This is a genomic window from Citrobacter sp. Igbk 16 (assembly GCF_028069755.1).
In the GTDB taxonomy this organism is placed as follows: Bacteria; Pseudomonadota; Gammaproteobacteria; order Enterobacterales; family Enterobacteriaceae; genus Citrobacter.
This window is the reverse complement of record NZ_JANEWJ010000030.1, coordinates 1-57411: the sequence shown is the minus strand read 5'-3', so window position 1 is coordinate 57411 and position 57411 is coordinate 1. Positions and strand designations below refer to the sequence as shown.

Here is a 57411-nt window from a genome sequence, read left to right as displayed (position 1 = left end):
TCAATAAAAATATGTCCACCTACGTTGATTACAAAATCAACCTGCTGGATGAAGATGACAGCTTCTATGAAAGCAATGGCATCGCAACCGACGATATTGTTGCCGTTGGTTTAGTCTACCAGTTCTAATTTTGTACAAGACGTATCAGGCCTGCTTCATATGAAGCGGGCTTTTTGTTTATTTGAAGCGGATTTTTATGTCGCGAAGGCAATCGACTGACAAACTTGTGAGGATACTCAAAGAAAAAAACATCTGTAGCTGCTGTCGTTGAAAGCAAGGCGTGCAAGTGTTTGAATAGTGGCGGAGAGAGGGGGATTTGAACCCCCGGTAGAGTTGCCCCTACTCCGGTTTTCGAGACCGGTCCATTCAGCCGCTCTGGCATCTCTCCGTTCTGGTGGTTGCCATGATGCCAGGTAATTTGGCATTTTAACAGACCCAGTTCCGTCAATTTCGTTCAAGTGACGAGTTTGCGAGCAAAACGATGATTAAGTGGCCCTGGAAAGAGCAAGAAACAGCCCGGAATGATGACTGGCCCTGGGATGATGCCCTGGCAATTCCTCTTCTGGTGAATCTTACTGAACAAGAACAAGCCAGGCTTATTGCCCTGGCCGAGCGTTTTTTACAGCAAAAAAGATTGGTTGCACTACAAGGATTTGAACTGGACGCACTAAAAAGTGCACGAATTGCTCTGCTTTTCTGTTTGCCTGTTCTGGAATTAGGCATCGAGTGGCTTGATGGTTTTCATGAAGTCCTCATTTACCCTGCCCCGTTTGTCGTGGATGACGAATGGGAAGATGATATTGGGCTGGTGCACAATCAACGGATTATTCAGTCAGGCCAAAGCTGGCAACAGGGTCCTGTGATCCTGAACTGGCTTGATATACAGGACTCCTTCGATGCTTCCGGCTTTAATCTGATTATTCATGAAGTGGCACATAAACTTGATATGCGTAATGGCGATCGCGCCAGCGGCGTTCCGGCTATCCCGCTGAGGGAAATTGCGAACTGGGAGCACGATCTCCATGCCGCGATGAACAATATCCAGGATGAAATCGATCTAGTGGGTGAAACGGCCTGCAGTATAGATGCCTACGCAGCAACCGATCCTGCAGAATGCTTTGCGGTATTATCCGAGTATTTCTTCAGCGCCCCCGAGTTGTTTGCACCACGTTTCCCGGCATTGTGGCAACGCTTTTTCCAGTTCTATCGCCAGAACCCAATGCTTCGGTTGCGCGATAGCCAGGAAGAAGACCATTTTCGCTCATCAAATGTGCATTAATACTGAATTTGAAGATTAATTAACCAATTGATATGGCGTATTAATTTTACTGTTGACACGTCATGGTGAGGTCAGTAATATGCGCCTCGTTCACACGATTCCTCTGTAGTTCAGTCGGTAGAACGGCGGACTGTTAATCCGTATGTCACTGGTTCGAGTCCAGTCAGAGGAGCCAAATTTAAGAAGCCTGCTTAGGAAACTAAGCAGGCTTCTTGCTTTATATTTGATAATCAATCATCACTTCATCAGGCTCCATTGCCTGGCGTTTAATCTCTTCCACAGATAAACCTGCGTTGCATAGCTCGATGAAGCGCCAGACGTAATTGCGCTGCAACTGACCGCGTTTGAGCCCCAGCCAAACGGTGTTCGCATCAAATAAATGCCGGGTATCAAGGCGGGTTAACGTCCCCTCCTCCTGCTCGCCACTGGATTGCTCCGCCACCAGCCCGATTCCCAGCCCCAGCGCTACATACGTTTTAATCACATCCGAGTCCTGTGCACTGAGGATAATATCCGGCACCAACCCTTTACGCGCAAATGCCTCATCAATACGTGAGCGCCCCGTAATACCCTGCCGATAGGTAATGAGCGGCCAGTGAGCAATAGACTCAAGCGTAAGTGGGGAAGCCTTAACTAATGGATGATCATGTGGAACGAGCAGGCTGTGCTGCCAACGAAACCAGGGAAACGCCACCAACAGCGGATCGCTGCTGAGTCGTTCACTGGCAATACCAATGTCAGCGCCACCATTTTGCAGGAGAACGTCAATTTCTTGCGGTGTCCCCTGGATAAGCTCCAGGCGAACCTCCGGGAAGAGTTCACGAAATGCTTTGATCACCGCAGGCAGACTATAGCGGGCCTGTGTGTGTGTGGTCGCAATGGTCAGCACACCAGACGTGTCATTGGTAAACAGGTCCGCCAGTCGGCGAACATTGCTGGCTTCATTAAGAATACGCTCAGCGATCACCAGCAACGCCTTCCCCGGTTCGGTCATGCCAAGTAAACGCTTACCACGGCGAATAAAAATTTCGATGCCAAGTTCATCTTCAAGTTCGCGAATATGCCGACTTACCCCCGACTGCGAGGTATAAAGAATATTCGCGACTTCCGTCAGGTTGTAATCCTGACGGGCCGCCTCGCGGATTATTTTAAGTTGCTGGAAATTCACTTTTCGCTCCGGGTACATCAGACATTACGCTATTGTTAAAGTCTGATGCCCGGCATAACAAATAATAAAAACCTGCATCTTATTCCTGGCTGGAATAAGGTTTAACTCACCAACTGTAGCTCACGATTGTCCAGAGCCGGACGGCTAACCAGCGACAACAGAATTTCTTTCACCGCCTGAGCCTGTGGTGTCAAACTGCCTCTGGCTGACATATTAAGCGAGAGGGGCAGATTCATTGAGGGCGTTGTAATCCGCGCCATCCAGCCATTCGCTGCATGACATAATGCCCGGGCTGCTGATTCAGGCAAAACCGTCACCCCCATACCGCTGGCAATCGCGGCCGTTAGGGTAGAGATAGAATCAATTTCACCTATTACTTTGGCCGTTAAGCGGCGCAGTGAGAAGGCTTCGTCAACACGGAGGCGAACCGCACTGTAATCCCGTGGCAGAAACAAATTCATCTGCGCGACTGCCGTTAAATCGACACTTGGCCCAGGACATTCACGCGTCCCCACCAGGAAAAGATCCTCTTTGAGTAACGGTTGACTGGAAATACCCGCGATCGGCGAGCGCTCGTAGAGCACCGCCATATCTAATTGACCACTGAGCAATTTATCGTTCAGCACCGCCCCGCTGTTTTCATGCAAATAGACCAGTACATCGGGCAGCTCGGCGCGAACGGTCTGTAATAACGGCATGGTAATTGATGATGCTGCAGTGCCAGGTGCCAGGCCAATAGAGACGTGTCCACTCAGGGTCTGCCCTACATTATTGACCGCAAGCTGTGCCTGTTCACACTGACGTAATATCGTCCGGGCGTGCGTATACAACACTTTCCCCGCCTCCGTCGGCGTCACCCCGCGTTTAGTGCGGATCAACAACTGTTGATCCAGTTCCCCCTCCAGCGTAGCAACCTGCTGGCTCAGCGCGGGCTGAGCGATATGCAATACTTCCGCTGCCTGGGTCAGGCTACCAATATCGACGATTTTCACGAAGTATTTCAGTCGTCTGAAGTTCATTTTGCCTCCTGTCGGAATACCAGAACCCATGCTGGCAGTCATGAAACTCAGGATTGCAAGATACTTGCCAGTTTCATCTGTAGACGAGTATTTAATGTTAAGCTCCCGTTAAGTAAGGGATGGCGCAGGAAAGGGATAGCTTCTCCTGATTCCGCCTTTTCCCGGACTGCCCCACAAGAGGTAGACGCGCACCAGAATGGGGCAAATGTCTAAAAAGCATGAAAGATCGCCGCTTTGTTGAATTTGTCAGCAAACGAACACACAATTTCATTTACCCCTTTGACAACCCCCATCGCCCCCGCTAATATGCGCCTCGTTCACACGATTCCTCTGTAGTTCAGTCGGTAGAACGGCGGACTGTTAATCCGTATGTCACTGGTTCGAGTCCAGTCAGAGGAGCCAAATTTAAGAAGCCTGCTTAGGAAACTAAGCAGGCTTTTTGCTTATTAATTTCTTCAATCGTCTTATTTTTCATCTTGCCCTCTTGTAAGGGATAAAATCGTTTTATCTTCTCGTCTGTCGCGGTAGTCTCATTACAGTCGTTTATATCTCGACTGCAATGTGCGTAACCTAACTCCAATACTAATAATTAAAAAACAGTACAGACAGGATAACTATGGATTCCACCCTCACCTCCACGGGTCCCCAGCAGGACACCTCATCGCTTAACCGTGCCCGACGTGCCGCACTCGGCAGCTTCGCGGGTGCCGTGGTCGACTGGTATGATTTTCTGCTTTATGGCATCACCGCCGCGCTGGTATTCAACCGCGAATTTTTTCCGCAGGTTAGCCCAGCAATGGGGACGCTCGCTGCCTTCGCCACCTTTGGTGTCGGGTTTCTGTTCCGCCCACTAGGCGGAATCATCTTCGGCCACTTTGGCGATCGCCTGGGCCGCAAACGTATGTTGATGCTTACCGTCTGGATGATGGGGATTGCCACTGCACTGATTGGTATCATTCCCTCTTTCGACACCATCGGCTGGTGGGCACCTGTCCTGCTGGTGACGCTACGTGCCATTCAGGGTTTCGCCGTCGGCGGCGAGTGGGGTGGCGCGGCATTACTCTCTGTTGAAAGTGCCCCGAAAAATAAAAAAGCTTTCTACAGTAGCGGCGTTCAGGTCGGTTACGGCGTCGGGCTACTGCTCTCTACGGGGCTGGTCTCGTTGGTTAGCTCGCAAACAACCGATGAGCAGTTCCTGAGCTGGGGCTGGCGTATTCCGTTCCTGTTCAGCATTGTGCTGGTTCTGGGCGCGCTGTGGATGCGCAACAGAATGGATGAATCGGCTGAATTCGAACAGCAAAAACAGGAACCCCAACCGGTGAAAAAGCGACTGCCGGTTATCGAGGCACTCACCCGTCACCCAGGGGCATTTCTGAAAATTATCGCCCTGCGTCTGTGTGAGCTCCTGACGATGTACATCGTCACCGCGTTTGCTCTCAACTACTCCACCCAAAACCTGGGGCTGCCGCGCGAACTATTTCTGAATATCGGGTTACTGGTGGGTGGGCTGAGTTGTTTGACCATCCCCTGCTTTGCCTGGCTTGCCGATCGCTTTGGCCGTCGGCGCGTTTATATTACCGGAGCACTGGTCGGTACACTCAGCGCCTTCCCGTTCTTCATGGCCCTGGAAGCGCAGTCCATCTTCTGGATAGTGTTCTTCGCGATTATGTTGGCCAACATTGCGCACGATATGGTGGTCTGCGTACAGCAGCCTATGTTTACCGGCCTGTTTGGCGCAAGCTATCGCTACAGTGGCGCGGGCGTGGGCTATCAGGTTGCCAGCGTTGTCGGCGGTGGTTTTACGCCTTTTATTGCCGCTGCATTAGTGACTTTCTCCGGCGGCGACTGGCACAGCGTTGCCATTTACCTGATGGCCGGATGCCTTATTTCGGCCGTCACCGCAATGCTGATGAGAGATAAGCAATACGCGTAAACCTTTATGCGAAGGCCATCGGGTCTTCGCATAATCTTCCTCAACGTCTGACTTTTGTTTCACATTCCTGTGACATACTATCGGGAGAGCAGTACATCTGTGGAACAAGGAGACAGACATGAACAATAAGGGCTCCAGCCTGACACCCGCTCAGGCACTGGATAAACTGGACGCGCTGTACGAGCAGTCGGTAAAGGCTCTGCGTAGTGCCATTGGTAAGTATATTGAAACAGGGACGCTCCCTGACGACACCGCCCGCCAAAACGGTCTTTTTGTTTACCCATCGCTTTGTGTCACCTGGGATGGCAGTGCCACAAACCCACCGAAAACGCGCGCATACGGACGTTTTACCCATGCTGGCTGCTATACCACGACCATCACCCGCCCGTCGCTTTTTCGCCCTTATCTTGAAGAACAACTGACGCTGCTGTATCAGGATTATGATGCGCATATTTCCGTCGAACCATCACAGCATGAAATCCCCTATCCGTATGTAATTGACGGTTCTGAACTCACGCTCGACCGCTCGATGAGTGCCGGGTTAACGCGCCATTTCCCTACTACCGAACTCTCACAAATTGGTGACGAAACGGCAGATGGTACCTACCATCCGGCAGAGTTTTCTCCGCTGTCGCACTTCGACGCCCGTCGGGTCGATTTTTCTCTGGCGCGCCTGCGTCATTACACAGGAACACCGGTTGAGCATTTTCAGCCCTTCGTGCTGTTCACCAACTACACCCGCTACGTGGATGAATTCGTCCGTTGGGGCTGTAGTCAAATCCTTGACCCGGACAGTCCCTATATTGCGCTGTCATGCGCAGGGGGGATCTGGATCACTGCAGAAACTGAAGCACCGGAAGAGGCCATCTCCGATCTGGCGTGGAAAAAACACCAGATGCCTGCCTGGCATTTAATTACCGCCGACGGTCAGGGGATCACGCTGGTTAATATCGGCGTCGGCCCCTCTAACGCCAAAACCATTTGCGATCATCTGGCCGTGCTACGTCCTGACGTCTGGTTGATGATTGGCCACTGTGGTGGCCTGCGCGAAAGTCAGGCAATTGGTGATTATGTTCTGGCTCATGCCTATCTGCGCGACGACCATGTACTGGATGCCGTGCTGCCGCCGGATATTCCGATTCCCAGCATCGCCGAAGTTCAGCGCGCACTGTATGACGCCACCAAAGAAGTCAGCGGCATGCCGGGTGAAGAGGTTAAACAGCGGCTACGTACCGGCACCGTCGTCACCACCGACGATCGTAACTGGGAATTACGCTATTCCGCTTCTGCGCTGCGTTTTAACCTCAGTCGTGCCGTCGCTATTGATATGGAGAGTGCCACCATTGCAGCCCAGGGCTACCGCTTCCGCGTCCCTTATGGCACGTTGCTGTGTGTTTCCGATAAGCCACTGCATGGCGAGATCAAACTGCCAGGTCAGGCCAACCGTTTTTATGAAGGGGCTATTTCTGAGCACTTGCAAATTGGCATCCGGGCTATCGACCGACTGCGTGCTGAAGGCGACCGGCTGCATTCCCGCAAATTACGTACATTCAACGAACCGCCGTTCCGTTAAGGCCTGAAGGTAACTATGCACAACTCAACTCCCCTTTCCGCCCTGCGCAGTCTGCTATTAGCTCAGGGACTGGATGGCATGATTGTCCCCCGCGCCGATGCTCATCAGAGCGAAGATTGCACACCGCACGACAATAAACTGGCCTGGCTCACCGGCTTTAGCGGTTCCGCTGGTCTGGCATTGGTACTTCGCGATCGCGCGCTGATGTTTGTCGATGGGCGCTATCAGGTCCAGGTGCGTAACGAAGTCTCTCTCGATGATTTTGAAATCCATCATTTGCACGATGAACCTCTGGCCGACTATTTGCAGGCTTACGTCACCTCTGGTGCGCATATCGGCTTTGAACCTCTGCTGATGGTCAATAGTCAATTTGAAGCACTGTCGGCCACTCACTGCAAACTGATTCCGATGGAACGCGATCCCTTCGACCAGATCTGGCTCGACCGTCCAGCTGCCCCCTGTGGTGTTATTCGTGAAATGCCCATTGAGATAAGCGGTGAAAGTAGCGCGCATAAGCGCGTACGAATAGTGGAGCAACTGACTCAGCATCAGGCCGACGTGCTGGCGATCACGCTACCGGATAACATCGCCTGGCTACTCAATGTACGTGGAGCCGATCTTGCGATGGTTCCGGTTCCTTTTTCGTTTGCCCTGCTCCATCGCAGCGGCGAACTGGAGTGGTTTGTTGATAATAATAAGACGCAGCAACTGCCTGCATCATTGCTGGAGACGGTCACGCTGGCCCCACAAGAGAACTTTCTCCCACGCTGCCAGCAACTTGCCCAAGGTAAGCGTTTCCTGGTTGATAAAGACTATGCGCCAGTCGCGCTGCGGTTCGCCATTGAGCAAAACGGGGGAGAGGTTCTCTGGGCCCCCGATCCCATCACATTAATTAAAGCGCATAAAAATGATGTTGAACTGTCAGGGTATCGGGAATGCCATGAACAGGATGGTGCCGCATGGGTAAACTTTCTGGCCTGGCTGGCGCATGAGGTCCCGCTGCGCGAGGCAGCAGGTAATCCTGTCACTGAACTGGAAGCACAGGCCAAACAGCTGGCGTTTCGCCAGCAGCAGCCAGGATTTATAGAACAAAGTTTCAGTACTATTTCCGCCTCTGCCAGCAATGCGGCGATGTGCCATTACCATTCCAGTGAGAAAACAAATACGCCCATCACCACACAGGCAATGTATCTGAATGATTCCGGCGGCCAGTATAAAAATGGTACTACGGATACAACAAGAACACTCGCCTTTGGTCCACAGGATCCGCAGCGACGACTGCATTACACCGCCGTGCTGAAAGGGTTTTTATCACTGATCTCATTGCAATTCCCCAGCGGCACGCAGGGTCATCAATTGGATGCGTTTAGCCGCCGGGCGCTTTGGGAGTTGGGTCTGGATTTTGACCACGGCACAGGACACGGTGTAGGCCACCAGCTACTGATCCATGAACAACCCCATCGAATTGCAAAAAAAGTAAATCCCTGGCCTTTGGTAGCGGGTAACATTATCACCATCGAACCCGGTTATTATCTGGCTGGACAATATGGCATCCGCATTGAAAATCAGGTGGAGATTATCAATAGCCGACCCGGTTTTTGCCGCTTCTCTACCCTGACGCTGGTCCCCATCGATCTGAACCTTGTGGAATTGCATCTGCTGAGTGATGCAGAGAAACAGTGGATTGATGATTATCATCAACAGGTAAGAGAAACGCTATCGCCACGCGTGGGCAGCGACGCGCACCCGTGGCTGTTCGCTGCGACGGCGCCGATTCGCGTTCAGGCTAATTAAGGCATAAAAAAGGCAGCCCGCAGGCTGCCTTAGTTCTCCCCAACATCTTACTGCTTAGCTGTTACGGATGTACTCATCCATTTCAGTTTTCAGGTTATCGGACTTGGTACCGAAAATCGCCTGAACACCAGAGCCCGCAACCACAACGCCTGCCGCACCCAGTTTCTTCAGGCCAGCCTGATCCACTTTGGCAACGTCAGCAACGCTGACGCGCAGACGCGTGATGCACGCATCGAGGTTAGTGATGTTTTCTTTACCACCGAACGCGGCAACCAGGGCCGGAGCCATTTCGCCAGTCGCGCCCGCTTTATTGTCTTCAGTCGCATCCTCACGACCCGGAGTTTTCAGGTCCAGCGCTTTAATCAACACACGGAAAATGGTGTAGTACACGATCGCATAACCGATACCGACAATCGGGAACAACCACAACTTGCTGCTGTTACCGGACAGAACGATAAAGTCGATCAGACCGTGGGAGAACGATGTACCGTCGCGCATACCCAGCAGAATACAGATTGGGAATGCCAGACCAGCCAGAATAGCGTGGATGATGTACAGAATCGGTGCCACGAACATGAAGGAGAACTCGATCGGCTCGGTAATACCGGTCAGGAACGAGGTCAACGCAGCGGAGATCATGATACCGCCCACTTTCGCGCGGTTTTCCGGTTTAGCAGAGTGCCAGATTGCAATAGCAGCAGCAGGCAGGCCGTACATTTTAAACAGGAAGCCACCAGACAGTTTACCCGCAGTTGGGTCACCAGCCATATAGCGAGGGATGTCGCCGTGGAATACCTGACCCGCAGCGTTGGTGTATTCACCGATCTGCATCTGGAATGGAACGTTCCAGATATGGTGCAGACCAAACGGCACCAGGCAGCGTTCGATGAAACCATAGATACCGAATGCGACAACTGGGTTCTGGTACGCCGCCCACTGGGAGAACGTCTGAATAGCAGTACCGATCGGCGGCCAAATGAAGGACAGGACCACACCGGTGAAGATGGCGGCCAGACCAGAAATAATAGGAACGAAGCGCTTACCGGCAAAGAAGCCGAGGTACTCAGGCAATTTGATTCGGTAGAAGCGGTTGAACATATACGCAGCGATCGCACCGGAGATAATCCCCCCGAGAACACCCGTATCTGCCAGGTGTTTCGCTGTGATCTCTTCAGCAGGTAAATGCAGAACCAACGGCGCAACAACAGCCATGGTCTTGACCATGATGCCGTAGGCAACAACTGATGCCAGAGCAGATACGCCGTCGTTGTTGGTGAAGCCTAACGCAACACCGATAGCGAAAATCAGCGGCATGTTCGCAAAAACAGAACCGCCTGCTTCTGCCATTACGTGCGATACAACGGCTGGCAGCCAGCTGAAGTTAGCGGAACCGACACCCAGCAGGATACCTGCAATCGGGAGTACGGATACCGGCAGCATCAGCGATTTACCGACCTTTTGCAGGTTAGCAAATGCATTCTTAAACATAATTAGGAGTGCTCCTGAGTATTTGTGCTTTTATACACTTCATCCTGCAAACCGCCTCGGCGCTGGCTGCGTTCATTTACCCCAGTGGCTTACCCACGTAAGCTCCTGGCGATTCACTCACTTGCCGTCTTGACGCAAGCTTGCATGATATTGTGTATTTCTACGTTCTCACGCATTGGCGAGGGGGGAGAACCTCGCCGTGGACAGGGCATCTAAGTACCCTTTATTTATTACACAGAGTAAAATAATTCAGTTCATTTTTGTTTGACGGCTATCACAATTCAGCTGTGGATGGCCGAAAAACTCGCACATTCCGATAAAATGAGTATCTGAATGTTTCCAACTGGTTATTCACCGCCCATTTTGTGGCGGTGAACTTTACTCGCTTTATTTATTAATTACGAGCTTTAAAAAAACTCAGTTAGCGGACTGATTGCAGGCGAGAAGCGTCGATGTGAAACAGGCGGGCAAAGTTATCTGTGGTGATTTGCGCCAGTTCTTCAACGGCAACACCTTTCAATACGGCCATGTACTCTGCGACATCACGAACCATTGCGGGCTGATTCTCTTTTCCGCGATGCGGTACAGGCGCAAGGTATGGGGAATCAGTCTCAACCAACAAACGATCCAGAGGAACATAACGCGCGGCATCACGGAGCTGTTCGGCATTGCGGAACGTGACGATGCCAGAAAATGAAATATAAAATCCGAGATCCAGCAATTTACCCGCAGTTTCCCTGTCCTCTGTAAAACAGTGTAGTACGCCGCCACAATCCGTCACTTTTTCTTCGCGCAGAATCGACAGCGTATCGGCACGCGCATCGCGGGTATGAACGATAACTGGCTTGTGTAACTCACGGCCAATTTGGATATGGTGGATGAATGATTCCTGCTGGCGAACTTTAGTTTCCGGTGTGTAAAAATAGTCTAACCCCGTTTCACCCATCGCAACGACGCCCTCTTCGGCGGCAAAACGACGCAAATCCTCGACATCATAGGTTTCATCCTGGTTTAGCGGATGAACACCACATGAGAAAACCACATTGTCACGCTCACCAACCAGTTCACGCATACTGCGGTATCCCGGTAGCGTGGTGGCAACGGCAAGACAGAACTTCACATCACGCGCGGCCGCTTTCGCCAGCACGTCATCCACGTCCTTATGCAGAGATTGATAATCCAGACCATCAAGATGGCAGTGTGAGTCGACTAAGAACATAATGTCTCTCTCAAAGATGGGGAACAGGCAGTATGGTGCCTGGTTGCAGATAATGCTCAGTACGGAGAATAAGATCGGTTAATACCAGTTCACGGTTTACGCCGGTCACATTTAGCAATTGCTGACGACAGTGACAAACATCACCGAGTATCGCCTGTATCTGCGCAACGGATAACCGCTCAGCGATTGACGATATCAACGCCAGAGCGTCAGGATTGGTTAAATGGGCCACACCATACGGGCGTTTGAGGGCATCTGTAAACAACGTTGCCAGCCAGTGTAAACGGGTCGCAGCTTGCTCATGATTAAGTGCCGCCAACAGGATATACCAGTCGCCGGATTGCAATGTGTTCGCCAGTGCCACACAGAAGTCAGTCCGGTGCGCCCAGCTTTCAGCTTGTAGCAACGTTAATGCCGCTCCGGGCGACCCGGCACTCAGCCGTAATGCGCTCAGTAGCGCCTCCTGAGATGCCGTCACTTCGCGGGCAAGCCAGGAAATGGCATACGATTCAGGCGGGGGAGCAAGATGATGTAACCGACAGCGGCTGCGTAGCGTCGCCAATAATCTTGCCGGCTCTGTGCTGGCGAGGAAAAACCAGGTCTGTGCCGGTGGCTCTTCCAGCGTTTTCAGCAAAGCATTGGCTGCCGCATCGGTCAACTGAGCAGCATCGGGGATCCATACCACCTTTGCCCCTCCCAGCCGTGAGTGCTCGTAGAGCTTCTCACTGACTTCACGTACCGCATCAACACCCAGCGTACTTTTTCCTTTTTCTGGCAGCAGCGAATAGTAGTCAGGGTGTGTACCTGCCTGCATCAACTGACAGCCACGGCAGTGCCCGCAGCTTTTGTGTCCTTCCGGCTGCTGGCACATTAAATAGCGGCTAAGAGCGTAAATCAGCGCATCGTCACCCATTCCGGGTAACGCCTGAATCAGTAGCGCATGGTGACCACGACCCGCCTGGTAGCTGGCTACCAGTTTTTCAAAATCTGGTCGTAACCATGGATACCATTTCATGCGCCCTGCTCCTTCACCCACTCGGTGATGGTATTGCGGATATCCTCCATCACGACATCAAGCGGCTGTGTTGCATCAATCGTACGAATACTGGCGTCTTTGGCAGCCAGTTCAAGGTAGCGTGCGCGGGTGCGATTGAAGAAATCGAAAGACTCCTGTTCAATACGATCCAGTTCACCACGTGCTCGAGCACGTTTTAACCCTACCTCGGGTGTCACATCCAGATACAGGGTCAGGTCAGGGCGAAAATCGCCGAGCACGGCATCACGCAGTGTTGCCAGCATGTTTTGATCGATGCCACGGCCGCCGCCCTGATAGGCCTGAGTCGACAGATCGTGACGATCGCCAATAACCCAGCGGCCTTTTGCCAGCGCTGGCTTAATCACGGTTTCAACCAGCTGTACGCGCGCGGCATAAAACATCAGGACTTCGGCTTTATCGGTAATCACTTCATCGCCGACCGATTTGATGTCCAGCACCAGACTTCTTAATTTCTCCGCAAGCTGGGTCCCACCGGGTTCGCGGGTAAATACCATGTCGCGAATCCCAAGCTGCTCAAGTGTCTCGACCACTACGTCACGCGCAGTGGTTTTTCCGGCACCTTCCAGGCCCTCGATGACGATGTAATTACTGCCCATTTTTTTCCTTAAGCACTTTCAGATAATCCTGCACGGAGCGGTTGTGGCTGACAAGATTAGTGTTAAACGTGTGACCGCCTTTACCGTCAGCCACGAAATAGAGATACGGGGTCTTTGCCGGATGCGCGGCCGCCTGCAGCGAAGCCTCACCAGGCATGGCAATCGGACCCGGCGGCAAACCTGTGATGGTATAAGTGTTATAGGCGGTCGGCATTTCCAGATCTGCACGCGACAATTTACCATTATACCGTGCCCCCATACCGTAAATCACGGTCGGATCGGTCTGTAAGCGCATACCGATACGTAAGCGGTTAATAAAGACTGAGGCCACCTGGTCACGCTCGCTGGCAACAGCGGTCTCTTTCTCAATAATAGAGGCCATCGTCACCAGTTGATTTTTGTCTTTATACGGCAGTCCGTCAGCGCGCCCTTCCCAAACCATATCCACGGCTTTAACCATCCTTTGATACGCGCGTTTTAGCAGCGCTACGTCGGTAGTATTCGCGGTATACATCCAGGTATCTGGCCAGAACCAGCCTTCCACCCATTCCGGGTTTTCCAGCTTCAATGCCCTGGCGACGGTTTCGTAGCTATCATCGCTCAGCGTATGCTTGATATACGGCGCATCGCGCAATTGTTTCAGGTAATCGCTCAGGCGCATCCCCTCGACCAGACGTAACGGAAACTGTGCTTCTTTGCCGCTTTCCAGCAATTGCAGCATCTCGCGTACGGTCATATCAGGCGTTAAACGGTAGGTTCCGGCTTTAAAATGCGAAAGATCGGGTTCAACACGTAACAACCACTGGAATACCCGCGGACGATTAATAACCTTGTCCGTATACAGTTGTTCCCCCAGCGCCAGACGGCCCGTCCCCGCTTTTAGCGTAAAAATAGTCTCTTCTTTTATCAATAACTTACTGTCCGCCAGATGGCGAACTTTCCACATTCCCACTCCCGCGGCAATGCCCAGCACAACCAGCAATAACAGGACAACGAGTAACAATTTTTTCATGACTAATTTGGGTGCTCACAAAGTGGGGCTAAAAAATTGAATAACAAACGTGAAGACAACGGTCTGTCGTCACAGGTACGCACGGGGAGAACAGGCATTAATGCATTGCAGACGACGATTTCTTCAGCCTGCATAACCTCCTCCAACCCGGCATACACTTCGACAACCCTGAAAGGCGATTGTGCCAGCATACGTATACAGAATTGTCGCATAATGCCATTCACACCAGCCTGATCCAGCCGCGGTGTATAAACCACGTCGTCTTTTCGCCAGAACAAATTAGCCGCACAGCATTCCGTAACCCATCCCTCGCTGTCAAGCACCAGCGCTTCATCGGCATCCGTCTGTTCAAGATGAGAGCGGATCAGCACCTGCTCCAGCCGATTCAGGTGTTTAAGCCCGGCAAGCATCGGATTGCGTCCCAGACGAACAGGACTTAACGCCAGCACGATGCCTTGCTTTCGCCAGCTATCATAATGTGCAGGGTAAACAGAAACGGAGAGGATACGAGTCGGCTCAAGACAGCTTGCCCCACTGTAACCACGACCGCCACTGCCACGACTGATAATCACTTTCAGTACGCCACGTGCATGGCCTGCAGCCAGTTTTTCCATTTCAGCTTGCAGTTCTGACCACTTATCGAAGGGGATAAACAATGCTTGGCATGCGTCCTGTAAACGCTGGAGATGCGCTGCAAAAAAACAAATTTTGCCGTCGGTAATACGCGCAGTGGTAAAGCATCCATCACCAAACTGCGTCGCCCGATCGCTGGCAGCCAGCATTTCCTGCTCACGGCCATTAATTAAGAACATAGTGGCTCCTTATTCGTGGTCCGCTAGTTTGGCAGGATGAGTCACCCAGGACAAGGACTGAAAATTGAATAAAAAAAGGCCCGACAAGCGGGCCTTTTCTCTTAGAGCCTGGTAGGTCACCTTCGGGTACTTAGATCTTTTTGAAGATCACAGAACCGTTGGTACCACCGAAGCCGAAGGAGTTGCACAGTGCATATTCCATACCGCTAACCTGACGCGCCTCGTGCGGAACGAAGTCCAGGTCACAACCTTCATCCGGGTTATCCAGGTTGATGGTTGGCGGAACTGCCTGATCGCGCAGCGCCAGAATAGAGAAAATAGACTCTACCGCGCCCGCAGCACCCAACAGGTGTCCGGTCATGGATTTGGTTGAACTGACCATCACGCTACCTGCAGCATCACCAAACACCGATTTCACGGCCTGGGTTTCTGCTTTATCACCTGCTGGTGTGGACGTACCATGCGCATTGACATAGCCAATACGTCCAGGTTCAATCGCCGCATCGCGCAGTGCATTGACCATCGCCAGTGCAGCACCTGCACCGTTTTCCGGCGGTGATGTCATATGGTAAGCATCGCTGCTCATACCAAAGCCAACCACTTCAGCATAGATTTTTGCGCCACGTGCTTTCGCATGCTCGTACTCTTCCAGTACCACCATACCTGCGCCGTCGCCCAGCACAAAACCGTCACGCTCTTTGTCCCACGGACGGCTTGCCGCTTGCGGGTTATCGTTACGCGTAGACAGCGCACGTGCTGCGCCAAAGCCACCCACACCCAGCGGAGTACTGGCTTTTTCTGCTCCACCCGCAACCATCGCGTCTGCATCGCCGTATGCAATGATACGCGCGGCATGACCGATGTTGTGCACGCCTGAAGTACAGGCCGTGGCGATGGAGATGCTTGGCCCTTGCAGGCCGTACATGATGGTCAGATGACCCGCCACCATGTTAACAATCGTCGACGGAACGAAGAACGGGCTGATCTTACGCGGTCCACCATTTACCAGAGAGGTATGGTTTTCTTCGATAAGACCGAGACCGCCAATACCGGAGCCGATAGCGGCGCCAACACGGTGAGCGTTCTCTTCCGTAATTTCGAGGCCAGAATCCTGCATGGCCTGAACGCCAGCGACAATTCCATATTGAATGAAGGCATCCATCTTGCGCTGTTCTTTGCGCGAGATAATGTCGTCACAGTTAAAATCCTTTACTAAGCCAGCAAATTTCGTTGCATAGGCGCTAGTATCGAAATGGTCGATCAGGCTGATGCCACTCTGACCGGCAAGGAGAGCTTTCCAGGTAGACTCTACGGTATTGCCGACAGGAGACAACATGCCCAGTCCGGTCACAACTACACGACGCTTAGACACGGTTGTCCTCCAGGGAGGGAAAAATAATTCAAGTGGGAAAAAAAGATAAAACTCAGGCGGTCGAATGACCGCCTGGAGATGTTCACTTACGCCTGGTGGCCGTTGATGTAATCAATGGCAGCCTGAACGGTAGTGATTTTCTCAGCTTCTTCGTCCGGAATCTCAGTATCAAACTCTTCTTCCAGAGCCATTACCAGCTCAACGGTGTCAAGAGAATCCGCGCCCAGGTCTTCAACGAAGGAAGCATTGTTGGTAACTTCTTCCTGCTTAACGCCAAGCTGTTCGCCGATAATTTTCTTAACGCGTTCTTCGATAGTGCTCATACTCTTAAATTTCCTATCAAAACTCGCTTTCGCGATGGTTTTCGTAGTGTATAAAATGTTGAAAAATTTGCAACTAAATCCCGGCAGGTCTTACCACGATTTTACGTTATTTTGAGGCCATTCGCCCTAATAACGCAAATATTTTTCAATCGTGGTTAAACCATGTACATCCCGCCGTTGACGTGCAAAGTCTCACCAGTGATGTAACTTGCTTCGTCGGAAGCTAAAAATGCAACCGCGCTGGCGATTTCCTGAGCGCCACCAAGGCGACCCGCAGGAACCTGCGCCAGAATACCCGCACGCTGATCATCAGACAGCGCACGCGTCATGTCCGTTTCAATAAAGCCCGGAGCAACAACGTTTACAGTAATACCACGGGACGCGACTTCACGCGCCAGTGATTTACTGAAGCCAATCAGACCCGCTTTCGCCGCAGCGTAGTTAGCCTGACCCGCATTTCCCATGGTACCAACCACAGAACCGATAGTGATAATACGACCATGACGCTTTTTCATCATAGCTCGCATTACCGCTTTTGACAGACGGAAAACAGATGACAGGTTGGTTTCGATGATATCGTTCCACTCGTCATCTTTCATGCGCATTAACAGGTTATCACGAGTAATCCCGGCATTATTGACCAGGATATCGACTTCACCAAATTCTGCACGAATATTTTCCAGAACAGATTCGATAGATGCAGGATCGGTCACATTCAACATCAGACCTTTACCATTTGCACCTAAGTAATCGCTAATGGCCTGCGCGCCGCTTTCGCTTGTTGCAGTACCGATCACTTTCGCGCCACGGGCAACGAGTGTCTCAGCAATTGCGCGGCCAATGCCACGGCTTGCACCGGTAACCAGCGCGATTTTTCCTTCAAAACTCATGGTTTTCCTCTTTTATTGCTCTAGCGCCGCAGACAACGCCGCCGGCTCATTCAGTGCCGAAGCAGTCAGGGTGTCAACAATACGTTTCGTCAAACCGGTGAGGACTTTACCCGGACCGACTTCATACAGGTGCTCTACGCCCTGAGATGCCATAAATTCAACGGTCTTAGTCCACTGAACCGGGCTGTAAAGCTGACGAACCAGCGCATCGCGAATAGCATCGGCGGTGGTTTCGCACTTCACATCAACGTTGTTCACAACGGAAACAGTTGGCGTGTTAAAGGTAATTTTCTGCAGTTCAATAGCCAGTTTCTCGGCTGCAGGCTTCATTAGCGCGCAGTGAGATGGAACACTCACTGGCAGCGGTAACGCACGCTTAGCACCAGCAGCTTTACAGGCCACGCCTGCACGCTCTACAGCTTCTTTGTGCCCGGCGATAACTACCTGACCCGGTGAGTTAAAGTTTACCGGTGAAACCACCTGACCTTCAGCAGACTCTTCGCACGCTTTCGCGATAGCGGCATCATCCAGACCGATGATAGCAGACATGCCACCTGTGCCTTCCGGAACAGCTTCCTGCATAAATTTGCCGCGCAGTTCAACCAGGCGCACGGCATCAGCAAAATTGATAACACCTGCACACACCAGCGCAGAGTATTCACCCAGACTGTGACCCGCCATCAGCGCAGGCGTTTTACCACCCTGCTGCTGCCATACGCGATACAACGCGACAGATGCCGTCAACAGTGCTGGCTGCGTCTGCCAGGTTTTATTCAGTTCTTCTGCCGGACCTTGTTGAGTCAGAGCCCAAAGATCATAGCCCAGCGCCGCTGAAGCTTCAGCAAAAGTTTCTTCAACAATTGGGTAGCTTGCTGCCATATCCGACAACATTCCAACGGTTTGAGAACCCTGACCTGGGAACACAAATGCAAATTGCGTCATGTTAAAATCCTTATACTAGAAACGAACCAGCGCGGAGCCCCAGGTGAATCCACCTCCGAAGGCTTCAAGCAATACCAACTGCCCTGCTTTAATTCGCCCGTCGCGGACGGCTTCGTCCAACGCGCACGGTACGGAAGCAGCTGACGTATTGCCGTGTCTGTCCAGCGTGACGACGACATTATCCATCGACATACCCAGCTTTTTCGCTGTCGCGCTGATAATGCGAAGGTTTGCCTGATGTGGCACCAGCCAGTCCAGTGCAGAACGGTCGAGATTATTTGCTTCCAGCGTTTCATCAACGATATGAGCAAGTTCGGTAACCGCAACTTTAAATACTTCGTTACCCGCCATCGTCAGGTGAATCGGGTTTTCCGGATTCACGCGATCTGCATTTGGCAGCGTCAGCAGTTCGCCATAGCTACCATCAGCATGCAGATGGGTGGAGATAATACCCGGCTCTTCTGATGCACTCAGTACAACCGCACCGGCGCCATCACCAAAAATAATGATCGTCCCGCGATCGGTTGGATCACACGTGCGCGCCAGCACATCCGATCCGACAACCAGCGCATGTTTGACCGCGCCAGATTTTACATACTGGTCGGCAACGCTAAGTGCATAGGTAAAACCAGCACAGGCTGCTGCAACATCAAACGCTGGACAGCCTTTGATCCCCAGCATACTTTGGATCTGGCACGCCGCGCTTGGAAATGCGTGTGTTGATGACGTGGTAGCAACCACAATCAGACCAATTTGCTCTTTGTCGATGCAGGCCATTTCAAGTGCACGGTTAGCGGCAGCAAAGCCCATCGTCGCAACTGTTTCATTTGGCCCAGCAATATGGCGCTCGCGGATACCTGTACGAGTGACGATCCACTCATCAGACGTCTCGACCATTTTTTCCAAATCGGCGTTAGTACGCACTTGTTCAGGCAGATAGCTGCCAGTACCAATAATCTTCGTATACATGTACGCTCAGTCACTTTTTGGTTATATACCGCCACGAGCAAATCACTGGTACGTTGACAGCACCCTCAGCCGGCACTGTTACCTGTGCACTCGTGAGTTGATACTTTCGCCACCGTCCAGCAGTTCGAATCCAGCTGGGTATACAGATTCCAGGCGAGCGGCAATTCGCTGAGGAACTTGTCGCTGCACCGCCTGCACTGCCTGTTCAATCGCGACTTCAAATGCTCGCTGATTGGCAGCACCATGACTCTTAATCACCGTGCCGCGCAATCCTAACAGACAGGCGCCATTATACTGGTCGGGGTTGAGGTGACTAAATCGCCTTGTCAGGCTTTTTTGTAACCAACGTTTTAATAACAGCAGCCACCACGACCGTTTTTTGCCCTCACCCTGAGATTTCAGCAGTGAAAGGAACATTCTGACAACACCTTCCATCGTCTTTAATGTGACATTACCTGTAAAGCCGTCGCAGACCAACACATCAGTTTTGCCAGTCAGCAACTCATTGGCTTCAAGATAGCCGATATAATTAATGGAAGGGATTGTTTTTAGCACAGCAGAAGCATCCCGAATACTGTCGAGACCCTTAGTTTCTTCTTCACCGATATTGAGTAACGCAACGCGAGGATTGGCAATCCCAACCACCTCTTCTGCCAACACGGAACCCATGACGGCAAATTGCACCAACATCGTACTGTCGCAATCCACGTTGGCACCCAAGTCCAGTACCACCGTTTTGCCCTTTTGCTGATGCGGTAAAACCGTGACCAGCGCAGGACGCTCAATACCCTCAAGGGGTTTGAGCAAGAGTTTCGCAAGCCCCATTAGTGCGCCCGTATTACCAGCGCTGACACAGGCTTGCGCTCGACCTTCTTTCACGAGCTCCAGGGCGACACGCATTGAGCTTCCACGACTGGCGCGGATTGCTTGCGAGGGCCGGGCATCACTGGCAATAACTGACTGAGCAGGGATAATCTGCAGACGTGAACGTTGTTCGAAGTCAGCTTTGGCAAGTAATGGCGTGATTGTATCGGGATCCCCGACTAAAAGAAGAGTGAGTTGCGAATTAGAATTCAGTGCCTGCAATGCTGCAGGCACTGTCACGGTAGGGCCAAAATCTCCCCCCATGACATCTAACGCCAGGGTTAGACGTGTCAAGGTATCGTCGCTGCCCGGTTAGGTATTTCCCCAGTTACCCGGGGAAAGCCTCACTAAGCTTCATCACGCGTGTGCTCTCTGTCTTTCTCACCGAAGTGGGAAATCCATTGAGCCATGCGTGATTACTTAGCGATTACCTTACGGCCACGGTAGAAACCGTCGGCAGTGATGTGGTGACGCAGGTGTTGTTCACCAGAAGTTTTGTCTACAGACAGGCTGGTGACTGCGGTCAGAGCGTCATGAGAACGACGCATGCCACGTTTGGAACGGGTTGGTTTATTCTGTTGTACGGCCATGGACCTTACTCCTCAATTACTTACGCTTTAAGCTGGCTAATACGGCAAATGGGTTTGGTTTTTGCGCTTCATCAGGCAATTCGCCAAAGACCATGTCCGCCTCGGACACTTCACAGTGTTCAGAATCATGCACCGGAACTACCGGCAAGGAGAGGATAATCTCATCTTCAACCATTGCAAGCAGATCGATTTCACCGAATTCGTTAACCTCAATCGGCTCATACGCTTCCGGGAGTGCTTCAGCCTGCTCGTCAGAACGGACAGGACTAAAACAATATGTTGTGTGAACATGAAGTGGGAACGGTTTCCCGCAACGCTGACACTCGAGCGTGACCGAAACCTTCGCATCACCGGTTATAACGGCAAGGCGCTGGTTATCGATAGCGAACGACATGGAGCATTCCACATCACTGTCCACACTGACTACAGAATCGGCGACGCGCTCAACCAGATCAGAAGTATAGATACCTTCATAATCGAGGCGTTTTTGAGCCGTACGAACCGGATCAAGAGTCAGGGGTAATTTTACCTTTTGCATAGGGCGCGCATATTAACTTTGTAACGTCATATAGTCAAAGAAAAAGGCAGCCTGTGGTTGCCTTTTGCCAATAATTCGCACACATTGCGGGTCATCGACTTAAAATCGATCACGACAAGCCATCGCAGCCAGCTTGAAGGACGAAGTCCATAGTTTAAAATGGCTCTCATCATTACGCTATATGCGGGGGAAAAAATATGCCTCAACTTATTCTTGCGTCCACCTCTCCCTGGCGTCGCGCTTTGCTCGAAAAATTGGCCATCCCGTTTGAATGCGCAGCCCCAGAGGTTGATGAAACCCCCTTACCTGGCGAAACACCTCGGCATTTAGTGTTACGCCTGGCACAGGAAAAAGCGCAATCCCTTGCCCATCGGTTTCCATCACATTTGATAATTGGGTCTGATCAAATTTGTGTTCTTGATGGCGAAATAACCGGTAAGCCATTAACAGAAGAAAATGCCAGACGACAATTAACCAAAGCCAGTGGAAATATTGTCACTTTTTACACAGGACTGGCGCTTTATAATTCAGCTAACGGTCATCTACAAACCGAAGTTGAACCGTTCGACGTCCATTTCCGCCATTTAAGTGAAATGGAAATTGAAGATTACGTGCGTAAAGAACGCCCGTTACATTGCGCAGGTAGCTTTAAAAGTGAAGGATTAGGTATAGCGCTCTTTGAGCGTCTGGAGGGCCGCGACCCTAACACACTGATTGGCTTGCCGCTGATCGCGTTGTGTCAGATGCTGCGCCGGGAAGACATGAACCCGTTAAAAGCCTAGTTAATCTGCCTGATGGCGACGCGGTGCGTCTTATCAGGCCTACGGCGCATTGCGCGGTTGTAGGCCTGATAAGCAACGCGTATCAGGCTTTGCTGCGCAATACCTCAAGGCAGCGTTTCAGCTGATTATCCATCGGCGCTTCAATACGCATAACCTCACCCGTACCGGGATGAGTAAACTTCAGCGCAGCAGCATGCAGGAACAGCCGGTTCAACCCCGTACCCGCCAGTTGCTTATCAAACTCACGGTCACCATAGCGGTCATCAAAAGCAATCGGATGCCCGGCAAATTGCGTATGAACACGGATCTGGTGAGTACGACCGGTTACCGGGCTACAGCGTACCAGCGTGGCAAACGCATAGCGCTCTTCCACTTTAAAACGGGTTTCCGACGGTTTCCCTTCCTGATTCACCCGCACGATACGCTCACCGCTTTGCAGAATGTTCTTTAGCAAAGGTGCCTGCACAGTTTTGACATGCGATTGCCACTGACCCCTTACCAGCGCCAGGTAGTCTTTTTGCATCCCTTTTTCACGCAATTGTTCATGCAGTGAACGCAGCGCCGAGCGCTTTTTGGCGACCAGCAACACACCGGAGGTATCACGGTCCAAACGATGCACCAGTTCAAGGAAACGCGCTTCCGGACGTAAGGCGCGTAAACCTTCGATCACCCCAAAGCTTAATCCGCTGCCACCATGAACGGCAGTGCCAGAAGGTTTGTTAAGCACCAGAATATGGTCATCTTCATACAAAATGACATCAGTCAGCGCAGCGACCTTCTGCAAATTCGGAGAAATCGCTTCTTCTTCACGCTCAGCGACACGCACAGGCGGAATACGCACAATATCCCCGTCTTCGAGTTTGTACTCGGGTTTGATGCGTTTTTTATTCACCCGCACTTCGCCTTTACGCAAAATGCGATAAATCATACTTTTCGGCACGCCTTTGAGCTGGGTGCGCAAAAAGTTGTCGATGCGTTGCCCTGCTTCATCGGCAGTAATGGCAACTATTTTTACGGCTGGAGTCTCTGTTTTCATGGGGGCCGATTTTAAATAGCCATCAAGATTCGCGCCACACATTTTTCTATGCTTATATTAACTGCTATACCCTATTACTTAAGTTTGACATAACCGATTTGGTGGTTATTAAAGCAATCACCAGGCGGAAGTGTAAAAACTGTGAGTAACCGGGTGATAAATGGCAAAAGTCATCTTGCTATAACAAGGTTAGCAGTGGAATAATGAGCTTGTTTCCGTGTTGAATCTTGTTAAAACAAGAACTTTTCCGGAATGACCCAATTTTGCCCGACCGATCATCAACGCAGCAATGGCGTAAGACGTATTGATCTTTCAGGCAGTTAGCGGGCTGCGGGTTGCAGTCCTTACCGGTAAGTGCTCTATGGATTTCGCGTTGTAGGAAGGCGGCAAGTCTGGAATTCCCAGCAGCTTACTCCCGTAAGTAGCTGGGGTGAGAAGATGAAGCCAACGCACCAACAGCGTGAAAGACGACAAGCACAATGGAAGCTTCTCTGGAGAGTAATACCCAGACTGTTCCCCTGATAATTGCGCTGTGTTTCCGTATGAAATACAGGCAACCGACACTCTGCGCCTCTTTGAGCTGACGATAACCGTGAGGTTGGCGACGCGAATAGACACGAGGCCATCGGTTCACACCCGGAAAGGCATTTCTCTGCCCGCAGCTTAGTCGTCAATGTAAGAATAATGAGTAAGTTACGATGAAAAGAATGTTAATTAACGCGACTCAGCAGGAAGAGTTGCGTGTCGCCCTTGTAGATGGGCAACGTCTGTACGATCTGGATATCGAAAGTCCTGGACACGAGCAGAAAAAAGCCAACATCTATAAAGGTAAAATTACCCGTATTGAACCGAGTCTGGAAGCTGCTTTCGTTGATTACGGCGCTGAACGTCACGGTTTCCTCCCGTTAAAAGAAATTGCCCGCGAATATTTTCCTGCAAACTACAGTTCCCATGGCCGTCCCAACATTAAAGATGTGTTGCGTGAGGGTCAGGAAGTTATCGTTCAGATAGATAAAGAAGAGCGCGGAAATAAAGGCGCAGCACTGACAACCTTTATCAGTCTGGCAGGCAGCTATCTCGTTTTGATGCCAAACAACCCGCGTGCGGGCGGCATCTCTCGTCGCATTGAAGGCGACGACCGTACCGAATTAAAAGAAGCGCTGGCAAGCCTTGAACTGCCTGATGGCATGGGGCTTATCGTACGTACCGCGGGTGTTGGCAAATCCGCCGAAGCACTACAGTGGGACCTGAGCTTCCGTCTGAAACACTGGGAAGCCATTCAAAAAGCGGCTGAAAGCCGCCCTGCTCCGTTCCTGATCCACCAGGAAAGCAACGTCATCGTTCGTGCTTTCCGTGACTATTTACGTCAGGATATTGGTGAAATCCTTATCGATAACCCGAAAGTGATGGAGATGGCGCGTCAGCACATCGCTGCGCTGGGGCGTCCGGATTTCAGCAGCAAAATCAAACTGTACACTGGCGAAATCCCGCTATTCAGCCACTACCAAATTGAATCCCAGATTGAATCTGCCTTCCAACGTGAAGTGCGTCTGCCTTCCGGCGGGTCAATCGTTATCGACAGCACTGAAGCGCTGACTGCTATCGATATCAACTCCGCACGCGCAACCCGCGGCGGTGATATTGAAGAAACGGCGTTTAACACCAACCTCGAAGCTGCCGATGAAATTGCACGTCAGTTGCGTCTGCGTGACCTTGGCGGCCTGATCGTCATCGACTTTATCGATATGACCCCGGTTCGCCACCAGCGTGCGGTAGAAAACCGTCTGCGTGAAGCCGTTCGCCAGGATAGAGCGCGTATTCAGATCAGCCATATTTCTCGCTTCGGTCTGCTGGAAATGTCCCGTCAGCGTCTGAGCCCGTCCCTGGGTGAATCCAGTCACCACGTCTGCCCGCGTTGCTCCGGCACCGGTACCGTGCGTGACAACGAATCGCTGTCGCTCTCCATTCTGCGTCTGATCGAAGAAGAAGCGCTGAAAGAGAATACACAGGAAGTTCACGCGATCGTCCCGGTACCCATTGCGTCTTATCTGCTCAACGAAAAACGTACTGCAGTCAATGCCATTGAGACACGTCAGAATGGTGTGCGCTGTGTGATCGTGCCAAACGATCAGATGGAAACGCCGCACTATTCCGTACTGCGTGTACGCAAAGGGGAAGAGACGCCAACCCTGAGCTATCTGCTGCCGAAACTGCACGAAGAAGCAATGGCATTACCGACGGAAGAAGAATACGTCGAGCGTAAGCAACCTGAGCAACCGGCACTTGCAACGTTTGCGATGCCTGATGTTCCGCCTGCCCCGGCGCTACAAGAACCTGTTGCTAAACCTTCCGTTGCGCCAAAAGTTGCCGCAACAACTGCCGCAACAGCCGCACAGCCTGGTTTGATTAGCCGTTTCTTCGGCGCGCTGAAGTCTATCTTTAGTGGCAGCGAAGAAGTGAAACCAGTGGAGCAACCTGCACCGAAAGCCGAAGAAAAGACTGAACGCCAGCAGGATCGTCGTAAGCCGCGCCAAAACAATCGTCGCGACCGCAACGAACGCCGTGATAACCGCGACAACCGTGGCGATCGTGACAACCGCAACGAACGTTCTGAAAATGGCGAAAACCGCGATGAAAATCGTCGTAACCGTCGTCAGGCGCAACAGCAGAATGCTGAAACGCGTGACAACCGCCAGCAATCCAGCGATGTTGCAGATAAAGCGAAATCCGGCGACGAGCAGCAGGCTCCACGTCGCGAGCGCAACCGCCGTCGCAACGATGATAAGCGTCAGGCGCAGCAGGAAGTTAAAGAGCTGAACCTGGCTGAACAGCCTGTACAGGATTCCGAGCAGGAAGAACGCGTGCGTCAGCCGCAGACTCGTCGTAAACAGCGTCAGTTGAATCAGAAAGTTCGATTCACCGACAGTGCGCCGGTTGAAGCCGAAGTGGCCACTGCAGCTATTGTTGCTGAAACCGCCGTTGCTCAACCTGTTGAACAACCCGCTCCGGCTCAACGTACCGAACTGGCTAAAGTCGATTTACCTGCAGTTGTTGCACCAGAGCAAGAAGACAACAACGAAGCACGTGATAACAACGGTATGCCTCGTCGCTCACGTCGTTCTCCTCGCCATCTGCGTGTAAGCGGGCAGCGTCGTCGTCGCTATCGTGACGAACGTTATCCGGTTCAGTCGCCGATGCCGTTAACGGTCGCCTGTGCTTCTCCTGAATTAGCATCCGGCAAAGTCTGGATTAGCTACCCTGTTGCCCGTACTCAGGACATGCAGGTTGAAGAACAGCGCGAACAGAAACTGGATCAGGAACAAAACACGCCTGTGGCAGTAGAGCCTCAAGTCGCTGCTGCTGTCGTTGAGCACATTGCGGATGTCCCTGTACAGGCAGACGTCGCGCAACCTGATGTTAGCGTAGCGGAAACGCAGACTGTTGTGGCTGAAACAGCACATCCGGAAGTGATTGCCACTCCGGTTGCTGAACAACCGCAGATTATCGCCGTCGCTGATGCACCTGTTGCCGCAGAGATTGCCGCACAAGCTGAGCCTGTTGCTGAAGCTGCACAAACAGCAGTAGTCGAAGAGCCTGTTGAAACCGTGGCTTCCCAGCCAGAAGTGGTTGAAGAGGTTATTGAGGTTGCACCGGTTGTTGAGACAGCCCCCATTGTTGAAGCACCGAAAGATGTGATGAGTGCCGTAGTGCCAGTCACAGTGGCCGACGTTGCGACAGCCAGTGTGGACGCAGAACTGATTCACAGCCATGCGACCGCGCCGATGACTCGTGCACCAGCACCGGAATATGTACCAGAAGCGCCGCGTCATAGCGACTGGCAGCGTCCTGCTTTTGCCTTTGAGGGTAAAGGTGCGGCAGGCGGACACAGTGCCAGCCATCAGGCAACCGCGCCAGCAACACGACCACAGCCTGTTGAGTAAGTCATAGGCAATGAAAAAGCCGACCTCAGGGTCGGCTTTTTTATACGTCGTGAACGCCCCGCATCCCCGTTACCTGTGGCATAACATCTTTCATCAGCGCCAGAAATTTGCGTAAGCGGGTTGGATAATAACGAGCCCAGGGATAAACCAAATGCACGGGCAATGACGACGCATGCCAGTCAGGTAATAGCGTAATCAATCTTCCGCAGGCGATATCGTCTTCAACCATCCAGCTTGAGACAAGGGTAATCCCCAGCCCCGCAAGTGCAGCATTTCTGGCGACGTAAATACTGTCGGTACTTAATCTGGGAGAAATATTCAGCGTGATAGCTTCTTTACGCCTGTGGTGAAGTAACGACACGTTGTGCTGATAAAATGTATTTACCGCGATCCAGGGCAGCGCCGATAACTGTTCAGGGTGAGTCAAAATCCCAAATTGCGCGAGAAGCTCGGGACTTGCCACCATACTTCGCGGGACTTCAGCTAACAATACCGAAACCGTTGCCGGATCGACCTCAGCCCCAACCCGGATAGCGCAGTCGATATTGTCGCTGAGAAAATCAACGGTCTTATCATTCAGCATCCACTCAACGGATAACTGTGGATAGCGGGAAAGGAATTGCAGAAGCGGTTCAAGGAGTTGCTGTTGGCCGAACGCATGCGGTGCCCGAACCCGCAACGTCCCCACTGGCTCATCCTCCGTGACGTTCAACCCGTCCTCCAGCGCCAGCCAGGCATCGATAATGTGTTTGGCGTGCTGATACCCCCGTTCACCATCATCAGTCAGTTTCATTGCATGGGTGGTACGCATAATCAGCTTAACGCCCAACAGCGTCTCAAGGGATTGCAGTCGTCGACTGACGGTTGCCTGAGTGGTGCCCATTTGCTTTGCCGCCGCTGAAAGCGAACCAGCCTCAACGATGCGCACAAACGTGCGCATCAACTCCACCCTATCTATACGTTCAGTTTTTATCATTTAGTCATTATTCATACGTGTAGCGTATAACTGTTTTACCACTGCGCTCGCTACCGTGCCACCGGTTGAAGGATAAAAATAGCCGCACATCCCGTGATTGAGGAATCATTTGTGAACACACACACCGCACTTTCCCGTTGGGTTATTTTTGTTCTGGCACTGGGCGCTGGGTTCAGCGTTGCGGCAATCTATTATGCCCAGCCTCTTTTACCATTAATGGGCCAGGACCTGGCCTTAAGCATCACCGGCATGGGTCTGGTGCCAACGCTCACCCAGGCAGGATACGCACTGGGCATTTTATTTTTGTTGCCGTTGGGCGACCGTTATGACCGTCGGACATTAATCCTGCTAAAAAGCGTCTCTCTTGCCGCACTGCTGTTGGCCTGCAGTTTTACCGGGCAGCTACATTCGCTACTGCTGGTTAGCTTAATGATGGGAATGGCAGCGACCATGGCTCAGGATATCGTGCCGGCCGCAGCCATCCTGGCGCCTGAAGGCAAACAGGGAAATACGGTGGGTACCGTCATGACCGGTCTTCTACTGGGGATCTTACTCTCACGGACCATCAGCGGGCTGGTAGGTGAAGCCTATGGCTGGCGGGAAATGTATCAACTTGCCGCCGTCAGTATTGCCGTGATTACCGTGCTGATGTGGAAAATGCTGCCCCGCTTTACGGTCCATTCCACGCTGAGTTATCCGGCATTAATGCTGTCCATGGCGCAACTGTGGCGACGTTATCCTCCACTGCGCCGGGCGGCGTGGGCACAGGGCTTCCTGTCTGTTGCCTTCAGTGCCTTCTGGTCAACACTGGCGGTTATGCTCTCTGAACATTACCACATGGGCAGCGCGATGGCGGGAGCATTTGGTATTGCAGGGGCAGCCGGAGCGCTGGCAGCCCCTATGGCAGGTCATCTGGCAGATAAAGTAGGTGCCGGACGGGTAACACAGTTGGGTGCGCTGTTAGTCACGCTTTCTTTTGCACTTATGTTCTTGCTTCCAGCCCTGCCAGTACAGGGGCAGTGGCTGCTGATTGCCCTGTCGGCGATAGGCTTTGATCTCGGGCTGCAATCCAGCCTGGTCGCCCACCAAAACCTGGTTTATAGCCTGGAGCCTCAGGCAAGAGGTCGTCTGAATGCGTTGCTATTTACCATGGTGTTTATCGGCATGGCGCTGGGTTCCGTACTCGGAAGTCAGGTCTATGCGCTGGCAAACTGGGAAGGCGTGGTGACACTGGCCACTTTCTGCGGTGTTGTTGCACTGGTAATTAGACTGACCGGTAAATTGCCTGTTAGCCAGACAACTGCAGCCTAAAAAAATGCCCGCTCCGGGGTGTATGTGGAGCGGGCAGACAAACATATCCAGTTTCATGATATGTTTCAAAAAGGGTCGTTACCGGTTGAGCTGGAACAGTGACATTCCCTGCATATCGGTAAACGTTTTATACGATGCCTGTAGCGCAGCCTGCTGCATAACATACGAAGAAATCGCCGCATTCCAGTCAACGTCAACCAGATTGCTCATCTGCTGGGTTTGGCCTAATGCGCGATCGGCACCCAGTGAATCAAGCGAGCTTAATTCACTAAGCTGCGTACCTAGTTCTGCACGGACGCTCAACACATTATTGAGTGAATTCTTTAAACCACGGTTGGTTTTATCAATGGCAGCAGCGGCGGTAGCTTTTGCCACGTCATCACCCTCAATAGGGGTTTTGAGCGCATCAATAGCAGTATCCAGCATTTTAAACAGGTTCTTTTCCTGAGTACCGCCACCCGGTTCCGGCACGGCATTGCTGGTGACGTTGGCAAACACCTTATCCCCAGTATGACCAATAACCATAGTGCGCGAAGCATCGACCTGTTGGGTAACGTTTGTTGTACCGCCACTGTAAGCGCCATCTGCCTGGGCAAACGGTGCCGATTCAGTTTTATATCCACCGAAAATATAGCGACCATTACCGTCGGTACTATTTGCCAGGTTCATCAGCTGATCGCGAATCCCCTGCAGATCGGTGGCCAGCGATGCACGGTCGTCATCGCTTAACGTTCCGTTCCCGGCATAAACAATTTTTTCCTGCGCAGCCTGAATTGCCGTCGTCACCTGGCTCAATACGTTCTCTTCCAGCGAGACTTTTTGCGTTGCAAACGAGCGTGCCAGCGTATATTGCGTGTTCTGTGCCTGAGCCTGCGAAAGGACCACGGCCTGTGATGCGGCAATCGGATCGTCAGACGGGTTGTTCACGCGTTTCCCCGTTGACATCTGCTCGCCAAATTTCATCCATTCAGCCTGAGAGTTGGTGATGCCGCGCATGTTCTGCTGGTACATCATCTGAGTACTGATACGCATTGAGTTCCTCTCCCTTAGCGAATATTCAGCAGTGCATCAAAGAGCGAATTCGCCGTTTGCAGCACCTGAGCGTTGGCCAGGTAATACTGCTGATAACGCTGCAAATTCCCGTACTCTTCGTCGAGGTTAACCCCGGAAATAGACTGTTGCTGATTTGAAAGCTGCGTGACCACGTTGTTTTGCGTAGTGCTGCTGGTTTTTAAGGTCGCCGTTTTGTTGCCGACATCGCTCACCAGCGTAGCGTAAGCATCGTTAAAGGTTTTATTCCCGATGGTTGCCTTGGTTTGCAGATCCAGCAGTTTCTGGCCGTTACGGTTATCGCTTTTTCCTTTATCAACATTGGGATCAGCGTCATTTTTGGACACTTCAGCCATGGCGATTTTCGACTCATCGGTCACCGCCACTTTCATATTAATAATGGCGTCCCCCACGGGTTTCACCGTAAAGCTGTCATTTGGCACCGCACCATTTTTGACGGTGATTTCCAGCCCATCAAACGACATTTTTCCGCCAGTGACCGTCGGCTTAAAGCTGGTATTGTCAGCCAGACGGGTCACCTGCCAGTCAGTACCATCAAACGTAATTTTATAGTCTGTGGCTTGTACCGACGAGCTATCCGTCATTTTTACATCAAGCGCACCGGTCCCTTTATTCTTCGTATTGCTAAGGACTGCCGGGCCACCAATATCGAAAAAGTTTTTGCCCGGGTCGCCGTTGGCATCAAAACCTTCTTTGTGCTGCGTGTTAAACGCATCAGCAAAAGCGAGAGCCAACTGACCAAGGGTATTACGCGTTTGGTCGAGTTCCTGCGAACGGAACGTCAACAGCCCGCCCAGCGAACCGGTCGTGATCAACTTTTCCGGGATGGCAACTTCTCCGGCCACACCGTCAACATAAGCGACAGTCGTGCGAGAGGGATCATCGCTGGAAGGTACAGCGGCCAGTTGGCGAGCATTGCTGCCTTGCACCAGCGAATAGCCATTCGCCATGGTCACGTTATAGGTGCCGCCGTCCTGAATACTGACTTCCACGCCGACAATCTTGTTCAGCTCACTCACCAGTTGATCGCGCTGATCGAGCAGATCGTTAGGTGATGCACCCGCGCCAACGCCCGTCAAACGAGAGATTTGGTCGTTAAGGCTGGCAATTTGCTTCGAATAGTTGTTGATTTGATCGACGCTGGCTTTAATCGCAATATTGACCTGCTTATCCTGATCGCGCAGATATTGGTCCGTCGTTCTGAACTGATTGACTAAGCCATCAGCTTTACCGATAAGTGCCTGACGTGCCGCCGGATCTTCTGCGTTACTCACCAACGTCTGCAGGCTGGTAAAAAAGCCCTGCATCGACGTTGAGATCGAACTGGTTTTGCTGGCGAGCAGGTTGTCGATTTTTGACATTTGCTCATAACGTGTCGTCAGACCGCTGCTCTGGTTCTGTGCCGCACGTAACTGATTAGTGATAAATGAGTCATACTCACGCTGTACGCCAGAAACATAGACACCATTGCCGACCCAGCCCCCCGCACCCAGCGTGCTGTTCGCTTGCGCCATAATTGTCGTTTGTCGGGTATATCCGGCAACGTTATAGCTGGAGATGTTATTACTGGCAGTGTTCAACGCGGCCTGCGCTGCGCTGAGTCCACTCATCGCGTTATTAATCAAGCTGGACATGGAGGTTCCTTGTAATCCTTCAATACTCGGTATTATCGGCAGCAGGTCAGCAGACTTGAGCTATTTAAAAGAGATTATCGAGATTCGTGCTGTAGGTTTTACTCACCTTTTCGCTCATCGATTTTAGCTGCTGGATCATGCTGGTTAATTTACGCGCATAGTTAGGGTCAGTGGCGTAACCGGCATTCTGCAATGCCTGGGCACCCTGCTCAGCGGTCGCAGCACCGGTCACCGCGGCGTAACGCGGATTGCGAGATATCAGACCGACATAATCCGACAGTGCTTCAAGATAGGAGCTATAAACACGGAATTTCGCTTTCACTTTTTTCGCCTCACCGTTTTCGTATTCGGTGGTGGTGATTTCAGTGGTCGGCCCTTTCCAGCTTCCCGAGGCTTTTACCCCAAAAATGTTAAAGCTCGGCTCGCCGTTCTCTCGTCGAATTTGTCGTTGCCCCCACCCGGACTCCAGCGCAGCCTGCGCCAGAATCAGATGATGAGGAACCCCACTCTGTTGACTGGCCAGTTTTGCTGGCAACGAAAGTTGAGCGAGGAAGTCTTTGCTGTCACCCGACAGCGGCTCATCATTGCTTTCTGTGGTTCTGGGCATCGCTTTACGCACCAGTTGCGTCAGCGTCTGATTTTGATAGCTGGTCACCGTTTCCAGCGAGAACTTCATCGGCACCTGCGGCGCATCATCCGCAGGTTGCCCCTGTCCTTGCGTCATCTGCTTGACCATCATTTCTGCCAGTCCCAGTCCTTTTCCTGCCGTCATCTGCTGGGCGATCTGTTGGTCATACATGCTGGTGTATAAACGCGTGGAGTCGCTGCTAAACACACCGTCTTTTGGCAGCGCCTCGCGCATGCTTTTCAACATCATCTGCACGAACATCCCTTCAACCTGGCGGGCGACCGGGCGGATATTGGCCGCCGGGTCCTGACCCGCTTTCGCTTTCAGTTCGTTCAGTGATTGTGCATCCCAGGCTGCGCTGTTCAGCAGTTTGCTATCACCAATCATCAGATGATTTCCAGTTTGGCGCGCAGACAACCTGCACTTTGCATGGACTGCAGGATAGACATCAGATCCATCGGTGTTGCCCCCAGCGCATTCAATGCTCGTACGACGTTGTTCAGGTTGGCACTGGAACGAACGCTCTGCAACGAACCACCGCTCTGGCGCAGATCAATCTGCGTTTGTGGCGTCACCACAGTTTGTCCACCACCAAACGGTGTATCCGGCTGGCTGACATTCGCCTGGCGGTTAACCGTAATCGACAGGTTGCCTTGTGCTACAGCGCAACTATCCAGTGTCACTTCACGGTTCATTACCACCGATCCCGTACGGGAGTTAATAATCACCTTCGCGTCCTGCGGTGTGACGTTCACTTCCATATTCTGGATATCCGCGAGGAAACGTACCTGCGAGCTATTACCACTCGGGACGCGTACCTGAATCGTGCGCGCATCCAGCGCAGTCGCACTGCCAAATCCGCGAGAACGGTTAATGGTGTCGGTTATCTGCTGTGCCATGGTGAAATCTTCATTATTCAGCTGCAGATTAATGGTATTACCACCACCAAACTGGGTGGGTAACTCACGTTCAATAATTGCACCGTTGGTGATACGTCCACCATTGAGCTGGTTCACCTGGACACTACTTCCACCCGCTGCGGCACCTGCACCACCGACCAGAATATTCCCCTGCGCCAACGCATATACCTGGCTATCGACCCCTTTCAGCGGCGTCATCAGCAACGTCCCGCCACGCAGGCTTTTGGCGTTCCCCATTGAAGAGACCACCACATCGATAGTTTGTCCCTGACGGCCAAACGCCGGGAATGACGCAGTCACCATCACCGCCGCCACGTTTTTCAACTGCATATTGGTGCCCGTCGGCACGGTGATCCCCAGCTGAGAGAGCATGTTATTCAGCGTTTGCGTGGTAAACGGTGTCTGGGTAGTCTGGTCACCCGTACCGTCCAGCCCCACCACCAGCCCGTAGCCTATCAGTGAGTTTTCACGCACCCCCTGAACACTGGTCAGATCACGAATGCGATCGGCATGCGCAAAGGTGGTAGCCAGGACCAGGACCATTCCAACAAGAGTTTTAAACACTGGATACCTCGCTTACATCGGCGATAAATTAAGGAAGAAACGCTGCAACCAGCCCATATTCTGCGCCTCGTTGATATAGCCGTTACCGACATATTCAATACGCGCATCCGCAACCTGCGTTGATGGTACAGAGTTGCTACCGCTAATGGTGCGCGGGTTAACAACTCCAGAGAAGCGAATGAATTCAGTGCCCTGGTTAATGGCGATCTGTTTTTCACCCACGACATGTAAATTGCCATTCACCAGTACCTGATCAACCGTCACGGTCAACGTACCACTGAAGGTGTTTCTGGCGTTCGCGCCGCCTTTACCGTTAAACGAGTTGCCGCCAGAAGCCTCTACGTCGGCACGCTCGTTGCCAAACAGCCCCTGCAGGTAACGGGGTACCGTGTCAAAACCAAAGTTAGTTTTGCCATCACGACTGGCATTCGCCGAGGAGCTTTTGCTCGCACTGACGTTTTCCTGCAATACGATAGTCAGCGTATCGCCAATATTGCGCGGACGGCGGTCTTCAAATAACGGCTGGTAGCCATAATTAATCGGCTGCGCAGACTGAAATATTGATCCATTCGCCACCGGCGTCGGGCCTGGAACGGGCTGGGCAGTCGTCGCGCCCTGCACGAGCGGAGTGGCCGGTATCCAGGCACATCCTGTCAGTGAAACCACCAGCAGGGCCAAAATCGGGTATGGGTGAAGCGCGTATTTTCGCATTGCCTTCATCTTCAAAATCAGTGCGCCGGTGAGGCTTTCACCCCACCGGAGGTCACTTTAGAGTTGCGTCAGTTTCTGCAGCATCTGATCGGTGGTCGATACCGCTTTACTGTTGATTTCATAAGCACGTTGAACCTGGATCATGTTGACCAGTTCTTCCGCCACGTTGACGTTAGAGGTTTCCACATAACCCTGGTACAACAGGCCCGCGCCGTTCAACCCTGGCGTGCTTTCGTTCGGTGCGCCGGACGATTGCGTTTCGGTGTACAAATTCTCACCAATGCTTTCCAGACCGGTGTCATTCATGAAGGTCGTCAGGTTGAGCTGCCCCACCTGAACAGGCGCAGCCTGGCCCTGCTGAGTCACACTGACAATACCGTCTCGTCCGATGGTGATACTCAGCGAGTTAGCCGGGATAGTGATTGCAGGCTGTACCTGAAAACCACCCGCCGTGACCAACTGACCGTTCTGATCCACCTGGAAAGAGCCATCACGTGTATAAGCTGACGTCCCATCCGGTAACATGACCTGGAAAAAGCCCTGGCCTTTAATCGCCACATCTTTACTGTTATTGGTCTGTGACAGATTACCCTGGCTGTGCAAACGTTCGGTCGCAACCGGACGCACACCAGTACCAATCTGCAAACCAGACGGCAGCGTTGTCTGTTCAGAAGACTGAGCTCCCGGTTGACGAATTGTCTGGTACAGCAGATCTTCAAACACCGCACGCTGGCGTTTAAAACCATTCGTACTGACGTTTGCCAGGTTGTTGGCAATCACATCCATGTTGGTTTGCTGCGCGTCCAGGCCGGTTTTGGCGATCCATAATGAATTGATCATAAAATGTCCTGTATTAACTCATCGACAGCAGTTGGTTGGCGCGGCCCGCGTTATCATCCACGCTACTGATAATCTTCATCTGCATTTCGAAGCGGCGAGCGCTGGCAATCATATCGCTCATCGCCGCAACGGGTTTGACGTTACTGCCTTCCAGTACGCCCGACATCACGCGGATGCTGGGGTCGGCTTGCAGTGTCGGCCCCCGGGTAGCCTGCGCTGCCGCATTCAGACGGAACATACCGTCATCACCACGTTGCACTTCACTTCCCGTCGCTTTAACCAGCTTCAGACGTCCTACTGGCGCCACCGTATTTGCGGGATCGCCTGGGTTGAGCGCCGAAATCGTTCCGTCAGCGGCGATAGTCACTTCCGACCCTTCCGGTACCGCTATCGGCCCAGCTTCGCCGATCACCGGATGTCCCTGAATAGTCAGCTCACCGGTTGGACTCACCTGAATAGCGCCATTGCGGGTGTATCCTTCGCTGCCATCAGCGGTCTGCACAGCTAACCAGCCATCCTGCTGCAAGGCCACATCCAGCGGACGGGAGGTATAATCCATCTGGCCTGGCGTCATATCGGCCCCAGGCGTGGAAGCAACTACCAGCGTACGCGTCGGTAGTGAAAGCCCTTCTACGGGAACCGCACGCAGTGCATTGAGTTGCGCACGAAAACCCGGTGTGGAGGCGTTTGCCAGGTTGCTGGCCGTCACCGCTTGTTGATTCAGCGTCTGACTGGCCGCGCCCATGGCGGTATATATTGCGTGATCCATTAAGCCATCCCGTCAGGCGCTTAGCGCAGGTTGACCAGCGTGTTGAGGATCTGATCCTGGGTTTTGATGGTCTGCGCATTTGACTGATAGTTACGCTGGGCGACGATCATGTTCACCAGTTCTTTACTCAAATCCACGTTAGAGGCTTCCAGCGCACCGTTGGTCAGCTTGCCGAAGTTACCGGTTCCCGCGGTACCCAGCAGCGCCACACCGGAGGCCTGAGTTGCCGCCCAGACGTTATCGCCCTGAGACGCCAGACCTTCGTTGTTGGCAAAGTTCGCCAGCACGATCTGTCCCAGAAGCTGTTTCTGTTCGTTCGAGTAGTTACCGACTACGGTACCGTCATTGTTAATCTGGTAGCTCACCAGATCGCCTGGTTTGTAGCCGTCCTGATTCGTGGCAACAATGTTATTTGCACCGGTGTTCTGCTGCATGGAGTTAAGGAAGCTCAGCGAGAAGCCAGCCGGGACCGCGCCATTGATCGTACCGGTATCAATATTGATAGACTTTGGCCATGGTGTTTGTGTAGCACCCGGTACCGCCTCATTGGCGGTAGTACTAATACCTATAAACGCTCCATTATCGTCAAAGCGCATAAATCCTGCAGGTTTCGCAGGATCTCCGGTAGAAGCATCTTGCGTGAAGACTTCCCAAGTGTTGCTTTGCGCATTTTTGACATAAAAAATATTCATGTCATGGGCGTTACCCTGGCTATCAAAAACGGTCACTGTACCTTTTTTATTGTACGAATCCGCATCACTTGGGCTAAATGTCTTATTCTTTGGTTCTTTGTCAGTGGAGTTCAGGTTGATCTGCATCGACGCGGTGGTGGTGGCTTTTGCCGCCATCAGCGTGTTGGGAATGGTGATCGGTGCCGGGTTCGCGCCCTGCTGAACGGTCGGCGGCGTACCGGTGGCCGGGTAGCCCGTCAGCTGTAAACCCTGCATATTGACGATGTTGCGGTTTTCATCGAGTTTGAACTGACCGTTACGGCTGAAGAAAACGGAACCATTGCTGTCAACCATACGGAAAAAACCGTTCTGGCTGATAGCCACATCCAGCCCACGCCCAGTGTTGGTGGTGGTTCCATCGGTAAAGTCCTGGGTAATACCCGCAACTTTAACGCCCAGACCCACTTTAGAACCGGCGAACATATCGGCAAAGGATGCCGTACCGGATTTAAAACCGTAGGTGGCGGAGTTGGCGATGTTGTTACCAATGACATCGAGGTTGGTCGCTGCAGCGTTCAGACCGCTGACCGCTTGTGAAAAGGCCATGACTTACTCCTGATAAGTGTGAAGGCTTAGATTATCTGCCGTACTTCGTCGAGGGTGGTGGTTCCATAGGTGCCCAGATCCAGCGTGTTACCTCCGTTACTGCGGATAACACCCTGCACCAGCGCAAACTGTAGAGGCTGCGCCACAAGCTGCGTTCCGCCATTACTGGCCGCAATCGAGACGTTATACGAACCGCTCGGTGCATCCGTGCCGTCCGTCATCGTGCCGTCCCAGGTAAAGGTATGCACACCCGCTTTCAACCCGCCAATATCGATGGTGCGTACCACCTTGCCGTCTTTATCGGTAATGGTTGCGGTAACCTTATCTGCCGGTTGCTGCAGCTCAACGCCAAACGGTGTCGTGGTCGTCGTTGCCCCTTCTTCCGCACCCTTACCGGTCAGAATGGTGGTCCCCGGGATCATGACGCCATGGCCAATCAGAGTACTGGCCTGCAACGACTGGCTGCTATCGATCTGTCCGGAGATCGATCCCAGCGTGGTATTCAATTTTTCAATGCCGCTAACGGTACTGATTTGCGCTAACTGGGTAGTCAACTCATTGTTTTGCAGCGGGTTGGTCGGGTCCTGGTTTTTTAACTGCGCAACCAGAAGCGTCAAAAAGCTGCTTTGCAGATCAGCCGCGTTGCTCCCTGTCAGCGAACTGTTGCCAGTGGCAGCATTAACACCCGACATACTCGGGTCATTCATTTTTACAGCAACGGACATATGCGCCTCCTTTACTGGCCCAGCGTCAGCGTTTTAAGCATCAAGCTTTTCACGGTATTGAGCACTTCAACGTTTGCCTGATAGCTGCGTGAAGCTGACATGGTGTTAACCATCTCGCCAACCACGTCGACATTCGGCATTTTTACGTAGCCATTCGCATCCGCCAGCGGATTGCCCGGTTCATAAACCAGCTTGTCCGGTGCCTGACTTTCAATGACGTCAGCAACTTTTACGCCACCGGTTGCTGCGCCTGGTGCCGCATCAACCTGAAAAACAACCTGCTTTGCGCGATACGGCTGACCATCAGGTCCGGTCACGCTATCGGCGTTCGCCATGTTGCTGGCAGCCACGTTCAGACGCTGAGACTGAGCCGTCAGCGCAGAACCTGCGATATCAAAAATATTGAGCAACGCCACGGGTTAGTTCCCTCCTTGCAGCACGTTCATCATGCCCTTGATTTGCCCACCTAACGCGGTAAGCCCCATCTGGTACTTCAGGCTGTTATCCGCAAACTGCGTACGCTCCCTGTCCATATCCACCGTGTTGCCATCCAGAGACGGCTGGTCAGGAATGCGATAGAGCAACTCCGTAGAAGGAGCCGAGACAGTCTGGGCAGGAATGTGTTGTGCAGAGGTCAGCGTCAACGAAACACCGCCTGTTTCTTCCCGCCCTCGCACCATGACTTTTTTTAATTCACTGGCGAAATCCAGGTCGCGCGCCTGATACCCCGGCGTGTCGGCATTGGCAATGTTGGCCGCTAATATTTCCTGGCGTTGGGCGCGCAAATTCAGCGCTTCCTGTTGAAAACGTAAGGCGGCATCGAGCTTATCGAGCATATCTCCTCCGCAAATGACAAAATTCAGCCGACAGCTTAAATCCCATCACGCGCGCGTTATCGCCGGAATAAACGCAAAATGCGTCGCTATTTGTTGCGTTGATGACTGCGTCACACAGGTAGAATCCTGCCACTACCTGAAAAAGCGCGAGGTTTTGATGCAAACGTTTAAACGTGGAATAGTCGTGGCAGCACTGCTGTTCAGCCCTATGACGCTGGCACAAGACCTGAATTCGCAGTTAACCGCGTGGTTTTCCCAGCGCCTGGCCGGGTTTAGCGATGAGGTGGTCGTCACTGTCCGTACGCCGCCAAACTTGCAGCCCAGCTGCGATCAGCCTGCGCTGAGCGTGTCCGGCAGTGCGAAACTGTGGGGTAACGTGAACGTGCTGGCCCGCTGCGTCAATGAAAAACGTTATCTGCAGGTCACTGTGCAAGCCACCGGCAACTATGTTGTCGCAGCGACCCCTGTTGCCCGCGGAAGCGCACTGAACGCGGCCAGCGTAACGCTAAAACGTGGTCGTCTGGATCAACTGCCGCCACGCGCCGTACTGGACATTAACCAGGTTCAGGATGCCGTGAGCCTGCGCGACCTGGTTCCCGGTCAGCCAATCCAGCTCACAATGTTGCGCCAGGCGTGGCGGATAAAAGCGGGTCAACGCGTGATGGTTATCGCCAACGGAGACGGCTTTCGGGTCAATGCCGAAGGTAAAGCGCTCAACAATGCAGCCGTCGCGCAAAACGCCCGAGTGCGGATGATTTCTGGCCAGGTGGTGAGTGGAATCGTCGATTCTGATGGGAATATTCTTATTAACCTATAATAGGTTAAAGATTTTTTAGCGAGTGCCGATAGATAATCAACCAATGATTAAAGCGGGCCGCTATAGCGTAACCCCTCGATGAGGATAGAAAAAATGAGTATTGATCGTACCTCACCATTGAAGCCAGTAAGCACTGTCCAGCCACGCGAAACCAGCGACTCGCCGGTACAAAAAGCGCGGAAGGAAAAAACAGCGACGACAAACAGCACCAGCGTAATGCTGAGTGACGCTCAGGCCAAATTGATGCAGCCCGGCACCAATGACATCAATATGGAACGTGTCGAAGCGCTGAAAACCGCGATCCGCAACGGCGAGCTGAAAATGGATACCGGAAAAATTGCCGACTCGCTGATCCGCGAGGCACAGAGCTACCTACAGAGTAAATAAAGTATGACTCGTTTGTCAGAAATACTTGATCAGATGACGACCGTCCTCAATGACCTAAAAACGGTGATGGATGCTGAGCAGCATCAGCTTTCTGCAGGGCAGATCAACGGTAGCCAGCTACAGCGAATTACAGAAGAAAAAAGTTCTTTGCTGGCCACCCTCGATTATCTGGAACAGCAGCGCCGCCTGGAGAATGACGCCACGCGCAGCGCCAACGATGAGATTGCCGAGCGCTGGCAGACAATCACGAAGAAAACACAGCATTTGCGCGATCTCAACCAGCACAATGGTTGGCTGCTGGAAGGGCAAATCGAACGCAATCAACAGGCAATTCAAGTGCTGAAACCGCACCAGGAGCCGACGCTGTATGGCGCGAACGGCCACACATCTGCGGCACATCGCGGCGGGAAAAAATTCTCTATTTGATCATTGCCTGATGGCATTGTGCTTATCAGGCAACGCTATTCTGCTGGCCGGATGCGGCGTGGTACCGCCATCCGGCATAGGATGTCCATTACGCCGTCCGGCGAACGAACTCTTTCACTTTAAAACCCAGCGCAGCAAGAGCGGCGAAGTAGGCCACGATTCCCACGACCACCACCGCCAGCAAACGCATCACACGCCACACCATTGTCCCTTGTGACCAGTCCGGCATCATGTAAAGCATCCCTACCAGCGCAGCAGACATCACTAGCACTGAAATCACCAGACGCGTCAGGAACCAGGCCCAGCCTGCCTGTGGGGTGAATATTTTCTGTTTGCGCAGTTGCCAATAGAGCAGTGAAGCATTCAGACACGCCGCCAAACCGATCGACAACGACAGTCCGGCATGCTTCAACGGCCCGATAAACGCCAGGTTCATCACCTGGGTCAGAATCAGCGTCACAATGGCAATTTTTACCGGCGTTTTAATATCCTGACGCGAGTAAAAACCAGGCGCCAATACTTTCACGATGATAATGCCAATCAGACCGACCGAATACGCCACCAGCGCACGCTGGGTCATCGCCGCATCAAACGCGGTAAATTTTCCATACTGGAACAGCGACACCGTCAGCGGTTTCGCCAGGATACCCAACGCCACGGCACTGGGTAACGCCAGCAGAAAACACAGGCGCAGCCCCCAGTCCATCAGGCGACAATACTCATCATGATTACCGCTGGAAAAACTTTTGGACAGTGACGGCAGCAGGATTGTCCCCAGCGCCACCCCCAAAACACCGGAGGGAAACTCCATCAGACGGTCGGCATAGTACATCCATGACACTGAGCCGGAGGCCAGAAACGAGGCGAAAATCGTGTTAATAATCATTGAAACCTGGCTGACGGAAACCCCAAGGATCGCCGGCCCCATTTGCTTCACGACGCGCATCGCACCTTCATCACGAAAGTTGACTCGCGGCAGTACCAGCATGCCAATTTTCTTCAAATGAGGAAGCTGATAAACCAGTTGCAGCACACCGCCCACGGTGACAGCCCACGCCAGCGCCAGCACCGGCGGATGGAAATAAGGCGCGGCAAACAGCGCAAAACCAATCATGCTGATATTCAGAAACGTCGGCGCAAACGCGGGAATGGAGAAGCGATTCCATGTGTTAAGGATTGCACCTGCCAGTGAGGCCAGCGAAATCAGCAGAATATAAGGAAAGGTTATTCGCAGCAGTTGGGTGGTCAGTGTGAACTTATCGGCAGTATCAGCAAACCCTGGTGCGGTGACCATGATCACCCACGGCGCAGCAAGCATCCCGGCCACCGTGACGACGGCCAGCGCCAGCGTCAATAGACCAGAAACATAGGCGACAAACACGCGGGTGGCGTCTTCGCCCTGCTTACTTTTGTATTCGGCAAGAATCGGTACGAACGCCTGAGAGAACGCGCCCTCAGCAAAAATGCGGCGCAGCAGGTTAGGCAGTTTGAATGCCACAAAAAAGGCGTCGGTCGCCATCCCTGCGCCAAAGATTCTGGCGACAATCGCGTCACGCGCAAAACCCAGCACACGTGAGAACATCGTCATCGAGCTGACGGCTGCCAGCGATTTTAATAAATTCATCTATGTTGTATTCCAGACTCTGAGGCAGAACCCCGTATAGCCAGTCCATTGGCCGGAGAAGGCGTTGAGCCCTCATCCGGTGATGTCGCAGAGCCTGATGCCGACGCTAGAGCGTCTTATCAGGCCGACAAACTGGTCTATAGCTTGAAAAGAGGTGTTTTTTGAGTGGGCATATAGTACCTGGATTAGCGTGAATTACTACCGCCAGATGTTACAGGGGGTTATTCCTCCATCGCCTCCCGCCACAGTTTTTCAACCACACGCTGCGCCAGAATCGCCTGCTCGCCCGCCGTCTCAGGAACCGTCTGATTTTGTACGCAGGCTATAAAATGACGTGCGCATCCGGCAAACCCACGTTGTTCTAACGTCGTTTGCCATCCTGCAATGGGCTTATGTACCACACCCTGCCCGCGTTCCTCGCGCCATTCCCGCATATCCGTCACATCAATCAAGCCCCCTTCCGTCACGGCCTGGATACACTCGCGCTGGCTACCTGCACGGCGGTGCATGCTGGTGGTTATCTGTAGCTGGTCGGCAGAAAAATGATGTTCAGCATAAAGCATCTCACCGGTGTCATTTGTTAACAGCGTGCCGCCATTAAGTTGAACCTGTCCTCCTGCCAGCCACAGCGCGGTGTCTACCACGTGCAGATAATCATCCAGCAACGTAAAACGCAGATCGTGCGGCCCGACGCTGTCCGTACGGTGCTTGTCCATACGAACAGACGCCGCATTACGCAACTGCGCCTTTAGATCCTGATACAGCGGCGCAAAGCGACGATTAAACCCAACCATTAGCGTCAGTTTTTTCCGCGCCGCCAGCTCCACCAGTTGTTCAGCTTCGCGCAGATTTTCTGCCAGCGGCTTGTCCACGCAAACATGAACGCCGGCATTCAGCAACTCACTCACTACAGCGTAGTGGGTGGCGGTACTGGAATGAACGAAAACGGCATCGCAGGTTGCCGCTAAATTCTGTACGGAATCAACGTATGGCATTCGCCAGGTTTCACAAATACGCAGCGCTTTTTCCCGCGAGGGCGACCATGCACCCTGCAGCGTCCAGTCCGCAGATGCGCCCAACACAGGCAACCATGCCTTTTGCGCGATGCCCCCTAACCCGACCACGCCAATACGCAATTTTCCCACGTTAGTCTCCCAGGTGTGCCAATAATGAATCGAGCCGCTGTTTCAACTCTGCCACTTCGGTTTCCAGCGCTTCAACACGCACCTGCAAATCTCCAGACGCCGCATGCGGCTCATCTGCCGCAGCGAGTGACTCATCAACCTCGCCACAAAACAGGTGCATATAACGACTTTCTCGCTTTCCAGGTTCACGCGCCAGGCGGACTACATAAGGGCCATCTTCCCGGGTAGCCAGTTTCTCCAGCGTTGACTCCACTTCCGCCATATCGCTGAACTCATACATTCGGGATGCGCGGCTACGCAATTCACCCGGTGTCTGAGCGCCACGGAGTAACAGCGTGGTGATCAATGCCACTTCACCCGCGCTAAGCTTAAGATTGCCAAACTCTGAATTACAGAACCGCTGTTCGTATTTGGTCACGCGATTACCAAAGCCGCTCACCGTCCGCAGAAAATGCCTTTTTACCAGGTTATCAAGCTGGTCCTGCACGTCGGCTTCCGACAGATTCATCACCGGTTCACGGTTGGTTTTTTGATTACACGCGGTCACCACACCATTCACGGAAAGGGGATATTGTTCCGGTGTAGTAACCTGTTTTTCTAATAAGCAGCCAATCACACGGGCTTCAGTGGCGGTTAATTCGTATTTCATCGTCTTCTCCATTATTCAGGCCGCGCGCCTGAAACTTAGCGACCGGGGGTCCATTCTGATGTTGTCAACGCCGTCAGCACATGATCGCGCCACTGCCCATCAATCAGCAGATAGTCTTTTGCATATCCTTCTTTCTCAAAGCCGAGTCGCGCCAGCAAATCACCGCTACGCTTATTGTGTGGCATGTAGTTCGCCATAATGCGGTGAATATGTTGCGTCCGCTGCATATAACGAATAGCGGCGGTCAGGGCTTCGTACATCAGTCCCTGCCCTTGCCACTTCTGCGCAATGGAATAACCGAGATAACAGGCGTGGAAAGATCCGCGCACCACGTTCGAAAAGTTCGCAACGCCGATAATTTCTTTTTCATCGGGATCGAGCAGCGCGAAATACCAGGCTGTACCTTGTTTATGAAATTCAGAGATCATGCTCAGACGCGCCTGCCAGCCAGAGGGGTAGCAGTGGCTTTCATCGCGGATAGGCTCCCAGGGCTTTAAGAAATGACGATTCTCTGCGTAATAATCTGCCAGACGCCAGGCATCACGCTCATGCACCAAACGCACGACCAGGCGGTCCGTGGTTAAGCGCACTTTTGGCACGTTACTGCGATAGCCAAACATTCTATACCTACTCCTTCCCGTAACGTCTTCAATACGCAATTCGCATTACTATACCTGTGCAAATACACCCTGTGAAAAGAGCAAAATGCCATTTTTTGAATTATTCACACATTTTGATGAAAACTCTCTATCAAGACGGACTTTTGATAAAAAAATATTGTCCCGCCAAGGGTGGGAAAAGCGCAAACGACACCGCAGAATAGAAGGTGCTTATCTTTTAAACTCTCCACCGAGTGACGAGTTTTTTCCCTGGAGGGGAAATGTCGCAAGTCTCGCAGGCAAGGAACCTGGGTAAATATTTCCTGCTCATCGATAATATGCTGGTCGTGCTGGGTTTCTTTGTCGTTTTCCCACTGATCTCTATCCGTTTCGTCGACCAAATGGGCTGGGCCGCCGTGATGGTCGGTATCGCACTTGGATTGCGCCAATTTATTCAGCAAGGTCTGGGGATTTTTGGCGGCGCAATTGCTGACCGCTTTGGTGCCAAACCCATGATTGTGACCGGCATGTTGATGCGTGCCGCCGGGTTCGCCACGATGGGGATTGCGCACGAACCCTGGCTATTGTGGTTTTCCTGTTTCCTCTCCGGCTTAGGCGGTACATTATTCGACCCGCCCCGTTCGGCACTGGTGGTCAAACTGATCCGCCCGGAAAAGCGCGGGCGCTTTTTCTCCATTCTGATGATGCAGGACAGTGCCGGTGCCGTTGTTGGCGCATTACTCGGCAGTTGGTTGTTACAGTACGATTTCCGTCTGGTCTGCGCTACGGGTGCGATCTTGTTCGTTTTGTGCGCTGCGTTTAACGCCTGGCTGCTTCCGGCATGGAAGCTGTCCACCGTGAAAATTCCCGTGCGCGAAGGCATGAGCCATGTGATGCATGACAAACGATTTGTCACCTATGTCCTGACGCTGGCGGGGTATTACATGTTGGCGGTACAGGTTATGTTGATGCTGCCAATTATGGTTAATGACATTGCCGGTTCGCCAGCCGCCGTGAAGTGGATGTATGCCATCGAGGCGTGTCTCTCTTTAACGCTGCTCTACCCTATCGCCCGCTGGAGTGAGAAACGTTTTCGTCTTGAGCATCGGCTGATGGCAGGCCTGCTGATCATGTCTCTTAGCATGATGCCCATCGGTCTGGTCGGAAATTTACAGCAGCTTTTCACCCTGATTTGCACCTTCTATATCGGTTCTATCATTGCGGAACCGGCACGCGAGACGCTGAGCGCGTCGTTGGCAAATGCGCGCGCACGGGGCAGCTACATGGGCTTTAGCCGCCTCGGGTTAGCCATCGGCGGTGCCATCGGTTATATCGGTGGCGGCTGGCTGTTTGACATGGGTAAAGCATTGTCACAGCCAGAACTCCCGTGGATGATGCTCGGCATTATCGGCTTTATCACCTTCCTCGCGCTGGGTTGGCAGTTTAGCCATAAACGCCCGTCACGCGGCATGCTGGAACCTGATGCCTGATAGCTGACCAGACGTCCCGGACTCAATTTCAGTTTTTTCTGCTGGTGTCCGGGTCGCTGGTGCTTGATGCTGCTTTGTGTCACGATTACGCCACAAGCATCATGTTGAGGAACCCCATGAAAAAGATTTTTTTTGCTGCTGCACTGATTGTCAGCGGCCTGTTGGTTGGTTGTAATCAACTCACACAATACACGGTTAGCGAGCAAGAGATTAATCAGGCACTGGCTAAGCATAACGACTTCTCGAAAGATATTGGTCTGCCTGGCGTCGCTGAAGCCCACATCGTACTGACCAATCTCGCCAGCCAGATTGGTCGCGAAGAGCCGAATAAAGTGACGCTGACAGGCGATGCCAATCTGGATATGAATTCCCTTTTTGGTAGCCAGAAAGCGACCATGAAATTGAAGTTAAAAGCATTGCCAGTCTTCAATAAAGAAAAAGGCGCGATTTATCTGCAAGAAATGGAAGTGGTTGATGCAACCGTCACACCAGAGAAAATGCAATCTGTACTGCAAACGCTGATGCCCTACTTAAATCAGTCGCTGCGCAATTACTTTAACCAGCAACCGGCCTATATTCTGCGTGAAGACAGCAGCAAAGGCGAAGCGCTGGCGAAAAAACTGGCGAAAGGGATTGAGGTTAAACCGGGCGAAATCATTATCCCGTTTACCGATTAATCAACATCAGGGCGCGAATGCGCCCTTTTTTTTCGTGCAAACGAAAACGTTTCCGCTTATCCTTTGTTTCCGGCAAAAAAGACTATCCTCAGCCGGAGCATATTGATGACTGCACCATCCCAGGTTTTAAAGATCCGCCGCCCAGACGACTGGCACCTTCACCTTCGCGATGGCGACATGTTGAAAACTGTCGTGCCTTATACCAGTGAAACTTATGGTCGCGCGATTGTTATGCCAAACCTCGCTCCGCCGGTCACTACCGTTGATGCGGCCATTGCGTACCGTCAGCGCATTCTGGACGCTGTACCCGCCGGACATCACTTTACGCCGTTGATGACCTGCTACTTAACGGACACGCTGGATCCTAATGAACTTGAGCGTGGATTCAACGAAGGCGTCTTCACCGCCGCGAAACTTTATCCCGCCAATGCAACAACCAACTCTACACACGGTGTAACCTCGGTCGATGCCATTATGCCGGTACTGGAGCGCATGGAAAAATTGGGGATGCCACTGTTGGTGCATGGTGAAGTGACGCACGCTGAGATCGATATTTTCGATCGCGAAGCACGTTTTATCGAAACGGTGATGGACCCCTTACGTCAGCGTTTAACCGCGCTAAAAGTGGTGTTTGAACATATCACAACCAAAGATGCCGCCGACTACGTTCGCGAGGGCAACGAGCTTCTTGCCGCAACCATCACACCGCAGCATTTAATGTTTAACCGCAACCATATGCTGGTCGGCGGAATTCGTCCGCATCTGTACTGTCTGCCGATACTCAAACGTAACGTTCACCAGCAGGCGCTACGCGAACTGGTTGCCAGCGGATTCAGTCGTGCATTCCTTGGCACCGACTCCGCACCGCATGCGCGTCATCGTAAGGAGTCCAGTTGCGGCTGTGCAGGTTGCTTTAACGCGCCGACAGCACTGGGAAGCTATGCTACCGTGTTTGAAGAGATGAATGCCCTGACTCATTTTGAAGCCTTCTGCTCGCTGAACGGTCCACAGTTCTACGGCCTGCCAGTCAATGATACCTTCATTGAACTGGAGAAAATTGAACATCAGGTCCCGGATAGCATCGCACTGGAAAATGACACGCTGGTACCATTCCTTGGCGGTGAAACCGTACGCTGGTCAGTAAAACGCTAAAAAAGTGTAGCCCACTGTTGTCAATTGGCACAGTTAACTGTATAAATAACCAGTATATCCAACAGGGGGCTATTATGCGTATTGAAGTCACTATTGCCAAAACTTCACCTTTACCAGCCGGTGCTATCGACGCGCTGGCAGGTGAACTCTCCCGCCGTATTCATCATCATTTTCCGGATAACGAAGGTAACGTTACCGTTCGTTATGCCGGGGCCAACAATCTGTCGGTTATTGGCGCAACAAAAGAGGACAAAGAACGCATCAGCGAAATCCTGCAGGAAACCTGGGAAAGCGCGGATGACTGGTTCATCAACGAATAAAAAATGATATGCAGTGATGTTTGTTTGCCGGGTCGCCCCGGCTTTTTTATAGGTGCTTCCTTTAAATCAATCTTGCATTTACTACGCTGGCAGATAATTTATATTAAACACTTTGATTATCTTTTAATCAAATCACCAAAATAATTGCACAACATGCTAAAAAAAAATGAATAACATGTTGTTTTATTAGTCAGATAACACTGAAAACAAAAAATTTATGCGCCGCCCTCTTTAAATTTTCAATGAATACCCTTATTTATTGATATACTGAAGTTGCTTCAGAAAAAAACGCATTGAACCTCGAAAACCGTTGTCTAGTAACACGAATTAGGGGGCATGATGGAAAAGAATAATGAAGTCATTCAGACTCATCCGCTTGTAGGGTGGGACATCAGCACTGTTGATAGCTACGATGCGCTGATGCTGCGTTTGCACTACCAGACCCCGAATCGTCCGGACCCGGATGGGACTGAAGTCGGTCAAACGCTCTGGTTAACCACTGATGTTGCCAGGCAATTTATTTCGATATTAGAAGCCGGAATCGCCAAAATTGAATCTGGCGATTACCAGGTAAATGAGTATCAGCGACATTAAACCTGATACATCACACCATCAAAAGGCACCTTCGCGGTGCCTTTCTTATTTGCAGGTTGAATATTCCGGTTCAGTTATTTACCCTGCTATACCTGTCTTACTTCAAGTTGCATGTGCGTTGGCTTTACTCGGCCTTTGGCCTCGCCCCTTTGGGGCCAGCGTAAGCGCTGTTCAAAACCGCCAGGGCGTTTTGTCCTGCAACTCGAATTATTTAACGTATGCTATCGCGATTGCAGAGAGAAGCGGATGAAATACGACTTAATCATTATTGGCAGCGGTTCCGTGGGCGCCGCAGCCGGATACTACGCCACTCGCGCTGGTCTCAACGTTTTGATGATCGATGCGCATATGCCACCGCATCAACAGGGCAGCCATCACGGCGATACACGATTAATTCGTCATGCGTATGGCGAAGGTGAAAAATACGTTCCACTGGTGCTACGTGCGCAAACATTGTGGGATGAACTTTCCGCACAAAATGAAGAGCCTGTTTTTGTTCGCTCTGGCGTTATCAACCTGGGCCCTGCAGATTCAACCTTCTTAGCGACCGTGGCGCAAAGTGCCAAACAGTGGCAGCTCAATGTCGAACAGCTGGATGCAGCAGCCATCATGGCTCGCTGGCCAGAAATTCGCGTGCCTGAAAACTATATCGGGCTGTTTGAAGCTGAATCCGGTTTTTTACGTAGTGAGTTAGCCATTAAAACCTGGATTCGCCTGGCTGAAGAGGCGGGTTGTGCACAGCTGTTTAAATGCCCCGTCACGGCGATTCATCACCACGATGATGGCGTAACGGTTGCAACAGCCGATGGTGACTACCACGCGAATAAAGTCGTCGTCAGCGCCGGTACCTGGGTCAAAGCATTGCTGCCGGAACTGCCGATACAACCGGTGCGTAAAGTATTCGCATGGTATCAGGCTGACGGGCGCTACAGTGTCAAAAACAAATTCCCGGCATTTACCGGCGAACTGCCAAATGGCGATCAATACTATGGTTTTCCGGCTGAAAATGACGAGTTAAAAATTGGCAGACATAACGGCGGACAGGTCATTCATTCACCTGAAGAACGTAAACCGTTTGCTGCTGTCGCCAGCGATGGTTCTGAAGCCTTCCCATTCCTGCGCGCTGTTTTGCCTGGCATTGGCTGTTGTCTGCATGGCGCATCCTGTACTTACGATAACTCGCCAGATGAAGACTTCATTATCGATACGTTGCCAGACCATGACAACACGCTGGTGATTACCGGGCTCAGCGGACACGGTTTTAAGTTTGCTTCCGTACTGGGCGAAATTGCGGCTGATTTTGCCCAGGGTAAACCGTCAGCCTTTGACCTGACGCCATTCAGACTGTCCCGTTTTAAGCGATAATCGATCAATGGCCTCGTTGGTGAGGCCATTTTTAATGACAGGAATAACATTGATGCGCCGCATCTTTCACTATCTGGTTAATAATATTCGCGAGCATTTCATGCTCTACATTATTTTATGGTCGCTGCTGGCGATTATGGACGTCATATATATTATGTTCTTCTAATCGATATGCGCTGACATTAATTGACAAAAACTGATAATTACTTAATTTCATTGCAATAAACTGAATAACATAATTCTCATCCCTCCTTGTTTTCAAGCCCTTCTCCTTGTTCACTCACACTAACGATTTGATGATTGCGCCTTTAATTAATCAATTTTATTGAAATAAGAATAAATATCATCACCATTGCTATTTATTAGTTGCATTAATGTCTTTTACGCGCCATTTTCATTCACTTCTGAAATATCTAACGGTATGTTTATGCAATTCAATAATAGTCCACAGCGTTATGGCGTGGTGTCTGCCGCATTACACTGGCTGGTCGCTATTGCCGTCTATGGCATGTTTGCTCTGGGTTTATGGATGGTAACACTCAGTTATTACGATGGTTGGTATCACCAGGCGCCTGAACTGCATAAAAGTATCGGTGTGTTGCTGATGATGGGACTGGTTGTCCGCATTGTCTGGCGGGTTGTTTCCCCTCCCCCTGCCGCGCTGAAAAGCTATTCCCGTCTAACCCGCATTGCGGCGGCATTGGGCCACCTCACGCTATATACCCTGCTTTTTTCTATTGTCATCAGCGGCTATCTGATCTCTACCGCAGACGGTAAAGCAATCAGCGTATTTGGTTGGTTCGATGTTCCCGCCACGTTTGCCAACGCAGGCGTACAAGCCGACATCGCCGGTAACGTGCACTTATGGCTCGCCTGGACCGTGGTGGTTTTATCACTTCTGCATGGGCTAATGGCCCTGAAACATCACTTTATCGATAACGACGATACCCTTAATCGCATGTTGGGAAAATCGTCATCTGACTATGGAGCTTAAAATGAAAAAAAACCTGCTGGGACTCACACTCGCCTCTTTATTATTCACGACCGGCTCTGCCATCGCGGCGGATTACAAAATTGACAAAGAGGGACAGCATGCCTTTGTTAATTTCCGCATTCAGCATCTGGGATACAGCTGGCTGTACGGCACATTTAAAGATTTCGACGGTACATTTACCTTTGACGAGAAAAATCCGGCTGCCGATAAAGTCAATGTCACCCTCAACACCAACAGTGTTGATACCAATCATGCCGAGCGTGACAAACACCTGCGTAGTGCAGAATTCCTCAATGTGAGCAAGTTCCCGCAGGCCACCTTTACGTCCACCAGCGTGAAGAAAGAGGGCAACGATTTGGATATCACCGGTAACCTGACCCTGAACGGTGTCACCAAACCGGTAACATTGGACGCGAAGCTGATGGGTCAGGGTGGCGATCCATGGGGTGGCACACGCGCCGGTTTTGAAGCTCAAGGGAAAATAAAGCTGAAGGATTTCAACATTACCACCGATCTCGGTCCCGCTTCTCAGGAAGTTGAATTAATTATCTCGGTGGAAGGCGTACAGCAGAAATAACGTCCTATTGATGCCGGATGAGGCTTTTGCCATCATCCGGCATCGTGTTATTGCGCAGGATCGGGAATACCGAGCTTAGTATTTAAACGCCCCCGCGATTTATTAAAGATCTTATTGCCGTTCTCACGCCCGGCGCGACGACGACGCTGCTCTTCTTCTGGCAGTTCGCTCTCTTCACAACACAGTTCGCTACAGCAGCCTTTATACTTTTGCGCACAAGCTGGACACTGAATAAACAACAGATGGCAGCCATCGTTTTTGCAATTAGTATGGCTGTCACATGCAGTACCGCACTGGTGACAATGCGAAATCACATCGTCAGAGATCCTCTCCCCCATGCGTTCATCGAAAACAAAATTTTTGCCGATAAAACGCACAGGCAACCCCTGCTCGCGCGCTTTGCGGGCATACTCAATAATGCCGCCTTCGATGTGCCAGACTTTGCTAAATCCGTTATGTTTCATCCATGCACTGGCTTTCTCACAACGAATCCCCCCAGTACAATACATAACGATTTTTTTATCCTTATGCTCCTGCATCATTTCTACCGCTTTCGGCAGCTGATCGCGGAAGGTGTCTGCCGGGATCTCCAGTGCATTTTCGAAGTGACCCACTTCATATTCGTAGTGGTTGCGCATATCAATAAACACTGCATCCGGATCGTCCAGCATAGCATTCACTTCAGCAGCTTTCAGATAATCACCCACGTTGCTGGCGTCAAAATCAGGATCATCAATGCCATCCGCGACAATTCGCTCACGGACCTTCATGCGCAGAACCCAGAATGATTTGCCGTCATCATCTAATGCAATATTGAGACGCAACCCGGATAATGCAGGATCAAATGCGTATAACTGTTGGCGAAACGCATCAACGTGACTTTGCGGTACACTGATTTGTGCGTTAATGCCTTCCCGTGCAAGATATACGCGGCCAAAGACATTCAGCGTAGTGAACAGTTGATACAGTGCATCACGCGTTTGCTGAGGATCAGCGATGGTAAAATATTTATAGAATGAAATCGTCGTACGCGGCTCAGATTCCGCCAGCATTTTAGCTTTGAGCGCGTCATTCGAAATGCGGTTGTGTAACACTGGCATGGTGTACGTATCCTGCAATCAGTAAAAATGAAAATCGGCCGGCATGATAAAGCAAACATCGCCAATTTACATCCACACATTTTACGCTACATTTCATACTTCACGGTAAAAACGCAACAACAATTGATGGTTTAATCACCGTTCTCCCGTCGTAAATTTTAGATACGCGCAAAAAAATGCGACAATACAGGGAATTGGTCGTTAGAAGACAGGATAGACATGACGAATTTACCCAAGTTTTCGGCTGCACTACTGCATCCGCGTTATTGGTTAACCTGGCTGGGTATTGGCATCCTTTGGTTAATCGTGCAGTTACCCTACCCAGTGCTCTATAAATTGGGATGTGCACTAGGCCGTCTGGCATTGCGTTTGATGAAACGTCGGGCAAAGATTGTTTCCCGCAATCTGGAACTGTGCTTCCCGCAAATGAGCGAGCAGGAACGCCAGCAGATGATGGTAAAGAACTTTGAGTCTGTCGGTATGGGCGTAATGGAAACCGGCATGGCCTGGTTTTGGTCTGACAGGCGAATATCACGCTGGACTGAAGTTATCGGAATGGAGCATATCCGGGACGTTCAGGCACAAAAGCGTGGGATCCTGTTAGTTGGTCTGCACTTTTTGACGCTCGAGTTGGGCGCACGCCAGTTTGGCTTACAAGAGCCGGGAATTGGTGTGTATCGTCCTAACGACAATCCGCTGCTCGACTGGCTACAAACCTGGGGGCGTATGCGCTCCAATAAATCAATGCTCGATCGTAAAGACCTGAAAGGGATGATTAAAGCGTTGAAAAAAGGTGAAGTGGTCTGGTACGCGCCGGATCACGACTACGGCCCTCGCGCCAGTGTATTTGTGCCTTTGTTCGCCGTTGAACAGGCTGCAACGACGTCCGGAACCTGGATGCTGTCACGAATGTCGAATGCCTGTCTGGTGCCATTTGTTCCCCGCCGTAAACCTGACGGCAAGGGGTATCAATTGATTATGCTGCCACCGGAGTGTTCCCCCCCGCTGGACAATGCTGAAACAACGGCGGCCTGGATGAACAAAATCGTTGAAAAATGCATCATGATGGCCCCCGAGCAATACATGTGGCTACATCGCCGCTTTAAGACACGTCCTGAAGGCTCCCCCTCTTTGTACTGAGTCTTTGTTGCAGTCCTGTGGACTGCAACACCTTCTCTCCCCTTTTAGGTTTAACTGCTATCCGCATTGCAGCAACTATCAACCAGGCGCATAATTAGCCTGCTTATTTATATTTAATCGATAGCGCAAACAGCGCATCACACTGCGGATCGCTATGTCACCCTCTGATGCTCCCATAAACTGGAAACGCAACCTTACCGTTGCCTGGCTGGGCTGTTTTTTAACCGGTGCAGCATTTAGCCTGGTCATGCCATTTTTACCCCTTTACGTCGAGAGTCTTGGCGTGACGGGTCACAGCGCCCTGAATATGTGGTCAGGGCTGGTATTCAGCATCACTTTCCTGTTTTCAGCGATTGCCTCGCCTTTCTGGGGTGGGCTGGCCGACCGTAAAGGCCGGAAAATTATGCTCTTACGCTCGGCGCTGGGCATGGCCATCGTCATGCTGCTGATGGGGCTGGCGCAAAATATCTGGCAGTTCTTGATCCTGCGCGCCCTGCTGGGTTTGCTCGGTGGATTTATTCCTAATGCCAACGCACTGATCGCAACCCAGGTGCCACGCAATAAAAGCGGCTGGGCGTTGGGGACACTTTCCACTGGCGGCGTCAGCGGTGCTTTACTTGGGCCATTGGCGGGCGGGTTACTCGCCGATCAGTATGGTCTGCGCCCCGTATTTTTCATCACAGCCCTGGTGCTGTTGATCTGTTTTATTCTGACACTCTTTTTTATCCGTGAACGCTTCCAGCCAGTGAGTAAGAAAGAGATGCTGCACGTTCGCGAAGTCGTGACGTCGTTAAAGAATCCAAAGCTGGTGCTGAGCTTGTTTGTCACTACCCTGATAATTCAGGTTGCAACCGGCTCCATTGCGCCAATCCTGACGCTGTATGTACGGGAGCTTGCGGGCAATGTCAGTAATATCGCGTTTATCAGCGGGATGATTGCCTCTGTACCCGGCGTTGCGGCCTTAATCAGCGCACCAAGGCTCGGCAAATTGGGCGACAGGATTGGTCCGGAGAAGATCCTGATCGTGGCATTGGTTATCTCCGTACTGTTGTTGATCCCAATGTCATTCGTCCAGACACCCTGGCAGCTAGGCGTGCTGCGCTTTTTACTGGGTGCCGCTGATGGTGCATTGCTGCCTGCCGTACAGACCTTGCTGGTGTATAACTCAACCAACCAAATCGCCGGGCGCATCTTTAGTTACAACCAGTCATTTCGTGATATCGGCAACGTGACTGGGCCGTTAATGGGAGCTGCTATATCGGCAAATTATGGCTTCCGCGCCGTCTTCTGCGTCACCGCGGGTGTTGTGTTATTCAACGCGATCTACTCATGGAACAGTCTGCGCCGCCGCCGGGGATCTCAGGTCCTGGGATGATTTTGTACATTCATTCTCAACGGTCCCCCAACATATCAATTGGCTTAATGTGGGGGGATACGCAGAGTGAACGCAATTACAATTCTGATCGTACTGGCTACACACTTTTTTAAACGTCATGACACTCAATAACGCTTAATATTATTCTAGCTGTTATAGTAAACCACTTTATTTCTACCTGAGTTTTTCGCTTCATACAACGCAGCATCAGCATATGATACGACTTTATCAGCAGAATAATCATCAGATTTACTACAATATACACCGATGCTGATTGTCATTTTCTCTTTCAAACCATATATATTGGGCACCGCTGTTTCAGTCTCAACATTTTTTCTTATTCTTTCCGCAACAAACATTACTTCAGCTTTATCTTTACACTTAATCAGTATCCCAAACTCTTCCCCGCCAATTCTCGCAAAAATATCGGAGTCCCTGATCGATTTATTAACAATATCAACAATGCTCTTTATAACGCGATCGCCTTCCTGATGGCCATAAGTATCATTGATGCGTTTGAATTTATCTATATCCAGTATCATTATACAAACAGCACCTTTTACTAAAGATGACTTCAGTGCCTTATAGAATAATTTACGGTTATATATCTTAGTCATCGCATCTTTTATTGCTGAATCCGTCTCTCTCTTAAGAATAATGAACGTATTGTACATTAATATAGATATGATACATAAGGCACTGATAACTTCGATTCCCCTACTGACATACCAAATATACATACTATATTCATCCAGACTTAACAGCAGAACATTCGTCAGGATTGCAGAGCAACACAGTAACGCGATGCTTTTCCATAAGATACTGTGCAGTTTGGTTTTCACTGCCAGATACAATAAGACCGTTCCCCATGCGATAATCAGTGAATATATGTAGCCAATATGCCAGTGCACCGTTTTATTGTCAGCTTTGAGACTGGTAATTTCAATCGTGACATCAGTATTATAACTGGATAAGTTATGCGAAAGGAATGCAATTGCCAGCATAATCAGCAATGCTATAATGATGTAACATGGTTCTCTTTCTTTAGTCTCAATAACGGTGGAAGTCGCTTTATACGCTGTCAATGATACAAAAAGCAATGCAATAAAACTCACCTGCCTAAAATAATAGAAGATAGCGATATCATTTGTACGTTTTTCTATCAAAACACTATCGTTAATTAAATTCTGAACGATATATATGGTTTCTATAAAATAGAAATTATTACTGAGAAATGCCATTCCTAATATCATCAGATATGTTAGATCTTTCCTGCAAAGGTATTGAAATAACATAAAGAGAAAAATAGTGCCGTACAGAAAAAACAACCCAACGATGATAATTAAATATGTTGTTTGAGGTACACTCTGCACTTCTAACTGATACTGAGAAAGGCACACGCCAGCAAGAAGATAGCTGACTAAGCAAACTATGTAATAACGCATCAACCTGCTATTGTTTGAATTACTATTATCCATAACAGCCCTGGCAAGAATCCCTTTTAGCATTTTATATATTAAG

General features: G+C 51.4%; 57 protein-coding genes and 3 tRNA genes (1 of these 60 only partly in view). 24 read left to right on the top strand and 36 right to left on the bottom strand.

The window, feature by feature from the left end; all coding sequences use genetic code 11:
* Positions 1-128, top strand: the 3' portion of a protein-coding gene (ompC, locus tag NNO03_RS17980; RefSeq protein WP_271450147.1) for a porin OmpC. 1072 nt of this gene lie to the left of the window's left edge; only the last 128 of its 1200 coding nucleotides appear in the window; its start codon lies beyond the left edge, outside the window; its stop codon occupies positions 126-128.
* A 170-nt stretch (positions 129-298) separates the two neighbouring features.
* Here ompC and NNO03_RS17975 read toward each other — a convergent pair.
* Positions 299-388, bottom strand: a tRNA-Ser gene (locus NNO03_RS17975).
* Positions 389-481: 93 nt separating this feature from the next.
* On the opposite strand from NNO03_RS17975, the gene mtfA reads away from it, so the two are divergent.
* Both mtfA and NNO03_RS17965 read left to right on the top strand, forming a co-directional pair.
* Entirely contained in the window at positions 482-1279 is a 798-nt protein-coding gene (gene mtfA / locus NNO03_RS17970) for a DgsA anti-repressor MtfA (RefSeq protein ID WP_121584795.1), read from the top strand.
* Positions 1280-1378: 99 nt separating this feature from the next.
* Positions 1379-1454: transfer RNA gene (locus NNO03_RS17965), tRNA-Asn, on the top strand.
* A 42-nt stretch (positions 1455-1496) separates the two neighbouring features.
* Here NNO03_RS17965 and cbl read toward each other — a convergent pair.
* Together cbl and nac are read right to left on the bottom strand one after the other, a co-directional pair.
* Positions 1497-2447 (bottom strand): HTH-type transcriptional regulator Cbl, encoded by a 951-nt coding sequence (gene cbl / locus NNO03_RS17960; RefSeq protein WP_005127780.1) that lies wholly within the window; start codon positions 2445-2447, stop codon positions 1497-1499.
* A 101-nt stretch (positions 2448-2548) separates the two neighbouring features.
* Positions 2549-3466: a nitrogen assimilation transcriptional regulator NAC gene (gene nac / locus NNO03_RS17955; RefSeq protein ID WP_271441749.1), complete on the bottom strand. Its 918-nt coding sequence runs from the start codon at positions 3464-3466 to the stop codon at positions 2549-2551.
* A 326-nt stretch (positions 3467-3792) separates the two neighbouring features.
* Between nac and NNO03_RS17950 the strand changes: the two genes are divergently transcribed.
* From NNO03_RS17950 to NNO03_RS17935, 4 genes are all read left to right on the top strand, one after another.
* Positions 3793-3868, top strand: a tRNA-Asn gene (locus tag NNO03_RS17950).
* A 214-nt stretch (positions 3869-4082) separates the two neighbouring features.
* Positions 4083-5399, top strand: a complete 1317-nt coding sequence (gene shiA / locus NNO03_RS17945; protein WP_271450146.1) for a shikimate transporter — start codon at positions 4083-4085, stop codon at positions 5397-5399.
* Between the two features lie 118 nt (positions 5400-5517).
* Positions 5518-6972 (top strand): AMP nucleosidase, encoded by a 1455-nt coding sequence (locus NNO03_RS17940; protein ID WP_271441747.1) that lies wholly within the window; start codon positions 5518-5520, stop codon positions 6970-6972.
* 15 nt (positions 6973-6987) lie between these two features.
* Positions 6988-8766 (top strand): aminopeptidase P family protein, encoded by a 1779-nt coding sequence (locus NNO03_RS17935; protein ID WP_271450145.1) that lies wholly within the window; start codon positions 6988-6990, stop codon positions 8764-8766.
* 54 nt (positions 8767-8820) lie between these two features.
* Here the strand turns inward: NNO03_RS17935 and ptsG are convergent, their stop codons facing one another.
* The 14 genes from ptsG to yceD all read right to left on the bottom strand — a co-directional run bounded on the left by ptsG (position 8821) and on the right by yceD (position 21438).
* Positions 8821-10254, bottom strand: a complete 1434-nt coding sequence (gene ptsG / locus NNO03_RS17930) for a PTS glucose transporter subunit IIBC (protein WP_137383018.1) — start codon at positions 10252-10254, stop codon at positions 8821-8823.
* Between the two features lie 421 nt (positions 10255-10675).
* Positions 10676-11473: a metal-dependent hydrolase gene (locus NNO03_RS17925; protein WP_101742067.1), complete on the bottom strand. Its 798-nt coding sequence runs from the start codon at positions 11471-11473 to the stop codon at positions 10676-10678.
* A gap of 10 nt (positions 11474-11483) precedes the next feature.
* On the bottom strand, positions 11484-12488 hold the full coding sequence (gene holB / locus NNO03_RS17920; RefSeq protein WP_271450144.1) for a DNA polymerase III subunit delta': 1005 nt from the start codon (positions 12486-12488) through the stop codon (positions 11484-11486).
* The gene (gene tmk / locus NNO03_RS17915) at positions 12485-13126 is read right to left on the bottom strand and encodes a dTMP kinase (RefSeq protein WP_271441744.1); all 642 of its coding nucleotides are present in this window, start codon (positions 13124-13126) and stop codon (positions 12485-12487) included. The genes holB and tmk overlap by 4 nt, the downstream gene beginning before the upstream one ends.
* Positions 13116-14138, bottom strand: coding sequence for a cell division protein YceG (yceG, locus tag NNO03_RS17910; RefSeq protein WP_271450143.1), 1023 nt, complete (start codon positions 14136-14138; stop codon positions 13116-13118). Before yceG ends, tmk begins: the two co-directional genes overlap by 11 nt.
* Positions 14139-14140: 2 nt before the next feature.
* Positions 14141-14950, bottom strand: coding sequence for an aminodeoxychorismate lyase (gene pabC / locus NNO03_RS17905; protein ID WP_271441742.1), 810 nt, complete (start codon positions 14948-14950; stop codon positions 14141-14143).
* A gap of 130 nt (positions 14951-15080) precedes the next feature.
* On the bottom strand, positions 15081-16322 hold the full coding sequence (gene fabF / locus NNO03_RS17900) for a beta-ketoacyl-ACP synthase II (protein ID WP_271450142.1): 1242 nt from the start codon (positions 16320-16322) through the stop codon (positions 15081-15083).
* Between the two features lie 86 nt (positions 16323-16408).
* Positions 16409-16645, bottom strand: coding sequence for an acyl carrier protein (acpP, locus tag NNO03_RS17895; RefSeq protein WP_000103754.1), 237 nt, complete (start codon positions 16643-16645; stop codon positions 16409-16411).
* Positions 16646-16800: 155 nt separating this feature from the next.
* Positions 16801-17535, bottom strand: coding sequence for a 3-oxoacyl-ACP reductase FabG (gene fabG / locus NNO03_RS17890; protein ID WP_003036255.1), 735 nt, complete (start codon positions 17533-17535; stop codon positions 16801-16803).
* 12 nt (positions 17536-17547) lie between these two features.
* Positions 17548-18477, bottom strand: a complete 930-nt coding sequence (gene fabD / locus NNO03_RS17885) for an ACP S-malonyltransferase (protein ID WP_271441741.1) — start codon at positions 18475-18477, stop codon at positions 17548-17550.
* A gap of 15 nt (positions 18478-18492) precedes the next feature.
* On the bottom strand, positions 18493-19446 hold the full coding sequence (fabH, locus tag NNO03_RS17880) for a beta-ketoacyl-ACP synthase III (protein WP_271450141.1): 954 nt from the start codon (positions 19444-19446) through the stop codon (positions 18493-18495).
* Positions 19447-19524: 78 nt separating this feature from the next.
* The gene (gene plsX / locus NNO03_RS17875; protein ID WP_271441739.1) at positions 19525-20604 is read right to left on the bottom strand and encodes a phosphate acyltransferase PlsX; all 1080 of its coding nucleotides are present in this window, start codon (positions 20602-20604) and stop codon (positions 19525-19527) included.
* Positions 20605-20726: 122 nt separating this feature from the next.
* The gene (gene rpmF / locus NNO03_RS17870) at positions 20727-20900 is read right to left on the bottom strand and encodes a 50S ribosomal protein L32 (RefSeq protein WP_003036242.1); all 174 of its coding nucleotides are present in this window, start codon (positions 20898-20900) and stop codon (positions 20727-20729) included.
* Between the two features lie 16 nt (positions 20901-20916).
* Positions 20917-21438, bottom strand: a complete 522-nt coding sequence (yceD, locus tag NNO03_RS17865; protein ID WP_003036239.1) for a 23S rRNA accumulation protein YceD — start codon at positions 21436-21438, stop codon at positions 20917-20919.
* A gap of 197 nt (positions 21439-21635) precedes the next feature.
* Between yceD and NNO03_RS17860 the strand changes: the two genes are divergently transcribed.
* Positions 21636-22220: a nucleoside triphosphate pyrophosphatase gene (locus NNO03_RS17860; RefSeq protein WP_271441738.1), complete on the top strand. Its 585-nt coding sequence runs from the start codon at positions 21636-21638 to the stop codon at positions 22218-22220.
* Between the two features lie 82 nt (positions 22221-22302).
* Here NNO03_RS17860 and rluC read toward each other — a convergent pair whose 3' ends face one another.
* Positions 22303-23256, bottom strand: coding sequence for a 23S rRNA pseudouridine(955/2504/2580) synthase RluC (rluC, locus tag NNO03_RS17855; RefSeq protein ID WP_170974373.1), 954 nt, complete (start codon positions 23254-23256; stop codon positions 22303-22305).
* Positions 23257-23954: 698 nt separating this feature from the next.
* On the opposite strand from rluC, the gene rne reads away from it, so the two are divergent.
* Entirely contained in the window at positions 23955-27197 is a 3243-nt protein-coding gene (rne, locus tag NNO03_RS17850) for a ribonuclease E (RefSeq protein ID WP_271450140.1), read from the top strand.
* Positions 27198-27237: 40 nt separating this feature from the next.
* On the opposite strand, the gene NNO03_RS17845 is transcribed toward rne, so the two are convergent.
* On the bottom strand, positions 27238-28173 hold the full coding sequence (locus tag NNO03_RS17845; RefSeq protein ID WP_271450139.1) for a LysR family transcriptional regulator: 936 nt from the start codon (positions 28171-28173) through the stop codon (positions 27238-27240).
* Between the two features lie 111 nt (positions 28174-28284).
* Here NNO03_RS17845 and NNO03_RS17840 point away from each other — a divergent pair, with 111 nt between their 5' ends.
* Positions 28285-29484 (top strand): MFS transporter, encoded by a 1200-nt coding sequence (locus NNO03_RS17840; protein ID WP_271450138.1) that lies wholly within the window; start codon positions 28285-28287, stop codon positions 29482-29484.
* Positions 29485-29562: 78 nt separating this feature from the next.
* Here NNO03_RS17840 and flgL read toward each other — a convergent pair whose 3' ends face one another.
* The 11 genes from flgL to flgB form a co-directional block, all read right to left on the bottom strand.
* A complete protein-coding gene (gene flgL, locus NNO03_RS17835) occupies positions 29563-30516 on the bottom strand; it encodes a flagellar hook-associated protein FlgL (protein WP_271441733.1) in 954 nt (317 codons plus the stop codon).
* Positions 30517-30530: 14 nt separating this feature from the next.
* Positions 30531-32189 (bottom strand): flagellar hook-associated protein FlgK, encoded by a 1659-nt coding sequence (flgK, locus tag NNO03_RS17830; RefSeq protein ID WP_271450137.1) that lies wholly within the window; start codon positions 32187-32189, stop codon positions 30531-30533.
* 64 nt (positions 32190-32253) lie between these two features.
* On the bottom strand, positions 32254-33204 hold the full coding sequence (gene flgJ / locus NNO03_RS17825) for a flagellar assembly peptidoglycan hydrolase FlgJ (RefSeq protein WP_271450136.1): 951 nt from the start codon (positions 33202-33204) through the stop codon (positions 32254-32256).
* Complete coding sequence (locus NNO03_RS17820; protein ID WP_137383046.1) at positions 33204-34280, bottom strand: flagellar basal body P-ring protein FlgI; 1077 nt, start codon at positions 34278-34280, stop codon at positions 33204-33206. The genes flgJ and NNO03_RS17820 overlap by 1 nt, the downstream gene beginning before the upstream one ends.
* 33 nt (positions 34281-34313) lie before the next feature.
* The gene (gene flgH, locus NNO03_RS17815; protein WP_003836756.1) at positions 34314-35012 is read right to left on the bottom strand and encodes a flagellar basal body L-ring protein FlgH; all 699 of its coding nucleotides are present in this window, start codon (positions 35010-35012) and stop codon (positions 34314-34316) included.
* A 57-nt stretch (positions 35013-35069) separates the two neighbouring features.
* Entirely contained in the window at positions 35070-35852 is a 783-nt protein-coding gene (gene flgG, locus NNO03_RS17810) for a flagellar basal-body rod protein FlgG (RefSeq protein ID WP_005129045.1), read from the bottom strand.
* Positions 35853-35865: 13 nt separating this feature from the next.
* Complete coding sequence (locus NNO03_RS17805) at positions 35866-36621, bottom strand: flagellar basal body rod protein FlgF (RefSeq protein WP_045441661.1); 756 nt, start codon at positions 36619-36621, stop codon at positions 35866-35868.
* 20 nt (positions 36622-36641) lie between these two features.
* Positions 36642-37898 (bottom strand): flagellar hook protein FlgE, encoded by a 1257-nt coding sequence (gene flgE / locus NNO03_RS17800; RefSeq protein WP_271441730.1) that lies wholly within the window; start codon positions 37896-37898, stop codon positions 36642-36644.
* 26 nt (positions 37899-37924) lie between these two features.
* Complete coding sequence (gene flgD, locus NNO03_RS17795) at positions 37925-38623, bottom strand: flagellar hook assembly protein FlgD (protein WP_271450135.1); 699 nt, start codon at positions 38621-38623, stop codon at positions 37925-37927.
* Between the two features lie 11 nt (positions 38624-38634).
* Entirely contained in the window at positions 38635-39039 is a 405-nt protein-coding gene (gene flgC / locus NNO03_RS17790) for a flagellar basal body rod protein FlgC (RefSeq protein ID WP_045441655.1), read from the bottom strand.
* Positions 39040-39042: 3 nt separating this feature from the next.
* A complete protein-coding gene (gene flgB, locus NNO03_RS17785; protein WP_003036189.1) occupies positions 39043-39459 on the bottom strand; it encodes a flagellar basal body rod protein FlgB in 417 nt (138 codons plus the stop codon).
* A gap of 157 nt (positions 39460-39616) precedes the next feature.
* Here flgB and flgA point away from each other — a divergent pair, with 157 nt between their 5' ends.
* The 3 genes from flgA to flgN all read left to right on the top strand — a co-directional run bounded on the left by flgA (position 39617) and on the right by flgN (position 41089).
* Complete coding sequence (gene flgA / locus NNO03_RS17780) at positions 39617-40276, top strand: flagellar basal body P-ring formation chaperone FlgA (RefSeq protein ID WP_271450134.1); 660 nt, start codon at positions 39617-39619, stop codon at positions 40274-40276.
* Positions 40277-40369: 93 nt separating this feature from the next.
* Entirely contained in the window at positions 40370-40663 is a 294-nt protein-coding gene (flgM, locus tag NNO03_RS17775) for a flagellar biosynthesis anti-sigma factor FlgM (protein ID WP_005129057.1), read from the top strand.
* 3 nt (positions 40664-40666) lie between these two features.
* Entirely contained in the window at positions 40667-41089 is a 423-nt protein-coding gene (gene flgN / locus NNO03_RS17770) for a flagella biosynthesis chaperone FlgN (protein WP_271441727.1), read from the top strand.
* An 88-nt stretch (positions 41090-41177) separates the two neighbouring features.
* Here flgN and murJ read toward each other — a convergent pair whose 3' ends face one another.
* The 4 genes from murJ to rimJ form a co-directional block, all read right to left on the bottom strand.
* A complete protein-coding gene (gene murJ / locus NNO03_RS17765; RefSeq protein ID WP_271441726.1) occupies positions 41178-42713 on the bottom strand; it encodes a murein biosynthesis integral membrane protein MurJ in 1536 nt (511 codons plus the stop codon).
* A 221-nt stretch (positions 42714-42934) separates the two neighbouring features.
* Entirely contained in the window at positions 42935-43858 is a 924-nt protein-coding gene (locus tag NNO03_RS17760) for a Gfo/Idh/MocA family protein (protein ID WP_271450133.1), read from the bottom strand.
* Between the two features lies 1 nt (position 43859).
* On the bottom strand, positions 43860-44507 hold the full coding sequence (locus tag NNO03_RS17755; RefSeq protein ID WP_271450132.1) for a YceH family protein: 648 nt from the start codon (positions 44505-44507) through the stop codon (positions 43860-43862).
* Positions 44508-44542: 35 nt separating this feature from the next.
* Positions 44543-45127 carry a ribosomal protein S5-alanine N-acetyltransferase gene (rimJ, locus tag NNO03_RS17750; protein WP_271450131.1) on the bottom strand — a complete coding sequence of 195 codons (585 nt, stop codon included), beginning with the start codon at positions 45125-45127 and terminating at the stop codon, positions 44543-44545.
* Between the two features lie 260 nt (positions 45128-45387).
* On the opposite strand from rimJ, the gene mdtH reads away from it, so the two are divergent.
* The 9 genes from mdtH to NNO03_RS17705 all read left to right on the top strand — a co-directional run bounded on the left by mdtH (position 45388) and on the right by NNO03_RS17705 (position 52275).
* Positions 45388-46596 carry a multidrug efflux MFS transporter MdtH gene (gene mdtH, locus NNO03_RS17745; protein ID WP_137383040.1) on the top strand — a complete coding sequence of 403 codons (1209 nt, stop codon included), beginning with the start codon at positions 45388-45390 and terminating at the stop codon, positions 46594-46596.
* A gap of 116 nt (positions 46597-46712) precedes the next feature.
* Positions 46713-47273 carry a lipoprotein gene (locus tag NNO03_RS17740; RefSeq protein ID WP_061068127.1) on the top strand — a complete coding sequence of 187 codons (561 nt, stop codon included), beginning with the start codon at positions 46713-46715 and terminating at the stop codon, positions 47271-47273.
* A gap of 105 nt (positions 47274-47378) precedes the next feature.
* Entirely contained in the window at positions 47379-48425 is a 1047-nt protein-coding gene (gene pyrC, locus NNO03_RS17735) for a dihydroorotase (RefSeq protein WP_271450130.1), read from the top strand.
* 74 nt (positions 48426-48499) lie between these two features.
* The gene (dinI, locus tag NNO03_RS17730; RefSeq protein WP_006685106.1) at positions 48500-48745 is read left to right on the top strand and encodes a DNA damage-inducible protein I; all 246 of its coding nucleotides are present in this window, start codon (positions 48500-48502) and stop codon (positions 48743-48745) included.
* Between the two features lie 339 nt (positions 48746-49084).
* Positions 49085-49339 carry a biofilm formation regulator BssS gene (gene bssS, locus NNO03_RS17725; protein WP_003036154.1) on the top strand — a complete coding sequence of 85 codons (255 nt, stop codon included), beginning with the start codon at positions 49085-49087 and terminating at the stop codon, positions 49337-49339.
* Between the two features lie 246 nt (positions 49340-49585).
* Positions 49586-50704: an N-methyl-L-tryptophan oxidase gene (gene solA, locus NNO03_RS17720; RefSeq protein WP_271450129.1), complete on the top strand. Its 1119-nt coding sequence runs from the start codon at positions 49586-49588 to the stop codon at positions 50702-50704.
* Positions 50705-50756: 52 nt separating this feature from the next.
* Positions 50757-50870 (top strand): YceO family protein, encoded by a 114-nt coding sequence (locus NNO03_RS17715; RefSeq protein ID WP_003846814.1) that lies wholly within the window; start codon positions 50757-50759, stop codon positions 50868-50870.
* Positions 50871-51131: 261 nt separating this feature from the next.
* A complete protein-coding gene (locus NNO03_RS17710; RefSeq protein ID WP_271442812.1) occupies positions 51132-51698 on the top strand; it encodes a cytochrome b in 567 nt (188 codons plus the stop codon).
* A 1-nt stretch (position 51699) separates the two neighbouring features.
* Entirely contained in the window at positions 51700-52275 is a 576-nt protein-coding gene (locus NNO03_RS17705; RefSeq protein WP_271450128.1) for a YceI family protein, read from the top strand.
* 47 nt (positions 52276-52322) lie between these two features.
* On the opposite strand, the gene NNO03_RS17700 is transcribed toward NNO03_RS17705, so the two are convergent.
* Positions 52323-53375: a rhodanese-related sulfurtransferase gene (locus tag NNO03_RS17700; RefSeq protein ID WP_271442813.1), complete on the bottom strand. Its 1053-nt coding sequence runs from the start codon at positions 53373-53375 to the stop codon at positions 52323-52325.
* A gap of 219 nt (positions 53376-53594) precedes the next feature.
* Here NNO03_RS17700 and NNO03_RS17695 point away from each other — a divergent pair, with 219 nt between their 5' ends.
* Together NNO03_RS17695 and mdtG are read left to right on the top strand one after the other, a co-directional pair.
* Complete coding sequence (locus NNO03_RS17695; RefSeq protein ID WP_005129093.1) at positions 53595-54515, top strand: Kdo(2)-lipid IV(A) acyltransferase; 921 nt, start codon at positions 53595-53597, stop codon at positions 54513-54515.
* 154 nt (positions 54516-54669) lie between these two features.
* Positions 54670-55890 carry a multidrug efflux MFS transporter MdtG gene (mdtG, locus tag NNO03_RS17690; protein ID WP_271450127.1) on the top strand — a complete coding sequence of 407 codons (1221 nt, stop codon included), beginning with the start codon at positions 54670-54672 and terminating at the stop codon, positions 55888-55890.
* Positions 55891-56036: 146 nt separating this feature from the next.
* On the opposite strand, the gene NNO03_RS17685 is transcribed toward mdtG, so the two are convergent.
* Positions 56037-57398, bottom strand: coding sequence for a sensor domain-containing diguanylate cyclase (locus NNO03_RS17685; RefSeq protein WP_271450148.1), 1362 nt, complete (start codon positions 57396-57398; stop codon positions 56037-56039).
* Positions 57399-57411: the final 13 nt, after the last annotated feature.

Excerpts from the sequence above, each read along its gene's own strand:
- rne (WP_271450140.1), top strand. The coding sequence starts at position 23,955 with ATGAAAAGAATGTTAATTAACGCGACTCAGCAGGAAGAGTTGCGTGTC.
- flgA (WP_271450134.1), top strand. The coding sequence starts at position 39,617 with ATGCAAACGTTTAAACGTGGAATAGTCGTGGCAGCACTGCTGTTCAGC.
- flgJ (WP_271450136.1), bottom strand. The coding sequence starts at position 33,204 with ATGATTGGTGATAGCAAACTGCTGAACAGCGCAGCCTGGGATGCACAA.
- NNO03_RS17705 (WP_271450128.1), top strand. The coding sequence starts at position 51,700 with ATGAAAAAAAACCTGCTGGGACTCACACTCGCCTCTTTATTATTCACG.
- flgD (WP_271450135.1), bottom strand. The coding sequence starts at position 38,623 with ATGTCCGTTGCTGTAAAAATGAATGACCCGAGTATGTCGGGTGTTAAT.
- NNO03_RS17685 (WP_271450148.1), bottom strand. The coding sequence starts at position 57,398 with ATGCTAAAAGGGATTCTTGCCAGGGCTGTTATGGATAATAGTAATTCA.
- flgE (WP_271441730.1), bottom strand. The coding sequence starts at position 37,898 with ATGGCCTTTTCACAAGCGGTCAGCGGTCTGAACGCTGCAGCGACCAAC.
- mdtH (WP_137383040.1), top strand. The coding sequence starts at position 45,388 with ATGTCGCAAGTCTCGCAGGCAAGGAACCTGGGTAAATATTTCCTGCTC.
- fabD (WP_271441741.1), bottom strand. The coding sequence starts at position 18,477 with ATGACGCAATTTGCATTTGTGTTCCCAGGTCAGGGTTCTCAAACCGTT.
- NNO03_RS17755 (WP_271450132.1), bottom strand. The coding sequence starts at position 44,507 with ATGAAATACGAATTAACCGCCACTGAAGCCCGTGTGATTGGCTGCTTA.
- flgK (WP_271450137.1), bottom strand. The coding sequence starts at position 32,189 with ATGTCCAGCTTGATTAATAACGCGATGAGTGGACTCAGCGCAGCGCAG.
- pyrC (WP_271450130.1), top strand. The coding sequence starts at position 47,379 with ATGACTGCACCATCCCAGGTTTTAAAGATCCGCCGCCCAGACGACTGG.
- NNO03_RS17940 (WP_271441747.1), top strand. The coding sequence starts at position 5,518 with ATGAACAATAAGGGCTCCAGCCTGACACCCGCTCAGGCACTGGATAAA.
- dinI (WP_006685106.1), top strand. The coding sequence starts at position 48,500 with ATGCGTATTGAAGTCACTATTGCCAAAACTTCACCTTTACCAGCCGGT.
- bssS (WP_003036154.1), top strand. The coding sequence starts at position 49,085 with ATGGAAAAGAATAATGAAGTCATTCAGACTCATCCGCTTGTAGGGTGG.
- acpP (WP_000103754.1), bottom strand. The coding sequence starts at position 16,645 with ATGAGCACTATCGAAGAACGCGTTAAGAAAATTATCGGCGAACAGCTT.
- tmk (WP_271441744.1), bottom strand. The coding sequence starts at position 13,126 with ATGGGCAGTAATTACATCGTCATCGAGGGCCTGGAAGGTGCCGGAAAA.
- flgM (WP_005129057.1), top strand. The coding sequence starts at position 40,370 with ATGAGTATTGATCGTACCTCACCATTGAAGCCAGTAAGCACTGTCCAG.
- yceD (WP_003036239.1), bottom strand. The coding sequence starts at position 21,438 with ATGCAAAAGGTAAAATTACCCCTGACTCTTGATCCGGTTCGTACGGCT.
- NNO03_RS17740 (WP_061068127.1), top strand. The coding sequence starts at position 46,713 with ATGAAAAAGATTTTTTTTGCTGCTGCACTGATTGTCAGCGGCCTGTTG.
- pabC (WP_271441742.1), bottom strand. The coding sequence starts at position 14,950 with ATGTTCTTAATTAATGGCCGTGAGCAGGAAATGCTGGCTGCCAGCGAT.
- NNO03_RS17805 (WP_045441661.1), bottom strand. The coding sequence starts at position 36,621 with ATGGATCACGCAATATATACCGCCATGGGCGCGGCCAGTCAGACGCTG.
- NNO03_RS17925 (WP_101742067.1), bottom strand. The coding sequence starts at position 11,473 with ATGTTCTTAGTCGACTCACACTGCCATCTTGATGGTCTGGATTATCAA.
- flgG (WP_005129045.1), bottom strand. The coding sequence starts at position 35,852 with ATGATCAATTCATTATGGATCGCCAAAACCGGCCTGGACGCGCAGCAA.
- nac (WP_271441749.1), bottom strand. The coding sequence starts at position 3,466 with ATGAACTTCAGACGACTGAAATACTTCGTGAAAATCGTCGATATTGGT.
- flgB (WP_003036189.1), bottom strand. The coding sequence starts at position 39,459 with ATGCTCGATAAGCTCGATGCCGCCTTACGTTTTCAACAGGAAGCGCTG.
- flgH (WP_003836756.1), bottom strand. The coding sequence starts at position 35,012 with ATGCGAAAATACGCGCTTCACCCATACCCGATTTTGGCCCTGCTGGTG.
- NNO03_RS17715 (WP_003846814.1), top strand. The coding sequence starts at position 50,757 with ATGCGCCGCATCTTTCACTATCTGGTTAATAATATTCGCGAGCATTTC.
- NNO03_RS17935 (WP_271450145.1), top strand. The coding sequence starts at position 6,988 with ATGCACAACTCAACTCCCCTTTCCGCCCTGCGCAGTCTGCTATTAGCT.
- fabH (WP_271450141.1), bottom strand. The coding sequence starts at position 19,446 with ATGTATACGAAGATTATTGGTACTGGCAGCTATCTGCCTGAACAAGTG.
- rimJ (WP_271450131.1), bottom strand. The coding sequence starts at position 45,127 with ATGTTTGGCTATCGCAGTAACGTGCCAAAAGTGCGCTTAACCACGGAC.
- yceG (WP_271450143.1), bottom strand. The coding sequence starts at position 14,138 with ATGAAAAAATTGTTACTCGTTGTCCTGTTATTGCTGGTTGTGCTGGGC.
- fabG (WP_003036255.1), bottom strand. The coding sequence starts at position 17,535 with ATGAGTTTTGAAGGAAAAATCGCGCTGGTTACCGGTGCAAGCCGTGGC.
- murJ (WP_271441726.1), bottom strand. The coding sequence starts at position 42,713 with ATGAATTTATTAAAATCGCTGGCAGCCGTCAGCTCGATGACGATGTTC.
- NNO03_RS17845 (WP_271450139.1), bottom strand. The coding sequence starts at position 28,173 with ATGATAAAAACTGAACGTATAGATAGGGTGGAGTTGATGCGCACGTTT.
- mdtG (WP_271450127.1), top strand. The coding sequence starts at position 54,670 with ATGTCACCCTCTGATGCTCCCATAAACTGGAAACGCAACCTTACCGTT.
- rluC (WP_170974373.1), bottom strand. The coding sequence starts at position 23,256 with ATGAAAACAGAGACTCCAGCCGTAAAAATAGTTGCCATTACTGCCGAT.
- NNO03_RS17820 (WP_137383046.1), bottom strand. The coding sequence starts at position 34,280 with ATGGTCCTGGTCCTGGCTACCACCTTTGCGCATGCCGATCGCATTCGT.
- ptsG (WP_137383018.1), bottom strand. The coding sequence starts at position 10,254 with ATGTTTAAGAATGCATTTGCTAACCTGCAAAAGGTCGGTAAATCGCTG.
- flgN (WP_271441727.1), top strand. The coding sequence starts at position 40,667 with ATGACTCGTTTGTCAGAAATACTTGATCAGATGACGACCGTCCTCAAT.
- solA (WP_271450129.1), top strand. The coding sequence starts at position 49,586 with ATGAAATACGACTTAATCATTATTGGCAGCGGTTCCGTGGGCGCCGCA.
- mtfA (WP_121584795.1), top strand. The coding sequence starts at position 482 with ATGATTAAGTGGCCCTGGAAAGAGCAAGAAACAGCCCGGAATGATGAC.
- rpmF (WP_003036242.1), bottom strand. The coding sequence starts at position 20,900 with ATGGCCGTACAACAGAATAAACCAACCCGTTCCAAACGTGGCATGCGT.
- NNO03_RS17710 (WP_271442812.1), top strand. The coding sequence starts at position 51,132 with ATGCAATTCAATAATAGTCCACAGCGTTATGGCGTGGTGTCTGCCGCA.
- shiA (WP_271450146.1), top strand. The coding sequence starts at position 4,083 with ATGGATTCCACCCTCACCTCCACGGGTCCCCAGCAGGACACCTCATCG.
- NNO03_RS17700 (WP_271442813.1), bottom strand. The coding sequence starts at position 53,375 with ATGCCAGTGTTACACAACCGCATTTCGAATGACGCGCTCAAAGCTAAA.
- flgL (WP_271441733.1), bottom strand. The coding sequence starts at position 30,516 with ATGCGTATCAGTACTCAGATGATGTACCAGCAGAACATGCGCGGCATC.
- NNO03_RS17860 (WP_271441738.1), top strand. The coding sequence starts at position 21,636 with ATGCCTCAACTTATTCTTGCGTCCACCTCTCCCTGGCGTCGCGCTTTG.
- NNO03_RS17695 (WP_005129093.1), top strand. The coding sequence starts at position 53,595 with ATGACGAATTTACCCAAGTTTTCGGCTGCACTACTGCATCCGCGTTAT.
- holB (WP_271450144.1), bottom strand. The coding sequence starts at position 12,488 with ATGAAATGGTATCCATGGTTACGACCAGATTTTGAAAAACTGGTAGCC.